General features: G+C 37.2%; 57 protein-coding genes (2 of these 57 cut by a window edge). 33 read left to right on the top strand and 24 right to left on the bottom strand.

The window, feature by feature from the left end:
- Positions 1–815: the 5' portion of an acyl-CoA desaturase gene (locus QUD79_RS15400; protein WP_184424589.1), read on the bottom strand. It extends 304 nt beyond the left edge of the window; 815 of the gene's 1119 nt are visible here — the first part of the coding sequence; it begins with the start codon at positions 813–815; its stop codon lies off the left edge, out of view.
- 191 nt (positions 816–1006) lie between these two features.
- Here QUD79_RS15400 and fabR point away from each other — a divergent pair, with 191 nt between their 5' ends.
- On the top strand, positions 1007–1642 hold the full coding sequence (gene fabR / locus QUD79_RS15395; RefSeq protein ID WP_184424588.1) for an HTH-type transcriptional repressor FabR: 636 nt from the start codon (positions 1007–1009) through the stop codon (positions 1640–1642).
- Positions 1643–1652: 10 nt separating this feature from the next.
- Here fabR and trmA read toward each other — a convergent pair whose 3' ends face one another.
- The 3 genes from trmA to QUD79_RS15380 all read right to left on the bottom strand — a co-directional run bounded on the left by trmA (position 1653) and on the right by QUD79_RS15380 (position 4277).
- Positions 1653–2747 (bottom strand): tRNA (uridine(54)-C5)-methyltransferase TrmA, encoded by a 1095-nt coding sequence (gene trmA / locus QUD79_RS15390; RefSeq protein ID WP_184424587.1) that lies wholly within the window; start codon positions 2745–2747, stop codon positions 1653–1655.
- A gap of 155 nt (positions 2748–2902) precedes the next feature.
- Positions 2903–3832: an alpha/beta hydrolase gene (locus QUD79_RS15385; RefSeq protein ID WP_184424586.1), complete on the bottom strand. Its 930-nt coding sequence runs from the start codon at positions 3830–3832 to the stop codon at positions 2903–2905.
- A gap of 28 nt (positions 3833–3860) precedes the next feature.
- Positions 3861–4277, bottom strand: coding sequence for a TlpA family protein disulfide reductase (locus tag QUD79_RS15380; protein ID WP_246454966.1), 417 nt, complete (start codon positions 4275–4277; stop codon positions 3861–3863).
- 218 nt (positions 4278–4495) lie between these two features.
- On the opposite strand from QUD79_RS15380, the gene QUD79_RS15375 reads away from it, so the two are divergent.
- Positions 4496–4951: a hypothetical protein gene (locus QUD79_RS15375; protein ID WP_184424584.1), complete on the top strand. Its 456-nt coding sequence runs from the start codon at positions 4496–4498 to the stop codon at positions 4949–4951.
- A gap of 38 nt (positions 4952–4989) precedes the next feature.
- On the opposite strand, the gene QUD79_RS15370 is transcribed toward QUD79_RS15375, so the two are convergent.
- Positions 4990–5349 carry a hypothetical protein gene (locus QUD79_RS15370; protein WP_184424583.1) on the bottom strand — a complete coding sequence of 120 codons (360 nt, stop codon included), beginning with the start codon at positions 5347–5349 and terminating at the stop codon, positions 4990–4992.
- A 342-nt stretch (positions 5350–5691) separates the two neighbouring features.
- Here QUD79_RS15370 and ompR point away from each other — a divergent pair, with 342 nt between their 5' ends.
- Both ompR and envZ read left to right on the top strand, forming a co-directional pair.
- Entirely contained in the window at positions 5692–6417 is a 726-nt protein-coding gene (gene ompR / locus QUD79_RS15365) for an osmolarity response regulator transcription factor OmpR (protein ID WP_184424582.1), read from the top strand.
- Positions 6418–6423: 6 nt separating this feature from the next.
- Positions 6424–7716, top strand: coding sequence for a two-component system sensor histidine kinase EnvZ (gene envZ, locus QUD79_RS15360; RefSeq protein ID WP_184424581.1), 1293 nt, complete (start codon positions 6424–6426; stop codon positions 7714–7716).
- 71 nt (positions 7717–7787) lie between these two features.
- Here the strand turns inward: envZ and pckA are convergent, their stop codons facing one another.
- Entirely contained in the window at positions 7788–9398 is a 1611-nt protein-coding gene (gene pckA, locus QUD79_RS15355) for a phosphoenolpyruvate carboxykinase (ATP) (RefSeq protein WP_184424580.1), read from the bottom strand.
- Positions 9399–9925: 527 nt separating this feature from the next.
- Positions 9926–12484, bottom strand: coding sequence for a PBP1A family penicillin-binding protein (locus QUD79_RS15350; protein ID WP_184424579.1), 2559 nt, complete (start codon positions 12482–12484; stop codon positions 9926–9928).
- Positions 12485–12615: 131 nt separating this feature from the next.
- Between QUD79_RS15350 and QUD79_RS15345 the strand changes: the two genes are divergently transcribed.
- The 9 genes from QUD79_RS15345 (at position 12616) to QUD79_RS15305 (ending at position 21598) form a co-directional block, all read left to right on the top strand.
- Positions 12616–13695, top strand: coding sequence for a pilus assembly protein PilM (locus QUD79_RS15345; protein WP_184424578.1), 1080 nt, complete (start codon positions 12616–12618; stop codon positions 13693–13695).
- Entirely contained in the window at positions 13683–14249 is a 567-nt protein-coding gene (locus QUD79_RS15340; RefSeq protein WP_184424577.1) for a PilN domain-containing protein, read from the top strand. Before QUD79_RS15345 ends, QUD79_RS15340 begins: the two co-directional genes overlap by 13 nt.
- Positions 14249–14842 (top strand): type IV pilus inner membrane component PilO, encoded by a 594-nt coding sequence (locus QUD79_RS15335; RefSeq protein ID WP_184424576.1) that lies wholly within the window; start codon positions 14249–14251, stop codon positions 14840–14842. The genes QUD79_RS15340 and QUD79_RS15335 overlap by 1 nt, the downstream gene beginning before the upstream one ends.
- Positions 14839–15375, top strand: coding sequence for a pilus assembly protein PilP (locus tag QUD79_RS15330; protein ID WP_184424575.1), 537 nt, complete (start codon positions 14839–14841; stop codon positions 15373–15375). Before QUD79_RS15335 ends, QUD79_RS15330 begins: the two co-directional genes overlap by 4 nt.
- A gap of 17 nt (positions 15376–15392) precedes the next feature.
- The gene (locus tag QUD79_RS15325; RefSeq protein ID WP_184424574.1) at positions 15393–17432 is read left to right on the top strand and encodes a type IV pilus secretin PilQ; all 2040 of its coding nucleotides are present in this window, start codon (positions 15393–15395) and stop codon (positions 17430–17432) included.
- 201 nt (positions 17433–17633) lie between these two features.
- The gene (gene aroK, locus QUD79_RS15320; RefSeq protein WP_184424573.1) at positions 17634–18152 is read left to right on the top strand and encodes a shikimate kinase AroK; all 519 of its coding nucleotides are present in this window, start codon (positions 17634–17636) and stop codon (positions 18150–18152) included.
- 3 nt (positions 18153–18155) lie between these two features.
- Entirely contained in the window at positions 18156–19220 is a 1065-nt protein-coding gene (aroB, locus tag QUD79_RS15315) for a 3-dehydroquinate synthase (RefSeq protein WP_184424572.1), read from the top strand.
- Positions 19221–19239: 19 nt separating this feature from the next.
- Positions 19240–20694 (top strand): SPOR domain-containing protein, encoded by a 1455-nt coding sequence (locus QUD79_RS15310; RefSeq protein ID WP_184424571.1) that lies wholly within the window; start codon positions 19240–19242, stop codon positions 20692–20694.
- An 82-nt stretch (positions 20695–20776) separates the two neighbouring features.
- Complete coding sequence (locus QUD79_RS15305) at positions 20777–21598, top strand: Dam family site-specific DNA-(adenine-N6)-methyltransferase (RefSeq protein ID WP_184424570.1); 822 nt, start codon at positions 20777–20779, stop codon at positions 21596–21598.
- 13 nt (positions 21599–21611) lie between these two features.
- Here the strand turns inward: QUD79_RS15305 and QUD79_RS15300 are convergent, their stop codons facing one another.
- Positions 21612–21806 (bottom strand): DUF2970 domain-containing protein, encoded by a 195-nt coding sequence (locus QUD79_RS15300; protein WP_184424569.1) that lies wholly within the window; start codon positions 21804–21806, stop codon positions 21612–21614.
- A gap of 458 nt (positions 21807–22264) precedes the next feature.
- On the opposite strand from QUD79_RS15300, the gene rpe reads away from it, so the two are divergent.
- Together rpe and trpS are read left to right on the top strand one after the other, a co-directional pair.
- Positions 22265–22936, top strand: coding sequence for a ribulose-phosphate 3-epimerase (rpe, locus tag QUD79_RS15295; RefSeq protein ID WP_184424568.1), 672 nt, complete (start codon positions 22265–22267; stop codon positions 22934–22936).
- Positions 22937–23032: 96 nt separating this feature from the next.
- The gene (gene trpS / locus QUD79_RS15290) at positions 23033–24037 is read left to right on the top strand and encodes a tryptophan--tRNA ligase (protein WP_184424567.1); all 1005 of its coding nucleotides are present in this window, start codon (positions 23033–23035) and stop codon (positions 24035–24037) included.
- Between the two features lie 187 nt (positions 24038–24224).
- On the opposite strand, the gene QUD79_RS15285 is transcribed toward trpS, so the two are convergent.
- The 3 genes from QUD79_RS15285 to QUD79_RS15275 all read right to left on the bottom strand — a co-directional run bounded on the left by QUD79_RS15285 (position 24225) and on the right by QUD79_RS15275 (position 26769).
- Positions 24225–24479, bottom strand: coding sequence for a tautomerase family protein (locus QUD79_RS15285; RefSeq protein WP_221435191.1), 255 nt, complete (start codon positions 24477–24479; stop codon positions 24225–24227).
- Between the two features lie 86 nt (positions 24480–24565).
- The gene (locus QUD79_RS15280) at positions 24566–25525 is read right to left on the bottom strand and encodes an FHA domain-containing protein (RefSeq protein WP_184424566.1); all 960 of its coding nucleotides are present in this window, start codon (positions 25523–25525) and stop codon (positions 24566–24568) included.
- The gene (locus QUD79_RS15275) at positions 25516–26769 is read right to left on the bottom strand and encodes a S1 family peptidase (RefSeq protein WP_184424565.1); all 1254 of its coding nucleotides are present in this window, start codon (positions 26767–26769) and stop codon (positions 25516–25518) included. The genes QUD79_RS15280 and QUD79_RS15275 overlap by 10 nt, the downstream gene beginning before the upstream one ends.
- A 272-nt stretch (positions 26770–27041) precedes the next feature.
- Between QUD79_RS15275 and QUD79_RS15270 the strand changes: the two genes are divergently transcribed.
- From QUD79_RS15270 to QUD79_RS15260, 3 genes are all read left to right on the top strand, one after another.
- Positions 27042–29162, top strand: a complete 2121-nt coding sequence (locus tag QUD79_RS15270) for a TonB-dependent receptor (RefSeq protein WP_184424564.1) — start codon at positions 27042–27044, stop codon at positions 29160–29162.
- Between the two features lie 150 nt (positions 29163–29312).
- The gene (locus QUD79_RS15265; protein ID WP_184424563.1) at positions 29313–29705 is read left to right on the top strand and encodes an MmcQ/YjbR family DNA-binding protein; all 393 of its coding nucleotides are present in this window, start codon (positions 29313–29315) and stop codon (positions 29703–29705) included.
- Positions 29706–29894: 189 nt separating this feature from the next.
- Complete coding sequence (locus QUD79_RS15260) at positions 29895–31907, top strand: S9 family peptidase (RefSeq protein ID WP_246454970.1); 2013 nt, start codon at positions 29895–29897, stop codon at positions 31905–31907.
- Positions 31908–32080: 173 nt separating this feature from the next.
- On the opposite strand, the gene QUD79_RS15255 is transcribed toward QUD79_RS15260, so the two are convergent.
- From QUD79_RS15255 to QUD79_RS15245, 3 genes are all read right to left on the bottom strand, one after another.
- Positions 32081–33922, bottom strand: a complete 1842-nt coding sequence (locus QUD79_RS15255; protein WP_184424561.1) for a tetratricopeptide repeat protein — start codon at positions 33920–33922, stop codon at positions 32081–32083.
- Positions 33923–34270 (bottom strand): hypothetical protein, encoded by a 348-nt coding sequence (locus QUD79_RS15250; RefSeq protein WP_184424560.1) that lies wholly within the window; start codon positions 34268–34270, stop codon positions 33923–33925.
- A 71-nt stretch (positions 34271–34341) separates the two neighbouring features.
- The gene (locus tag QUD79_RS15245) at positions 34342–35421 is read right to left on the bottom strand and encodes a PEP-CTERM sorting domain-containing protein (RefSeq protein WP_184424559.1); all 1080 of its coding nucleotides are present in this window, start codon (positions 35419–35421) and stop codon (positions 34342–34344) included.
- A 335-nt stretch (positions 35422–35756) separates the two neighbouring features.
- On the opposite strand from QUD79_RS15245, the gene QUD79_RS15240 reads away from it, so the two are divergent.
- Together QUD79_RS15240 and QUD79_RS15235 are read left to right on the top strand one after the other, a co-directional pair.
- On the top strand, positions 35757–36203 hold the full coding sequence (locus QUD79_RS15240) for a hypothetical protein (protein WP_184424558.1): 447 nt from the start codon (positions 35757–35759) through the stop codon (positions 36201–36203).
- A gap of 75 nt (positions 36204–36278) precedes the next feature.
- The gene (locus tag QUD79_RS15235) at positions 36279–37301 is read left to right on the top strand and encodes a S41 family peptidase (RefSeq protein ID WP_184424557.1); all 1023 of its coding nucleotides are present in this window, start codon (positions 36279–36281) and stop codon (positions 37299–37301) included.
- A gap of 132 nt (positions 37302–37433) precedes the next feature.
- Here the strand turns inward: QUD79_RS15235 and QUD79_RS15230 are convergent, their stop codons facing one another.
- Positions 37434–37961, bottom strand: coding sequence for a hypothetical protein (locus QUD79_RS15230; protein ID WP_184424556.1), 528 nt, complete (start codon positions 37959–37961; stop codon positions 37434–37436).
- A 157-nt stretch (positions 37962–38118) separates the two neighbouring features.
- Between QUD79_RS15230 and QUD79_RS15225 the strand changes: the two genes are divergently transcribed.
- Genes QUD79_RS15225 through QUD79_RS15210 form a run of 4 tightly spaced genes read left to right on the top strand, consistent with a single transcriptional unit; the run spans position 38119 to position 39762 of the window.
- Entirely contained in the window at positions 38119–38388 is a 270-nt protein-coding gene (locus tag QUD79_RS15225; protein WP_184424555.1) for a DUF3081 family protein, read from the top strand.
- A 23-nt stretch (positions 38389–38411) separates the two neighbouring features.
- Positions 38412–39017 (top strand): HAD family hydrolase, encoded by a 606-nt coding sequence (locus QUD79_RS15220; RefSeq protein WP_184424554.1) that lies wholly within the window; start codon positions 38412–38414, stop codon positions 39015–39017.
- A 30-nt stretch (positions 39018–39047) separates the two neighbouring features.
- The gene (locus QUD79_RS15215) at positions 39048–39554 is read left to right on the top strand and encodes a CIA30 family protein (RefSeq protein ID WP_286288960.1); all 507 of its coding nucleotides are present in this window, start codon (positions 39048–39050) and stop codon (positions 39552–39554) included.
- Positions 39547–39762, top strand: a complete 216-nt coding sequence (locus QUD79_RS15210) for a TIGR02450 family Trp-rich protein (RefSeq protein ID WP_184424552.1) — start codon at positions 39547–39549, stop codon at positions 39760–39762. The genes QUD79_RS15215 and QUD79_RS15210 overlap by 8 nt, the downstream gene beginning before the upstream one ends.
- Positions 39763–39798: 36 nt before the next feature.
- Here QUD79_RS15210 and QUD79_RS15205 read toward each other — a convergent pair whose 3' ends face one another.
- The 3 genes from QUD79_RS15205 to QUD79_RS15195 are packed head-to-tail and all read right to left on the bottom strand — an operon-like array spanning position 39799 to position 41611.
- Positions 39799–40527 (bottom strand): SDR family NAD(P)-dependent oxidoreductase, encoded by a 729-nt coding sequence (locus QUD79_RS15205; protein WP_184424551.1) that lies wholly within the window; start codon positions 40525–40527, stop codon positions 39799–39801.
- Complete coding sequence (locus QUD79_RS15200) at positions 40490–40915, bottom strand: thiol-disulfide oxidoreductase DCC family protein (protein WP_184424550.1); 426 nt, start codon at positions 40913–40915, stop codon at positions 40490–40492. Before QUD79_RS15200 ends, QUD79_RS15205 begins: the two co-directional genes overlap by 38 nt.
- A gap of 48 nt (positions 40916–40963) precedes the next feature.
- Positions 40964–41611, bottom strand: coding sequence for a flavin reductase family protein (locus QUD79_RS15195; RefSeq protein WP_385957068.1), 648 nt, complete (start codon positions 41609–41611; stop codon positions 40964–40966).
- A 214-nt stretch (positions 41612–41825) separates the two neighbouring features.
- Here QUD79_RS15195 and ggt point away from each other — a divergent pair, with 214 nt between their 5' ends.
- Positions 41826–43445, top strand: a complete 1620-nt coding sequence (gene ggt / locus QUD79_RS15190) for a gamma-glutamyltransferase (protein ID WP_184424606.1) — start codon at positions 41826–41828, stop codon at positions 43443–43445.
- Between the two features lie 14 nt (positions 43446–43459).
- On the opposite strand, the gene QUD79_RS15185 is transcribed toward ggt, so the two are convergent.
- Both QUD79_RS15185 and QUD79_RS15180 read right to left on the bottom strand, forming a co-directional pair.
- Complete coding sequence (locus QUD79_RS15185) at positions 43460–44110, bottom strand: class I SAM-dependent methyltransferase (protein WP_184424549.1); 651 nt, start codon at positions 44108–44110, stop codon at positions 43460–43462.
- Between the two features lie 199 nt (positions 44111–44309).
- Positions 44310–45077: a DUF1194 domain-containing protein gene (locus QUD79_RS15180; RefSeq protein ID WP_184424605.1), complete on the bottom strand. Its 768-nt coding sequence runs from the start codon at positions 45075–45077 to the stop codon at positions 44310–44312.
- A 724-nt stretch (positions 45078–45801) separates the two neighbouring features.
- On the opposite strand from QUD79_RS15180, the gene QUD79_RS15170 reads away from it, so the two are divergent.
- Both QUD79_RS15170 and feoB read left to right on the top strand, forming a co-directional pair.
- Positions 45802–46032, top strand: coding sequence for a FeoA family protein (locus QUD79_RS15170; RefSeq protein WP_184424548.1), 231 nt, complete (start codon positions 45802–45804; stop codon positions 46030–46032).
- A complete protein-coding gene (feoB, locus tag QUD79_RS15165) occupies positions 46032–48230 on the top strand; it encodes a ferrous iron transport protein B (RefSeq protein WP_184424547.1) in 2199 nt (732 codons plus the stop codon). The genes QUD79_RS15170 and feoB overlap by 1 nt, the downstream gene beginning before the upstream one ends.
- A gap of 75 nt (positions 48231–48305) precedes the next feature.
- Here feoB and QUD79_RS15160 read toward each other — a convergent pair whose 3' ends face one another.
- From QUD79_RS15160 to QUD79_RS15145, 4 genes are all read right to left on the bottom strand, one after another.
- Positions 48306–48995, bottom strand: a complete 690-nt coding sequence (locus QUD79_RS15160; RefSeq protein ID WP_184424546.1) for a FlgO family outer membrane protein — start codon at positions 48993–48995, stop codon at positions 48306–48308.
- A 9-nt stretch (positions 48996–49004) separates the two neighbouring features.
- Positions 49005–49622, bottom strand: coding sequence for a FlgO family outer membrane protein (locus QUD79_RS15155; RefSeq protein ID WP_184424545.1), 618 nt, complete (start codon positions 49620–49622; stop codon positions 49005–49007).
- Positions 49623–49697: 75 nt separating this feature from the next.
- On the bottom strand, positions 49698–50363 hold the full coding sequence (locus QUD79_RS15150) for a FlgO family outer membrane protein (protein WP_184424544.1): 666 nt from the start codon (positions 50361–50363) through the stop codon (positions 49698–49700).
- A gap of 133 nt (positions 50364–50496) precedes the next feature.
- Positions 50497–51462, bottom strand: a complete 966-nt coding sequence (locus QUD79_RS15145; RefSeq protein WP_184424543.1) for an NAD(P)-dependent oxidoreductase — start codon at positions 51460–51462, stop codon at positions 50497–50499.
- A 185-nt stretch (positions 51463–51647) separates the two neighbouring features.
- On the opposite strand from QUD79_RS15145, the gene prmA reads away from it, so the two are divergent.
- The 6 genes from prmA to purD all read left to right on the top strand — a co-directional run.
- Positions 51648–52529 carry a 50S ribosomal protein L11 methyltransferase gene (prmA, locus tag QUD79_RS15140; protein WP_184424542.1) on the top strand — a complete coding sequence of 294 codons (882 nt, stop codon included), beginning with the start codon at positions 51648–51650 and terminating at the stop codon, positions 52527–52529.
- A gap of 180 nt (positions 52530–52709) precedes the next feature.
- Complete coding sequence (dusB, locus tag QUD79_RS15135; RefSeq protein WP_184424541.1) at positions 52710–53675, top strand: tRNA dihydrouridine synthase DusB; 966 nt, start codon at positions 52710–52712, stop codon at positions 53673–53675.
- A gap of 17 nt (positions 53676–53692) precedes the next feature.
- Positions 53693–53980, top strand: a complete 288-nt coding sequence (gene fis / locus QUD79_RS15130; protein WP_184424540.1) for a DNA-binding transcriptional regulator Fis — start codon at positions 53693–53695, stop codon at positions 53978–53980.
- A gap of 304 nt (positions 53981–54284) precedes the next feature.
- Positions 54285–55886 (top strand): bifunctional phosphoribosylaminoimidazolecarboxamide formyltransferase/IMP cyclohydrolase, encoded by a 1602-nt coding sequence (gene purH, locus QUD79_RS15125; protein WP_184424539.1) that lies wholly within the window; start codon positions 54285–54287, stop codon positions 55884–55886.
- Positions 55887–56027: 141 nt separating this feature from the next.
- Positions 56028–56837: a class I SAM-dependent methyltransferase gene (locus tag QUD79_RS15120; RefSeq protein WP_184424538.1), complete on the top strand. Its 810-nt coding sequence runs from the start codon at positions 56028–56030 to the stop codon at positions 56835–56837.
- Positions 56838–56906: 69 nt separating this feature from the next.
- Positions 56907–57671, top strand: partial view of a phosphoribosylamine--glycine ligase gene (gene purD / locus QUD79_RS15115; RefSeq protein ID WP_184424537.1) — the 5' portion only. The gene runs 525 nt beyond the window's last position; the window shows 765 of its 1290 coding nt (coding positions 1–765); its start codon is at positions 56907–56909; its stop codon lies beyond the right edge, outside the window.

The following is a 57671-nucleotide window of genomic DNA, read 5'->3' as shown; positions in this document are numbered from 1 at the left end:
CGTAATTGATAGGTAAGACCAAGAAAATTACAGCCTTTAATTAACCACTTCGTTGGGTCAAACTGCCACCAGCGAATACCATTACGATAATCATTCTCAAAAATATGATGGTAGTTATGATAACCCTCACCAAAGGTAAAGAATGCAAGAAAACCATTGTCTCTAGCAGTGTTCTTTTCCGTATAGGTTTGCTTGCCCCAGATGTGTGCTAAAGAGTTAATAAAGAACGTTGTATGATGACTTAATACCAAGCGTAGAAAGCCGATTAATAAAATACTATTTATTAAATCGCCATGCCAAAGGCCAAAAGCGATTGGTATACCAAAGTTTGTTGCTATTGTGAGTAGCAAATAATTTTTATGCTGCCACATAACAATACCGTCTTTTTGAAGATCACGCACATTACTGTAGTTGTTATAACGGTGAGCTTGATACTCGCGTAGCATCCAACCAATATGAGAGTACCAAAATCCTCGTTTAGCTGAATAAGGGTCAACGTCATTATTATCTACATGTTTATGATGAATACGATGATCTGATGACCAATGCAAGATACTGTTTTGCAGGGCAAATGCGCCACCTATAGCAAAAATTAGGCGTAATGACCAGTGGGCTTGATACGTTTTATGTGACCATAAACGATGATAACCTGCAGTGATCGACATACCACAATAAATAAAGCAAATTATCGCCATGGTAATTTCGGCACTATCAAAGCCATGTGTTATTGCTCGGTAAGGTACGGCGATTGCTGCAAATAAAAAGGTAATGACAAATACCGAGACATTTAGCCAAATAATTTTAGGTTTTTTCATTTATTGTTCCATTAAAACAGAGTAAATATTTTTCAGTGTACACTTGTACGCTATTCTAATGTTGTACGTAATTCAGTCAAGACATTTATGCTGAAAAATCCAATGATTCTACTTTTACCTAGTGTTGCTATGGCAAAAACGTATTATTTTAGTATGATGAGCGCAATAATCGTTTTTAAGGTTAACTAGCGATGACTGGTATCAGAGCACAACAAAAAGAAAAAACTCGCAGACAATTAATTGATGCCGCGCTTGGGCAATTAAGTAGTGAGCGTAGTTTCTCAAATTTGAGTTTGCGTGAAGTAGCAAAAGAAGCCGGGCTTGCTCCTACGTCCTTTTATCGGCATTTTACTGATATGGACGAATTAGGTTTAACATTAGTTGATGAAGCGGGCTTAACGTTACGTCAACTTATGCGTCAAGCTCGTCAGCGTATTGAAAAAGGTGGCTCGGTGATCCGAATCTCTGTCGTTACGTTTATGGAGTTCATTGAAAATAATGGCAATATATTTCGCTTGTTGTTGCGAGAGCGTTCAGGTACTTCAGCGGCATTTCGTGCGGCAGTTAACCGGGAAATTAGTTACTTTACGTTAGAATTGTGTGATTACTTACAACAAGCAAATCAAATGGATGCCGAAGTTGCTTATATGCAGGCAAATGCGGCAGTAACCATTGTGTTTAGTGCGGGTTCAGATGCACTTGATGGTGACAAAAAAGATCGAGAACAGCTAGCGCTAAGAACAATTCAGCAATTACGATTTATCGCCAGAGGCGCAGCAGAATTTAATCAGCGGCTTAACGTAGTAAAACCGGACGAACACATATAAAATTTACCGGTTATTTTCTCGTTAAAATAACCCCTGTTTCAACATGATGGGTATAGGGAAACTGATCAAATAATGCAAATTGCTTTATCTGGTGAGTTTTTGTTAGTTCAGCCAAGTTATCTTTTAATGTTAATGGGTTGCATGAAATATAAATAATATCTTTAAAGCGATTTACCAGTTCAATACTGTCAGGGTCTAGTCCTGCTCTTGGTGGATCGACCAAAACGGTATCGTAATTATATGCAGTCAAATCAAAGTCAGCTAGGCGCCTAAATTGTCGTTCACCATTCATTGCTTGACTAAACTCTTCGCTCGACATGCGAACAATATCTATGTTGCTGATATTATTCATTGCAATATTTACTTGGGCAGACTTTACCGATGACTTAGAGATTTCGGTGCCAAGTACACGGTTAAAGTTTTGTGCTAGGGCAATACTAAAGTTTCCATTACCACAATAAAGCTCAATTAAATCTCCACCACTACCTTTTGTCGCTTGTTGCGCCCACAATAGCATATGTTCATTAACATGAGCGTTTGGCTGAGTGAAGCTATTCTCAACTTGTTGGTACTTAAATTGTTGCTCGCCAACCGTTAATTCTTCAATAACGTAATCTTTATCTAAAATCACTTTTTGTTTTTTAGCTCGGCCAATAATATCTAGCGGGGCTATTGCAGCAAGCTCTGCTTTTAATTCAAGTGCTTGTGCTTGCCACTCTTCGGTTAATGGCTTGTGGTAAAGCAAACTAATTAATGCTTCGCCACTGAGTGTTGATAAAAAATCAACCTGGAAAAGGCGCTCTCTTAGTAGTGGTTTGTATTTTATTGTGGCAAGTAGTGCCTTCATAAGCTTATTAATAAGTATGCTGGCAACAGGAAAGTCTTCAACGCGATACTTTTGCTTAGTTTTACTATCGAACATGATGTAATACAGGTCATCACCTTCATGCCAAATACGAAATTCAGCACGTTGACGATAATTAAGTTTAGTCGAGGGATAAATATCAAAATTAGGCCCGTTAAATTGAGAGAATAACAGTTGCATTTCTTCTGTCTTTTCTTGCAATTGTTTATCGTAAAATTTCGGGTCGATATGACTAAACATCAAAATACCTTTAAGTAAAAACTAAGAGCGCAGATTTTAACGTTGCACACAGCTTTGTCTAGCAATTGTGTAAATAAATGTAGTAATTGTTGGTTAACATAGACTATTTGGTAACAAAAAATCAATGTAGCGGTTTGTTTTGATAATGCTAAAACTTAACTCTTAGCTAGAGGTAAACTCATTTGCTTGAGTATTTCGTTAAACAACCAAGAATCGGGATTGGCCAAGTCGAGTATTACGTCAAAATGATTGCGATCAGAAATCTCTTGGAAACGCACAGGATAGCCTAATAGCGTTAGTTTTTTTAAGAGCGCTTGGCTTTGCCGTTTAAACTCAGCTGTTTCGTTATTTCCATAGCTTACGATCACTTTGCATGGATTAATCTCAGCGGTTGTCATTTTACCAAGCAGCGGACTGTTCTTGGTGATCTCTAACGGACTTAACTGCAAAGGTTCATTGATATAAGTTTGTGCGATGGGAGTAAGGTCATAAATGCCACTGACTGCACATATACCTTTTATAAAAGAAAATTGGCCATCAGCAGATAAGTATTGATTGTCTATATAATTTGTCCAATCAGTTTGTAACATCATTATGGCTAAATGAGCGCCGGCTGAACTACCAGATAAATATATTTCATTTTGATCATAGCCATAATAGTCGGCATTTTGATATAACCAAGCAAGGGCCTGTCGATTCTGTTCAACTATTTCAGATAAACTCGCGTTAGGTGCAAGGCTATAATTAATGACAGCAAAGTAACAATTGTGTGCCTGAAAGTTAGAAGCAGCAAAACAAGACTCTTCTTTACTAAGCTCTTGCCAGTAACCGCCATGAATATAAACCTGTAACTTTGGCTTGTTTTGTAAGTTTTGCTGTTGATGCTCAGGCAGATAAAGGTCTAAAAGGGTGTCTTTGTGTGAGTGATAATTTAAATCAGTAAGTACTAGCTTATTATTAAGTGCTTTATTTTTTGCCACTTTACTTTGTTGAACATAAGCGTTTATGAATGTAGCTATATCGTCAACACAACTACTAGGAGAGTATTGTTGTGACAGCTCTGATTTTGAAAAACCTCGATACACAGTATGTTCCTTTTGCTGTTTTTAATTCTTAATCAGCTAATAAACGTTCAATTTCTGCTTGGTACTCTATCTGCTTTTTATCATTGAAGCCTACATGGCTACTTACAATGTTACCGCTCCGATCGATAAGATAACTGCTAGGCATACCGCGCACTTTTAAGGCTTTTGCTACTTCGCCTTTAGGGTCATAAAAAATATAAAAGTTAGCGGGTACTTCAGTTAGAAACTGAGTTGCAAATGTCTTATCAGCATCTAAATTAACACTGAACACAACTAAACCTTGGTCTTTATATTGTGTTTGTAACTTATTCATCCATGGAAAAGAGCGGCGGCAAGGAACACACCATGAGGCCCAAAAATCAAGATAAACGACTTTACCTTTATGCGCCTCTAGTTGCTGCTCGAAGTCAGAGAGCGTGCCAGCAAAAGCTGTAGCTATTAACATATAAAAACAGAGAAGTATGGCTAAAGTTACTTTCATAAATTTGAGTTGTTAGTTAGTTTAATAACATCATGCAGTAATAATTAATAGAATACTAGAGCGATTATTGTCTCCTCGATGCGCTCGCAAATTTATTTGGTTTGGGTATAATCTAGCGCTTAGCAACACATAGTGAAGGGTACTTTATGATGCGCAATTCTGTCTTTATCAAAGGAGTACTGTTGAGTACATGTATAGTGTTATTCAATGTTAGTGCACAAACTGATGAAGAGAAGGCTCAGCATGAACACAACCAATGGCTTAAAGACACATTCTCAAAGCAGCACGAAGCCTTAATTCCTGTTGTGGCTGTAGCTGATATGTTTTACGCCTGCAATAAAAAACGTAAAATTGATCCTATTGGCTACCAAGTTAAAGAGCTCATTGTTAAAATGGACAGGGACGTGCTAGCCAATAAATTAGCCCAATGCTTGGCAGGTGAAAGTATTAAGTCTGAAACTGCACTAAACTTTGGATTGCTAGGGTGTTTTCATGAACAATTGCAAGAACTATCAAAAGAAGATCGTCAGCAAAAAATGGTAATTGTTGAACGTGCTATTGCTTCATTAACGTTTGAAGAAAGACAAAAAAGTTTTACTCAATGTGTAACGGATCAAGCCATTGGCTATTTAAAATAAAAAGTTTAATTATTATAAATAGTGAACTGGAGAGTAGGCTATTTAGGCTTTTCTTCTTCGCGGAAAGAGCTAGGTAATATATCAACACCCACTAACTTACCTAGTTTTATCACTATCGGCAGTGTTATCGGGGCAAAGGGTAATAAAGCAACAATACCGATTCCTAAACCTTTTAATACATCAAAAAATTGCTGATTTGCAAGTTTCATTTCTTCAGGTGTGGCTTGTCGTTTAGTATAACGCTTATAAATTGCGAGCATTTCTTTTGTTTCTACTTTTTCTTGCGCTAATGCAATTTTTACGCGCAATAGTTGGCGTCTCACTCTTGTAATTAAGCGTTTACGGCTGATAAATATTACTCTTCTAGGAGCTTTGAAAAAATAGAACCATACTTTCATGCGCGCATTCTGACATATTGTTGGTAAGTGCGTTAATGATATTTTGTAAATAGAGATTTTTACGCAATAGAATCAGCGTATATTTGCCATTGCTGTTTTTTCGATGTATTTAAACAGATTAGTTTTGTTCTTCAAAGGGCAGTAAGCCTTCTCCTAAATAACCTTGAATTGTTTTGTAGTAAGTAACTGATAAACTATCCAACAAGAGAGCGATAAATATAACTACAGGTTTATAATAAGTCATAATTTGTAACAAAACGCGGGCGAAAGATTCAGACAAACTTTTTAAATATCTGGCACTATCGCTATAGTAGAAAAACTTATTGAGAAGAAGAGTACATTATGGGACAGGAAACACCTAAAATATTGGTTGTTGATGATGATATGCGTTTACGCTCATTGTTAGAGCGCTATTTGGTGGAGCAAGGTTTTGTTGTACGTAGTGCGGCAAACTCTGAGCAAATGGACCGATTACTTGAACGCGAAAACTTTCATTTACTCGTATTAGATTTAATGTTACCCGGCGAAGACGGTTTATCTATTTGCCGCCGCTTACGCCAGAAATCTAATGATATTCCTATTGTAATGCTAACAGCAAAAGGTGATGAGGTTGATCGTATAATCGGTTTAGAGCTAGGGGCTGATGACTATATGCCTAAGCCATTTAACCCTCGCGAATTACTAGCCCGTATCAAAGCCGTATTACGTCGTCGTGTGCAGGAAGCGCCAGGAGCACCTTCACTTGAAGAGAATATTATCTCGTTTGGCGAATACCAATTAAACCTAGCAACACGCGAAATGTTAAAAGGCGATGTTAATATGCCTTTAACCAGTGGTGAGTTTGCGGTATTGAAAGCATTGATCACACATCCGAGAGAGCCATTATCACGCGACAAACTAATGAACTTAGCGCGAGGTAGAGACTACTCTGCACTTGAGCGTAGTATTGATGTTCAGGTATCACGCTTGCGTAGAATGCTTGAAGAAGATCCTACTAAGCCTCGATATATTCAAACGGTTTGGGGGCTTGGGTATGTCTTCGTGCCGGAAGGAAAAGCTGTCGCTTAATATGACATGAGAATATTGCCACGTAGTGCTTTTGGGCAAACCATTTTATTGATCAGCGTTTTGCTGTTTATCAATCAATTGGTATCATTAGTTGCCTTTGCTGTTTATAGCTTTCAACCGAGTTCTCAATTAATTAATGAGCTGTTGGCAAAACAGGTACGCGTGGTGTTTATTGACGTTAAAGACCCCGTGTTAAGTCCTGCGATGGCTGTTGCATTTCAGCGAGAAACAGGAATAGGTGTTTATACCGAAAGCCGCGCGTTAGAGCTTGGCCTTCAACACGCCAATTATTATCAAAACCGTTCGCTTGAAATGTCGCAGTTACTTGGTGGCGAAGCCGAAGTGCGAATTTCACAAGGTGATGAATACCTTTTTTGGATCCGGCCACCACAAGCGCCGCAATACTGGGTTAAAATACCTTTAACAAGTTTAGAAGAGGCGAGCTATGCACCCTTGTTATTCGTGTTAGCAGTACTTGGTTCTTTAAGTGTTATAGGTGGCTGGCTGTTTGTTAGGCAATTAAATCGACCGTTAAAAGCTCTCCAAAAAGCAGCACATTCTGTTGGTTCTGGGGCTTTTCCTGAGCCAATTAAGGAGCGTGGTACTACAGAAATAGTGGCTGTTACTCAAGCGTTTAATCATATGTCTAAAGGCATAAAACAACTAGAAGATGATCGAAACTTATTAATGGCGGGTATTTCTCATGACTTGCGCACGCCGTTAACACGCATTCGCTTAGCTACAGAAATGATGTCGAAAGACGATGAGTTTTTAAAAGAAGGTATTGAAAGTGATATTGATGATATGAATACAATCATCGATCAGTTCATTGACTACATTAGAAATGACAGCAAGCATAAAGCAGAATTAACAGATTTAAATGCATTAGTTGAAGATGTAGTAAATACCGAGGCTATTTCGGATAGACGCATTTACTTTATCAAAGGCGATTTGCCTGAGATCCCGTTACGCTATGTTGCTATAAAACGTGCTATAGCGAATTTAATTCAAAACTCACAACGCTATAGCAGTGGTGACATTGAAATTTTAACAGGACGAGAGCCGAACAGTTCTTTAGCTTTCATTACTGTTTCCGATCATGGCCCTGGCATTGAAGAGTCTGAAATAGAACGTTTATTTCAACCTTTTACCCAAGGTGATAAAGCAAGAGGAACAGAAGGCAGTGGGCTAGGATTAGCTATTATAAAACGAATTATTGATACTCATGGTGGCAGGGTGTTGCTTACCAATAGAGCTGAAGGCGGTTTAACGGCAAAAGTTTTATTACCGTTAGCTTGATAGCAATCCGTATAATGTAGAAATAATAAAAGCCGCTAATGCGGCTTTTTTAATATTTATAATTGAATAAATTATAAAATAGGACCTGCTTTAACTAAGTTTTTACCGTTATCTGTATCAGTAAACTTCTCAAAGTTATTAACAAAGCGATTAGCTAAGTCAATCGCTTTAGTCTGCCAATCACTTTTATCTGCATAAGTAGCTCGTGGGTCAAGAATGTCGCCTACAACGCCATCTACTTTTGTTGGTATTTCTAAATTAAATAAAGGCAAGGTAACTGTATCAGCATCGTCAATTGAACCATCAAGTATTGAGTCGATAATGGCGCGAGTTGCTTTAATTGAAATACGCTTGCCTGTGCCATTCCAACCAGTGTTCACTAAGTAAGCTTCAGCGCCCACTGCTTGCATACGATTACGCAGTACTTCTGCATATTGTGTTGGGTGCAAACTTAAAAAAGCAGCCCCAAAACAACTAGAAAAAGTAGGTGTTGGTTCAGTGATTCCACGTTCAGTACCAGCTAATTTAGCGGTAAAACCTGATAAAAAGTAATATTCAGTTTGCTCTGGAGTTAATTTTGCAACAGGTGGTAATACACCAAATGCATCAGCAGTTAAAAAGATCACTTTCTTAGCATGACCTGCACGAGAAATTGGCTTAACAATATTATCAATATGATGAATAGGGTAAGAAACACGTGTATTTTCTGTTTTTGAGCCATCATCAAAGTCGATAGTGCCATCAGCAGCAACTACCACGTTTTCTAATAAAGCATCGCGGCGGATAGCGTTATAAATATCTGGTTCGTTTTCTTTACTTAAGTTAATAGTTTTTGCGTAACAACCACCTTCAAAGTTAAAAACACCATTGTCGTCCCAACCATGCTCGTCATCACCAATTAATTCACGTTTTGGATCCGTCGAAAGTGTTGTTTTGCCTGTACCTGACAAACCAAAGAAAATAGCCACATCGCCAGCTTCCCCAACATTCGCACTACAGTGCATTGAAGCTATGCCTTTTAGTGGTAAGAAATAGTTCATCATAGAGAACATTCCTTTTTTCATTTCACCACCGTACCAAGTACCACCAATTAACTGCATTTTTTCAGTTAAGTTAAACGCAACAAAGTTTTCAGAATTTAAGCCCTGCTCTTTCCAGTTAGGATTTGTTGTTTTTGCGCCATTCATCACAACAAAGTCTGGTTCGTAGGTAGCAAGCTCTTCATCACTTGGACGAATAAACATATTTTTTACAAAGTGAGCTTGCCATGCTACTTCAGTGATAAAGCGCACTTTTAAACGAGTGTCTTCGTTAGCACCGCAAAAAGTGTCAACAACGAATAAACGCTTTCCTGAAAGTTGAGTCGTTACTTGGTTTTTTAATTGTGACCAAGTCTCTTGAGTCATTGGCTTGTTATCGTTTTTGCCTTGATCAGACCACCAAACAGTATCTTTAGTGATATCGTCTCGCACAATATATTTATCTTTTGGTGAGCGACCGGTAAAAATACCAGTATCCACTGACACTGCACCTACTTCAGTAACGACACCTTTATCAAAACCTTCAAGGTCAGACTTTGTTTCTTCTTTGAAAAGTAGCTCATACGACGGGTTGTATATTATTTCGTCAGCGTTGGTGATGCCGTATTTCGATAAATCTATTGAGTTTTGCAAAACGGTCATAGCAAATAAGCTCCTAAGTATGACAATTAAAGGTGTAAGTTTCGGTGTTGTTGAGGTCGCAATTCTAGGCGATCGCAAGGAAAAACGAAAGAAAAATTTCTTTCGTTTTGAAAGTTTTCACTATAACTTTCATTTATAAAGGTGTGATTTTTAAAATAATAATAAAGATACTTATTAAATATATAAGCACTTTTTATATTAAGGGTTTGATTTTTAATTGCTTTTTATTTGAAAAGGCGCGTTGTTAATTATTCATTAAACTTAATAAAATTTATGGGTATATGCTAAAAAAATATTTGAAGTGAAGTTTCAAACGAAAGTTTTTTAATAGATTAAGTATCTCTTATATAGATCGCATATTTTATTCATACATAAGGATAAACGAAAAGGGCTTTAAAGCACGCCTTTCAAGCGAAAACTGTTGAGTTAACCACTGATTGTATTAGAAAAATTCTAAATGCACCATAAGCCGTTAGGCTATCTTAGCTATACGACTAATGCTTTTTTTAAGCAACTGCTCAGGCTTTTTAAAAAATTTCTTTTAGTGGGTCACTTTTATTTTGGTTGAATATTTCATTGCTAATATCTTTACTGACATATTCGGTAGGCTCTGTGCCTAAAATAAAATATTCAAATATGCTTGTTTTGTCAGTACGGTTGGTTAGTTTTCCTGTTTTCTTATCTATTCGAATAGATACTATATTTTGTGGCTGTTCAAAGGGTTCAACAGGAATGTCTTCTAACGCGGTTTCCATAAATGATATCCAAGCAGGTTGCGCAGATTTAGCACCAAATTCAGTACCACTGATTTGATTATCTCCTAAATTTCGGTTGGCAGTAGTTCGACCTAAGTTTCGGCTATGATCATCAAAGCCTATCCAAGAAGTTGCCACAAGGTGGCGACTGTAGCCGGAAAACCATGCATCTTTTGCTTCGTTAGTTGTTCCCGTTTTACCTGCAATGTCGCGGCGTTTGAGTGTTCTTGCTCTAAACCCTGTACCCTGCCATCCAGGCGAAGAAGACCAGTCGGCTCCCCAAATAGCTTCGTTAAGTGCCTCAGTGATTAAAAAAGCATTTTGCGCACTGATCACTCTTTCTGCTTTCCTAAATGGTACTTTTTGCTCAGTGGTTTGTGTGTTTTCTTGTAGGTATTTGGGTGTTGGCTGAAGACTATCTAGTGTAACACTCTCTGTATCTGAAAGTTGGCTGCAACTATCACAAGCTATAGCTGGGTTTGCTTGATACACAATATTGCCAAAAGAGTCTTCAATTCGATCAATTAAATAAGGTTGTACTAAAAAGCCCCCATTCGCAAATACAGCAAAGCCTGTTACTACTTCTAATGGTGTAAGTGAGGCCGAGCCTAATGCTAAAGATTCATTTCTTGGTAATTCATCGGGAGAGAAACCGAATGATGCAATATGTGGAATAACATTATCCATGCCAACACTTCTAAAGAGTCTAACCGCTACAACGTTTTTTGATTGCGCTAAAGCACGCTTAACACGCACTACACCATTGTATTCTGGCGGTGAATTTTTAGGACGCCATACGGTACCGGTTGACTGATCCCATTCATTAATAGGTGCATCGTTAACTAACGATGCTAACGTTAAACCATGGTCAAGGGCGGCAGAATATAAGAAGGGTTTAATATTTGAACCCACTTGACGTTTAGCTTGTGTTACACGGTTAAATTGGCTTTGATAAAAACTAAATCCGCCAACAACCGCTTTTATTGCTCCGTTATCGGGCGAAATAGACACTAAAGCAGAACTCACATCAGGTAACTGACTTAATTTATAGCCTTGGTTAATTGTTTCTACATAAATTACGTCGCCATAACTGAGTATTTCTTTTGCATTTGATGGGGGGGGGCCTTGGCTGTCATCATTAATAAAGTCACGCGCCCAAGCTAAGTTTTCCCAAGCTATTGTAGCTACTTCATTGTCTTTTAGGGTAATCTCAACAGAGTTATCGAGTACTTTAGTAACAACGGCTACTGCTAGGCGCTCGTAAGTCATCACATGGGCAATGGCTTGACTAATTTCAGTCTCGGTTAAAGGCTCAATATCAGAACTTGTTGTATCGGTGAGTTGATTTTCTACAAAAGGGCGTAGGCTTTTTATTACACCTCTGTAACCATGGCGTTGATCATAAGCGAAAATGTTATCAACTACCGCTTTTTGTGCCGCTTGCTGTAAAGTTGATGGCACTGTGGTAAATACTTTATAGCCTGCAGTATAGGCTTGCTCTTTGCCATAACGGCTGATCATCTCTTGATGCGCCATTTCTGCAATATATGGTGCATTTAAATCTATTTCTGTGCCATATTTCTGTGCGGTAATAGGTGCGCTTTTAGCTGCTTGATATTCGCTGTCAGAAATATAACCACTCGCTAACATGCGTTGTAAAACTACACTTCTTCTTTGTAGGGCACGATCTGGACGGCTAATGGGGTTCATGGTTGATGGCGCTTTAGGAAGGCCTGCCAATACTGCTATTTGTGCTAATGTTAGGTCGTTAACATCTTTGTTGTAATACACTTGTGCAGCAGCCCCAAAACCAAAAGATCTATGTCCTAGCTCAATTTTATTAAGATATAGTTCAAGGATTTCATCTTTAGTTAATAGACTTTCAATATGAAAGGCTGTGAAAATTTCACGCAATTTTCGAATATAAGTTTGTTCACGGGTCAAAAAGAAGTTACGGGCAACCTGCATGGTAATGGTACTAGCACCCCCTTTGTTTTGTCCGGTAAGTTGCCCTAAAATAGCACGTGCCATACCAATAGGATCAACACCAAAATGCAAGTAAAAACGGTCGTCTTCAGTGGCAAGAATAGCATTAATTAATTGTTGAGGTATTTCATTAAGCTTTAACGGAATACGTTTTTTTTCACCAAATTGATTGATTAATTTACCATCATTGCTGTAAATTTGCATTGGAGTTTGCCATTGAACCTCTTTTAAAGAGGCAACACTTGGAAGCTGATCTTTAATTAGCATGTAAGCAACTAAAAGGGATAACCCCCCTAAAAAAGTGAGAATTAGGGCTGTTTTTGCAATGCGTTTCAGTGAAAACAAAATAAAATGCTCAATAAAATTTATAAAAATTACTTAATAGTACTAGTATATAGTGTAAAAGCATGTAATAAATGTATTTATAGATAAAAAAAGCTTAATATTATTATAATAAAATGATCTAGTGGGAAGTTATGCTAAGCAATCTGTTAAAAAAGAAAGCTTCTTTAATGGTGGGAATTGATATTGGTTCTCACTCAGCAAAAGCGGTTTTATTAAGTCAAGGGAGTGATGGTTTTGTCCTCGAGGCAATTGCTACAGAGCCAATGCCCAGAGGGGCAATCATTGACCGTGAAATTCAAGACATAGAAGCGGTTGGCAATGTCATCGCTAAAATTAGAAAAAAAATTACCTCGTCAGTTTCATTAGCTGCAGCAGCTGTATCGGGCCAAACGGTTATCACTAAAGTTATTTATATGGATGTTGCACTCACAGAGCAAGAGCTTGCAAGCCAAATAGAAATTGAAGCTGACAGTTTAATTCCTTATCCTTTAGATGAAGTTAGCCTTGATTTTGAATCGCTTGATGTAAACGAGTCAGATCCTTCAAAAATGAATGTCTTACTGAGTGCAGCTCGAACTGAGTCTGTCGAAGCCAGAGTATCAGCTTTAGAGTTAGGCGGCTTTGATACCAAGGTGATTGATGTTGAATCATATGCTGTTAGTAGAGCTTATGATTTAAATCTTGCGTTATTACCCGATGATGCAGCGAATAAAGTTGTTGCAATAGTAGACATTGGCGCAACCATGACGCTATTCTCAGTGACTGATTCTGGTAAGCATGTTTATAGTCGAGATCAGATTTTTGGTGGAGAACAATATACCCGTTCGATTGTTTCATATTACAACAAGCCATTTGAAGAGGCTGAAATTGCAAAAGTTCAAAATAATCTCCCACCCAATTATACATTCGAAGTTTTAGCACCGTTTCATACGATATTGGTTCAACAAATAAGACGTGCTATACAGATGTTTTTAACTTCCAGTGGCAAAGGCAAGGTTGATTACCTAATACTTTCTGGGGGAAGTGCGCAAGTTGAAGGTGTTCAGCAATTACTGACTGACGAATTAGGGATCCATACTGTTATTGCTAATCCGTTTAACGATATTGTTATCTCTTCAAAAGTTGATCAAGCAGAATTAGATAAAACCGCACCACAATATATGGTTGCGGCAGGACTTGCATTAAGGAGTTTTTCGCCATGGCATATATAAACCTCCTTCCTTGGCGGGAAGCAGCCGAAAAAGCAAAACAACGACAGTTTTTTACTGTTTTAACAGCTATCGCATTAATTTCTTTTGCCGCTGTTTTTATTGTTAGCCAGTTTTATCAAGCTCGTATTGATGGACAAAACAGCCGAAATCAATTTTTAAAAAATGAGATTACAGTTTTAGATGGTCGTATCGCACATATCAAAACACTTAACGAGAAAAAGTCTGATCTACAAAAGCGTATTAGTGTAGTTGAACAATTACAGCGTAGTAGAAACGTTGGCACGCAAGTACTTGATGAAATTGCTAAGATTATTCCTACGGGAATTTACTTAACTACAATGGATAAGCAAGGTAATACTCTTGAACTCGTAGGTAAAAGTGAATCTAATAACCACTTAGCAAATATGATCAGAGCTATTGAGCGTTCAGACTTGTTTACTGATGCCGAGCTTGAATCAATTACATCAGACGATGCAGAAAGCAAATTATTAAGCGACTTTAAAATGCGTGTTCGCATTAAAGGTATAGAAAATGCTTCAGCAGGAGGTAATTAGTGAATATAGATTTTTCACAATTTGAAGGGTTAGAGTTAGATAATCTAGCTGAATGGCCTCCGATCGCAAAAGGGGTGTTTATTACCTTTATTGCCATAGTGGTAATGGGATTAGGTTTTGTTTTATTAATACAAGATAAACTCACCATGTTAGATCGCGTAACTGCCGAAGAGGTAACTCTAAAGCAGGAGTATCAAACTAAGTATCATGTTGCTGCTAATTTAGAGCTTTTCCAGCAGCAAATGGAAGAAGCAGAAGCGCTATTTGCGAATCAGTTAAAAAGCTTACCTGAAAGTCATGAAACACCAGGTTTATTAGATGACATCACTTTTGTTGGTACAACTAGTGGCTTAAATTTCGCTAATTTAAATTGGCAGCCTGAAATAAAACAAGAGATATATACGGAACTTCCTATTGATATCAAAGTGATAGGTACTTATCATGAGTTTGGAGATTTTGTGAGTAAAATAGCAGGTCTACCACGAATCGTTACCTTACATAATTTCGATATTAAGTGGCTTCCAGACAGTGATGAGCTAATTCTACAACTACAAGCAAAAACATATAAATACCGAGAGGCAGCCACCGAATGAAAAAAATAGTTAGTTTATTATTTCTCATTTTACTTACTGGTTGCTTTGATGACACAAGTGATTTGGAAACACATATTGCTACTGTTCAGGCTAATACTACTTCAAGGATTGATCCTATGCCTGAAGTGCCAGTGTTTGACCATGTAGTGTATTCTGCGCAGAGTTTACGCAGTCCTTTTGATGTACCACGTCCTGAAGCTATTCAGGAAAAGATTCAGCAAATGTCGGGCTGTTTAAGCCCTGATCCACGTCGACGTAAGCAACCGCTAGAGAAATTTGCATTAAGTGATCTAGTAATGCGTGGTACGCTAGGGGAGCTAGATATTACCTGGGCATTAGTTGAAGCATCAGATTCAACGCTACATCGAGTGGCGCTTGGTAATTATTTAGGGTTATATAATGGGCGAATCACAGAAGTTAATCCAAATAACGTTAAAGTAATTGAATTAATTCCTGACGGCGCAGGTTGTTGGGTTGAGCGAGAAACTGTAGTCACTATGGTTAAATCGGACGCAGAGGGGCAAAGGAAGTAATGTTGCTAATAAATAAAATGAAAAAAATACATATAATAAACCATTGTCTTAAAAGCACGTTAGTAAGAGTATTGTGCTTAACTTTGTTTTGTTCAGTCGCTAATGCGGCGGACTTAACCAGTATTCGTTATAACACTCTGCAGAACAACGAAATTGAGTTGGTTTTTGTACTTTCCGAAAATATGGTTAGTCAACCAGAAGTTAAAACGTCAATGTCGCCTGCTAAAATTGATATTTTGTTTGATATCGACGGGTTTAATGCCGATATATTAGAAACCACTATTGAGCATGCAGGGGTTAATAATATAACTGTTCAAAAGCTTGCGGGAAAAGTTGTAGCGTCGGTAAATTTGGATCAGCTGTCGATTTTTGACGTAAGTCAAATGGATAATGAGTTCTCTTTGGTGTTGAATAAAGGTGATGCTAATAAAGCCTTGGCTAATTTAGCACCAGCAAGTGGAGAGTTTATTAATAATATTAACACCATAGACTTTCGAAAAGGTAATGACAGCGAAGGGCAACTATTAGTGCATTTAGATGACAGTATGGTTGCTGTAGATGTAAGCAATAAATTAGGTAAATTATTTATTGAATTTCATAACACTGACATTCCAGATGAGCTACTTTATACCTTAGATGTGTCAGACTTTGGTACAACAGTAAAAGGCGTTGAAACATTTAGAGAAGGACGAAATGCACGTTTAGTAGTTGATATAGATGGTAACTTTACATATAAGCATCAACAACTTAATAACGTATTCTCGTTAACGGTTAAAGAAGAAGTTAAAGTGCCTGGATATCTTGGCGACTCTAATGACTTCACAGGTCGTGCTATTTCATTAAACTTTCAAAATATTTCAGTTCGAACTGTGCTGCAAATTGTTGCTGATTATAACGGCTTTAACTTGGTCATTAGTGACACGGTAGCAGGTAACATTACACTTAGACTAGACGGTGTACCTTGGGATCAAGCGCTAGACATTATTTTAAAAGTAAAAGGTCTTGATAAACGTATGCAGGGCAATATTTTGATGGTTGCCCCGAGTGATGAACTTGCTGCTCGTGAAGCAAAAGAGCTACAAGCAAAACAGCAAGTAGCCGAGCTAGCACCTCTTTATTCTGAATATATACAAGTTAATTATGCCAAAGCTTTAGAATTTGCTGCTTTAATTAAAAATGAAGATAACAGCATATTATCTGAACGCGGAAGTGTTAGCGTTGATGAGCGAACAAACACGTTATTAATTAGAGATACTGCCGCAAGTATCGAAGATATTAAACGCATGGTAAGCGTATTAGATATTCCAGTTCGTCAAGTCGTTATCGAATCACGCATGGTTACTGTAAAAGATAATATCAATGAAGAACTTGGTATACGATGGGGAGTAACTGACAATAATGGTGATTACGCTACTGCTGGTGGCCTTGCAGGAGCAAATGATGCAGCTAGTGGTGTTATCCCTTCGCTAGCAGATCGATTGAACGTTAATTTGCCGGTAGCGAATCCTGCAGGAAGTATTGCTTTTCAAGTTGCTCGATTAGCTGATGGCACAATTCTAGATCTAGAATTAAGTGCAATGGAAAAAGAGAATAAAGGTGAAATTATTGCTAGCCCACGTATTACAACGGCCAATCAAAAAGAAGCCTTTATTGAGCAAGGTGTTGAAATTCCTTATCAAGAGGCTGCCTCAAGTGGTGCAACTTCAACTCAATTTAAAAAAGCCGTATTAAGTTTAACCGTTACTCCACATATAACGCCTGATGATCGTATAATATTAGACTTACTAGTAACACAAGATACTGTTTCTTCGGTACAAAGTGGAACAGCACCCGCGATTGATACTCAGCGAATTGGTACGCAAGTGTTGGTGAATAATGGTGAAACAATAGTACTAGGTGGTATTTATCAACAACAAGTGATAAATAGCGTTTCAAAAGTACCTGTATTGGGTGATATTCCATACTTTGGTTGGGTCTTTAGAAGCACTTCTAACTTTAATGAGAAGAAAGAACTACTTATTTTTGTAACACCAAGGATAGTAACAGAAAACTTTTAAATATTAATTGTTAGCAATATCATTGAAATATAAAGACTTTCAATGATATTGCGATAAAAACAGCAAGTAAGTGGTGCTTTTATTCAACACTTGCTTGCTTTTCTCCCTCAACAATTGCGATAATTACGCCCTTAAAATCTTCGAGGGGGTACCCTCTTATCTGTAAACGTAATTATTAAACGCGAGTATTAAGTTAGTCTCATGGCAGAAAAACGTAACATTTTCCTAGTAGGACCTATGGGCGCAGGCAAAAGTACCATAGGTAGAGAATTAGCAGATAAATTGCACCTAGATTTTTATGACTCTGATCAAGAAATCGAGCGTCGTACAGGTGCTGATATTGCATGGGTTTTTGATCTTGAAGGTGAAGATGGTTTTCGCAAAAGAGAAGAAGGCGTCATCAATGATTTATCAGAAATGCAAGGTATCGTGTTAGCAACTGGTGGTGGTTCAGTGATCAGCGCACAAGTACGTAACCGCTTATCGGCAAGAGGTATAGTTGTTTATCTTGAAACCACAATTGATAAACAAGTTGCACGTACACAACGTGACCGTCGTAGACCTTTGCTGCAAACATCTGAAGAGCCACGCAGTGTGCTTGAAAAACTAGCCGTTGAGCGCAATCCGTTGTATGAAGAAATAGCAGACGTTATTGTACAAACTGACGATCAAAGTGCAAAAATTGTTGCAAGTAAAATTGTTGAGCGCCTAGACTTTTAACAAATGACTACCTTAAACCTCTCTTTAGGTGAACGTAGCTATCCAATTTATATTGATAGTAAATTACTAAGTAACAGTAATTTACTATCAACGCATATTCGCAGTAAACGCGTTTGTATTGTTTCAAATACTATTGTTTTTCCAATTTACGGCCAGTTAATAAAATCATTATTAACTGGCTTTGATGTTGATGAAATAATACTTCCGGACGGTGAAGCTGAAAAAAGCCTAACTAACTTTGATAAGATAATGTCGCACTTATTAGCGAATGGCCATGGTCGAGATAGCACGCTTATTGCTTTAGGCGGTGGTGTTATTGGAGATATCACAGGCTTTGGTGCAGCTTGTTATCAACGCGGTGTCGACTTTATTCAAGTACCAACAACGTTACTTTCCCAAGTTGACTCTTCAGTTGGCGGAAAAACAGCAGTTAATCATCCACTAGGTAAAAACATGATCGGGGCATTTTATCAGCCTAAAGCTGTTTTTATTGATATTGATAGTTTGTCTACCTTACCAACTCGCGAGTTTAATGCAGGTATGGCAGAGGTGATTAAGTACGGTATTCTAGGTGATGCCTGCTTTTTCCAATGGTTAGAAGATAATACCGCATTGATTAAAGCAGCTGATAAAAACACACTGATTCAAATGATTCAGACATGCTGCCAATGTAAAGCAACTATAGTTGCGCAAGATGAAAAAGAAGGCGGAATTCGCGCTTTACTAAATCTGGGGCATACCTTCGGCCATGCAATTGAAGCCGAGCAAGGTTACGGGAATTGGTTACATGGAGAAGCTGTCGCTACTGGCATGGTACTTGCTGCTAAACTTGCAGTAGCAATGAATTTGCTTGAAGTGTCAGAACTTCGTCGTATTGAAATGTTAATTTCAGCGTTTGATTTACCATTAGAAGCACCTGAAAATATGGGCTTTGAACAGTTTTTATCTCATATGAAAAGAGATAAAAAAAATATGGGTGGCTTATTACGCTTTATCGTACCAACGGGTATTGGTAAATCAGAAATTAGAGACGACGTTACTAAGGAAATGCTTCAACAAATTCTGTAAGTAAAACAGAAGGTGAAGCATGTCTGCATTAGCACAAACAAGTCAATTAAACACGTCAACAGACAGTGTAACTTCGATCAGCGTTAATTCACGTATTGATTATATTTTTCGCTTTTCTAAGCATGCGGTTTTAGTCGTTGATGAAAATGCACAGGCGTGTTCCTCAGTTGGCTATCAATTCCTTGACCAACTATCTAATGAACATAATGCGGCATTTGTCTCTGCTTCTACTAAATTAAATAATATTCAAATAAGATGCCGTATTATAGAACAGTTATTCGGTAATAGTGTGTTTGATCCAGAGCAATCATTAGCTGTTAGCATCATCAATCTACTTAATGCTAATCCTCAAAAGTTAGCGATTGTTTTAGACAATACTCAGTTTGCTTCTTTGCAAATAATTCATGAACTCACACAGCTGGCATTAATTGCCAAAAAAGCAAAATTAGATATCGAGTTATTAATGTTAGGCGATTATGCAGCGGGAAAAATGCTAGCCGAGCATAAAGATTTATTTCATAAAAAAATATCAATATTATCTAAACAATCAGGGCAGTTATTGTCGTTAAGTGCCAAACAGTTCAAAACGCCACAATCTTGGTTAACGCTAACTGTGAGTAAAAAATGGTTAATTTCATTAATTATTATTTCATCGTTGGCAATAGTGACAGTGGTTTGGTTACAACAGCAAGAAACGTTCAATTTTTCAAAACTCCCCAAACTAAATACAAGTAAAGTTGTAGCAAGTAGCGGAGCTGATCAAACTGTACTGAATTTGGGTGCTAGCGAGGTTAGTAGCTCAGCATCACCTGAGTATGTGTATAAGGTATTATCAGGTAATATTAGTCAGTCAAGCGAAGTAAATACGCAAACAGCAGAGGTAAGCGATATAGTTTCTGCAATCGCAGCATTTGAAGTTGTACCAGCAGTATTGCTTAAAGAAAGTGTATTAGTTGATAGCAATGAAAATATCAAAGCAGATAATCAACCCAATGAAGTAATTAATGCTCGATCAAAGAAAAATGAGCTAGTACCACCCTCAACGAATGATGAAAGCAATGCAGTAATAGAGGTTAACGAGGCAACAAGTGTTAATACAATAGTGGCTTCATCTGCCTCTAAAGTGCCGATGTTGGCTGAAAATAACAAAGTAAGCGTGATTGAAGGTAGTGACATTGGCAACGAATACTACAAGCGCTATACAGCAGGGTATGTAATCCAAATAGCTGGGTTTACCCAAGAGTCTATTAAGCAGGAGTTTTTAGCTGATTTTACCACGTTAGAATTTAAGCAGTATCAACGTATATTAAATGAAGAAGTAATGACGGTATTAACGTCAAAATACTATCCAACCCGCGCAGAGGCTGAACAAGCACTTTATGCACTACCTCAAACAATTTTATCTCGTAGCCCATGGATAAAATCGATTTCGGCAATTAATAATGAAATCAATGCGTTTGAACGTTCCCAATAAGGCATAATTCAGGATACAATTCACCCTTCACAATACTTAGCAGTGATAACGGCTTAAATAGTTGTTTGGGGTTTTTACAAGAATGGTTAAAAAGCATCGAGCTTTTTTAAAGTGGGCTGGCGGAAAGTATGGTCTAAGCGAAGTCATTAATACAATGTTGCCTAAAGGTGATCGTTTAATCGAGCCTTTTGTGGGAGCAGGTTCAGTATTTCTTAATAGTAACTACGATAGTTATGTATTAAGTGATATCAATAAAGATTTAATCAACCTATATCAAATAATTCAAATTAAGCCTCAAATATTTATCAACGATGCTAAAAAAATATTTATTCCTGAAAATAATCAAGCCGACGCATATTACCATTTGCGCACTGAATTTAATGCCAGTGTAGATAAGTATTATCGTTCATTATTGTTTTTGTATTTAAATCGCCATGGCTATAACGGTTTGTGCCGATATAATAAGTCTGGTGGATACAATGTGCCTTTTGGTAAATACAAAAAACCATATTTTCCTGAAGATGAACTTAACTATTTTGCTGAAAAATCGAAACAAGCAATTTTTATTTGCGAAGGCTATCGTCAGAGTTTTGCCCGTGCTCAGGCGAGTGATGTTATTTATTGTGACCCACCTTATGTACCCTTAAGTAAAACAGCAAGTTTTACTAGTTATGCAGGCAATGGTTTTGGTTTAGATGAACAAGCTGATTTGGCAAATGCCGCTGAAGAAGTTTCAAAAAATTGCCAATCTACAGTACTTATCAGCAACCATGACACCATTTGGACGAGAAAAATATATGAACACGCTGATAAAATAAAATCGATAAAAGTTAAGCGGACAATTAGTCAAAAAGGTGGGGCCCGTAAGAAGGTAGGAGAGTTACTCGCATTATACAAAGGGTAACAAAGACTAAATTCTACACTTCAACGACCATTGAAACGATAAAGGCTAAGATCAGAATAAAAATAATAACGGCGATCACCCCAACAATTATAAAATGGCTCAGTTTTCCTTGGGTAAAGTCTCTTTTACGATTCTCATTACTTTGTACGCCTAAAAGGGCGTACAGTACGCTTTTTACTGTGCTGCTTATTGAAATAAGTGTGTTCATAATTCAACCACTAAGTTAACTTAAATTCAGTATCTGTGATTTTAGCTAACGATTCAACTGTTAATCTAGAAATAGAATTTATACCAATCTCACTAATTATTTGATCATTTCTACTGGTTAAAGCAATCAACTACTGCGTTATTTATTTTATAATTAGAACAACTAGTTATGAAAATAAATGCCTTGTATTTGACTGTTTTCACTGCGTATAAAATAGATCACTTAATTAATGAAACTGGTATTACTCAATTTTTGATTAGTTTATAAAAGAGTGTTGTTTGACTAACCTGAGGTTAGCTATATAAACTTTATTATTAAACGTTGCCATTTTCCAAGGAAATGAATGTTTACTTGTGAAAAGTAACATATGCAAATAATAGTGAACAGATACGGATAGAAAGTCGATTAATTCTTCAATTTAGGATAAAGTAGCGCAGTTTTTTTAAAAGGGTTTATTTATGTCGTCATTTCTAATTGCCCCTTCAATATTATCAGCTGACTTTGCTCGTTTAGGTGATGATGTTGCTAAGGTACTTGCTGCAGGTGCAGATGTGGTTCACTTTGATGTTATGGACAATCATTTTGTACCCAATTTAACTTTTGGCCCTATGATTTGCCAAGCGCTTAGAGACTACGGTATTAGTGCGCCAATTGATGTTCATTTAATGGTGAAGCCAGTTGATAGTTTAATTCCTGAATTTGCAAAAGCGGGTGCGAGTATTATTACTTTTCATCCTGAAGCGAGTGATCATATTGATAGAACATTACAGCTAATTAAAGATCACGGTTGTAAAGCGGGATTAGTACTTAACCCTGCAACACCACTTCAAGTACTCGATTTTGTTATGGATAAACTAGACGTTATTTTATTAATGTCAGTTAACCCAGGTTTTGGTGGGCAATCGTTTATCCCTTCAACATTAGATAAGTTGAAATTAGTAAAAGAAAAAATTATTGCTAGTGGCCGTGATATTCGTTTAGAAGTTGATGGCGGCGTAAAGGCGAATAATATTGCAGAAATTGCAGCGGCTGGCGCAGATATGTTTGTAGCGGGCTCAGCTATATTTTCTCAAGATGATTATAAACAAGCGATTGATGAGATGCGCACGCAGCTTGCTACCGTTAAGTAATTACAAAATAATAATTAAGTTATTGTAGGTCGGCATTTATGCCGTCAAATATTTAAAATATACATCCAAAAGTAAGCAGTGTTAGGTAACAATATTATGTCAAAACCAGTTGTATTAAGTGGCTGTCAGCCATCAGGTGAACTTACTATCGGCAATTACTTAGGTGCATTAAAGCAATGGGTAAATATGCAAGCAGATCACCATTGCTTTTATATGTTGGTAGACCAACATGCAATAACCGTTCGCCCTGAAGCAGAAGCCTTGCGAAAAGCGACCTTAGATGGTTTAGCATTGTATTTAGCGTGTGGTGTTGACCCAGAGCAAAGCACTATTTTTATTCAGTCACATGTACCAGCCCATGCACAATTAAGCTGGGTGCTAAATTGCTACACCCAAATGGGTGAGTTAAATCGAATGACGCAATATAAAGATAAATCGCAAAAATCTGAAGCAAATATGAATTCCGGTTTATTTACGTATCCGGTCTTAATGGCTGCTGATATTTTGTTATATCGTGCCGATCGCGTACCAGTAGGCGATGATCAAAAACAACATTTAGAATTAGCGCGTGATATTGCTACTCGTTTTAATAATATTTACGGTGATGTTTTTGTAGTGCCTGACCCGCATATTCCAGAGCACGGCGCGCGAGTAATGAGCTTACTAGAACCAACCAAAAAAATGTCAAAATCTGATGCTAACCCTGGTAATTTTATAGGCTTATTAGAAGACCCTAAAATAATTGCTAAGAAAATTAAACGTGCTGTAACAGACTCAGATGAGCAAGCACGTATTTATTTTGATTATGACGAGAAACCGGGGGTTTCAAACCTTTTATCGCTATTGTCTTGCGCTACCAATCAGTCTGTTGGGCAGTTAGTTCCACAATATGAAGATAAAATGTATGGTCATTTAAAAGGTGATGTTGCCGATGCGGTTGTTGCTATGCTTGAACCTATTCAAACTAAATTTCACCAGTTCCGTAATGATCAAGCTTTCTTAAACGAAGTGATGCATAAAGGAGCAGAGCAAGCATCTGAGCGTGCAAGTAAGGTATTAACCTCAGTGTATGATGCTGTTGGCTTTATCGCTCGTCCATAAGCGTTAGCACCAATTTAATGTAAAGCCAGTGATATATTCACTGGCTTTTTTATTGCCATTTCCTTGGCCTTCTAACGATAATAGCCTCATTTGTTACCGACTAGATGACTTTTTTGCTATACGACTCTTTTTCAATTTCTATAATTTCAACTGTTAAGGATATTGAAGCAAGCGATAAACCTTCTAATTATGTTAATACCGCACTCGATAGCACTTTTCGTTGTTGAAAGGTTCGTCCTGATAGTATTTTTAAGCTGATATGAATGAAATTTTGCTTAATTATTCCTGATGAATAATGGTTAAAGGGTATAATGCGTGTCTTAATATCTTCAGCTTCGAATAATTGACTATTTAATGCACCAACATAAACAGCGTGAATGAGTGCTTCCGGGGAAACCAATACTTCAATTGGTTGAGCATACTCAATAATACAGTGTGGCATGCAAGATCCTTTTTGGTATAAGTGCTATCTAATAAAAAGGCTAGGTGATTTATCTCACGTAGCCTTTTAGTTTTTAATACCTATTTCTATTCATCGTCAACTTTACTGTCTGCTTTTTCAAATAACTTGTTTGATTTTTGAATAAAGCTATCTACATCGCTACTTGGCGCGAATATAAAGTTAGGTGTCATTAATACATTATTGAACTGAGGCTTTACGGTAAAGTCTGGTTGTTTACTTAGTTGAATTAAATAACTACCCCCAAACAATAACACGGTTAAGCTAGCAGCAACAACCGTTCTGCGTTTAGCGCTCATGTGGAAGCCAATATAACAGTTTAACCAGAACAAACAGAATGCGAGTGATACCGGTAGCAGGGTTAGCAATGGCATTAAAACAAAACTACTTGAGGTATTAAAGCTTACCAACGTTTCAATAAAATCGATGACCCAGCTAATATTATAAATAATAAAGGAAACGCCAAACTGCGTAAGTACACGTGCGTCGTGTTTAGTTAAATGCGAAATTAATGAAACTAATGCCGGCCAAAGTAAAAACATCAAGGTCATGCTGATTGCAGGCACAAGTAACTGAGTAAAACTCATTTCTTTAGGGTTGTTTAAAAAAATTGTCCATGCAACTATACATGCAAACAAGCCAATACTTGCTGTTAATGCTAATGGATGCCGTGCTAAATTAATAAGGCTTTCAAAAGGGCTTAACGTTGCGCTTGGTGACACTGGATGGTTAGGGAAAACAACCCTAATTTGGCTTTGCCCTAAGCTAATAATATCACCAGAGCGAATAATGTGGCCATGGGCGAGCTTTTTACCATCGTCCAAAAAGCTGCCATTTACTGAGTTTTTGTCTAGAACTGTCCAGTTTTCGCCATCAAAATCTATTGAAATATGCTCAGCGCACACGTGAGGATCAGACACTATAATATCGTTATGGTAGCCACGACCAATAGCAATATGATCACTGGAAAATTTATGGCGACCAATAAGTTTATGTCCGCGGTTAATTTCTTCAATAATTATTTCCATGACACAGACTCCATAAATTGCTTAGTGAAAGCTTGTACGGAATCTTGAGCGACACCTGACACTGTAAAGTGACTAATTAGTGCTTGTTGGTCTTTGTCTACTGAAATACCTAGATATAAAACGTCGTAAAGTTTTGGAAAGTCTTTATAGGCTCTCACACAAAAAATAGATTTATTATTAATGTTTTGGTGTGTTGGCATTACAAGATCATGCTGACATTGAAACTCTGTCACATCATCTTTTGTTGCTTTATTACCAGGCATAACTCGTGAAATTTGATTTTGGTATAAACGATAGAATTTTGTTGGCCCTAGTTTAAGCGATTTCATATAACGAAATTCCATTTCAATTGAACCTGTGAGAAAGTTACCTTCAATGTATGTGTCTTCTTCAAGGCTACAATTAGCCACAGCCACCATGACTAATGCATCGCTCTTGTCAGCGTTTGAATCGCCCCAGCAGCGAATATAAGGTACGTTAATGGTTGGAATTAATGCTTCACCTAGCTCCTTTAGTTGCCATTCGTTTGATAACAGCTCTGAAATTAACTTCTTTTGGTTAGCTTTTAGTTGCTGAGCCATTTGCTGTTCAATACTTTCAGGAGGTTGCTGTTTAAATTGTTCGAACAAATTAACCAGCTTGTCGTGCGGTACGAGAAAACCTATTTGGTTGCCTGAGGTTGCTACATTAACACCAACTACTTGTGCATTTTTATTTACTACAGGCCCGCCGCTCATGCCTGAGTTAACTGAGCCGGTAAAATGTATTTTATCGTTAAAAGATTCTTTTTTTAATCCATTATATGTACCAGGCACAACTATCATGCCTAAATCATGTGGGTTACCTAATGAATAAAGCTCTTCGCCTTTAGTTGGAACAGTTTCAGCAATATCAAAAAAAGGCATGTCTTGAGTAACTTCGCGCTTTACTATAGCTAAATCGTTAATGACATCAACGCTTTCAAGTGTTAATTGAGACTTGTTGCCAAGGTGATCTAAATACTCAATGTTATATTTTTGTGGGTAGCGGGCATAACCAGAAATAACATGATAATTGGTAGCAATTAGTCCTTGAGCTGTTATTTGAAAGCCTGAACCTATACTTGATTTTTCGCCACTTGCTTTGTCTATTAATCGAATTTGGTAAAGCGAAGGGGCTAATTGTTTAAAAATTGCTTCAGCTTGCTCATCTGCGCTACTAACAAAACTGAACGCTAGTAGCACAATGGTAATCACACCTTTCATTTAATATCCTTAAAATAACCGTGAGCTTTATTGTGCCATTGTGAATTCATTTGTCATCCATTATCCTAATTTACTTGTAATATTTTTTATTTGTCTGCAAACACGCCCTAAATTTATTGTAAATTGACCTGTATCAACAAAGTGCTATGAGTACTGCGACAATATGTCGCAGTTCTTTGTTTTTGCTTTGTTTGTTACTAATTTAGTCGCCAAAATAACGCCAATTTATTTGAACTAACATATTTGTTTATCTTCATTTTATAGGCGCTTTTATGCAATTTTTATTAAAACCTAGCACACTGGCTGTTAATGCTATTTTATTTACTTCGTGCGTGCTTTCTTCTCCTGTTTATGCAAACGATGCTAATTCAGAAGATTTAGACGTAATTACGATCACTCATCAACGCCATCAAGGGCTTATTGATAATAAAGGCATTGCTGTTGGCAAAACCAGTGAGCCAGATTTAGCCAGTTGGCTCGCGACTGTGCCTGGCGCTAATATTAATAAAAATGGTCCTGTAACAGGTATTGCACAATATCGAGGACTTTATGGCGACCGCCTTGCTATCGCACTTGATGGTCACCCAGTAATTGGGGCCGGCCCTAATGCAATGGACACTCCGTTGAGTTATTCAACGCCATTAATTGTTGAGTCAATGACCGTCTATCGTGGTGTTGCACCTGTGTCTGCAGGTATGAGTACAATTGCTGGTGCAATTGATGTGCATATGCGTAAAGCCGAGTTTAGCGAAAGTGATTCGCAATTGATATCGGGCGACATGCAAGCGGGCTATCGTAGCAATAACAGTGCAGATACCTTGTCAGCGGTAGTAAATTTGGGGAAAAAACAGCTTGCTGCAATGGCGTATGTCAACCTTCAATCGGGTGATGACTTTGAAACGGGAAATAAGCAAACCGTAGCACCTACAGCTTATGCTAAACGTCAAATGGGCACAGACATACGATACAATAATGATGACTTAGAGCTTGGGTTTAGCTATCACTATACAGACACTCAAGACTCGGGTACTCCTGCACTACCAATGGATATTGAGTACATTTTTAGTCATAGAGTAGCGCTTGATGGCGAGTTTTTTGTTAACAAGTGGCAGGTAAATTGGGCACTAGGCTTTACTGACGCAGACCATGGTATGACTAATTTTCTAATGCGTTATAACGGTGATCCGAGTAAATACCGCCGTAATAATGCTGTTGCTGAAACTGTCGATTTTAACGTGAAGTTATCAAAAACCTTCACATTTGGAGAATTGCTTTTTGGAGCAGATGGCTACACGGCGAAACATGACTCGGTTATCACTAACCCAAATAATATGATGTTTGAAGTGGTTAACTTTAATAATGTGGTTGACGATAGAGTAGGTATTTATGCGCAATGGCAGCAACAGTTTGATCATACACAAGTACAACTTGGTATGCGTGTTAAACACATTAGCGCTAATGCTGACGAGGTGGCCACTTCGATGGTGATGATGCCAATGCCACAAATGGCAGCAATGGCAAAGGAATTACGAAACAACTTTAATACTTCAGATAGGTCACAGTCAGACAGTTTAGTTGATGTGGCACTAAATATCGAAACAGTGCTCTCTAAAAGCACATCACTCAATGTAGGGGTAGGTATAAAAAGCAGAGCACCGACTTATCAAGAACGCTACTTATGGACACCAATGGAGTCAACTGGTGGGTTAGCTGATGGTAATACTTATATTGGCAATATTGATCTTGATGCAGAAACAGCTTACCAAAGTAACCTAGGGCTAAGCTATCAGATAGAAGGCTTAATGATTGCACCACAAGTATTTTATCAACGAATAGATAACTACATTCAAGGTGCGCCACTTACCATGATGGATATGTCGGCAAGAATGATGGCTAAAATGATGTCTGGAGACGACAATCCACTTAAGTTCACTAACGTAGACGCAGAACTCTATGGTGCTGATGTTAATTGGAATTATCAACTTAACGAGCATATAGAGCTTTTTGGTGTAGCAAGCTATGTTAAAGGGGAGCGACGAGATATAAATGATAACCTTTATCGAGTAGCGCCGTTAAATACCCGCTTAACTGGACGCTATAGTGCCGACCAATGGTTAGTAAATCTTGAATTAGTATTAGCAGCTAAGCAAGACGATGTATCAATAACTAACCAAGAAAAAGTAACGGCAGGTTATGGTTTGGTTAATTTGAATATGAATTACTATTTAAGCTCAGCGTTAACTGTACGCGCAGGTGTAGACAACATTTTTGATAAAGACTATCGTCATCACTTAGGTGGTTATAATAGAGTTAAAAATACAGAAATAGGCGTAATGCAGCGTTTACCGAGTGAAGGAGTTAGTGCTTGGGCTGAGGTTAGTTATAGCTTTTAATCTACGCATTCTATAAATTTAAAAAGGGGCTGAGGCTCCTTTTTAGTTGCGTTATCTTTTTCTGTCGCTGCCTCTTTGCTATGTAAACTGGCAAAAAGCACAGTGTTAGTACTACACTCAATAGATTTAAACCACTAACTCAATAAAATAATGAATCAATTAACAACAGAGCAATATATATTAGGAAAGCCTGAAAGCTCAATTTACTTCCCTTTTGGAGACGACGTTAAAGTATTCAAGGTTAAGCATAAAATGTTCGCCACCTTGTCATTAGGCACAGGAAATGAAAAAAATACTGGTGGCAAAATGGCAGGGCACTATTGCGTTAACCTTAAGTGTGATCCTGATGAAGCTATAATGCTACGTGATATATTTCCATCGGTGATCCCCGGCTATCATATGAATAAAGCTACTTGGAACACGGTTATTTTAGACGGTTCAATTCCTTCAGGCGAAATAGAGCGTATGATAGATAATTCATTTAATTTAGTAGTGAGTAACATGAGCAAGAAAGAGCAGCAGTCTTTGTTGCTGCATCGCTAATTTATTCCTACCGATTTATACCAAACGTTAATAGTAAGCTGTTAGGTCAATATTAACGTTATATGCCTAGATCAAGGTGCCATTTCCTTTTTAATTGTATACAATCACTGTTATTAATCACTCAAAGTGTGAGTAAATTAAAACTCACTTTTTTAAGGTCTAACTATGTATTTATTATCTCGCTTTTTCATGGTTTTGGTTTTATCTATTTCATCTCTTGCTGTGTTTGCTGATGAACTATTTACTGCCGAAGATATATTTTCATTGGAATATGCTAGCGATCCTCAAATATCACCCGATGGAACTCAAGTGGTCTATATTAGAAACTCAAATGATATAATGACCGATGGGAAAAATAGTAACTTGTGGTTAATTGATGTTAAATCGCAACAGCAATTACCGTTATTTTCTGATGACAAACAATACTCGCAACCTCGCTGGTCTGCTGATGGTAAAAAAATCGCCTTTGTTAGTAATTTAACAGGTAGCCACCAAATTCATGTTCATTATTTAAAAGAGAATAAAACGGCTTTAGTGAGCCAGCTACAAACAAAGATTTCAAACTTAACCTGGTCGCCAGATGGAAAGTGGTTAGCATTTACGCAAAAAGTACAAGAAGAGCCAACGGTTATCGCTAAAATGCCGAAAAAACCAAAGGGTGCTAAGTGGAATAAACCTGTTATTGTGATTGACCAAGCTTACTATCAAGCTGACGGTAAAGGGCTGATTCAGCCGGGTTATCAGCAAATATTTGTAATACCTAGTGAAGGTGGTACGCCACGTCAATTAACGCATGACAGTTATCATCACCAAGGAACATTAGCTTGGAGTCATGACAGTACTGCGATTGTCTTCTCTGCTAATAGACAACAAGACTGGGAATACAAACGCTTAGAAGGGAATTTATATCAGGTACAAGTTGCTACTGGTGAGTTAATTGAACTCACTTCGTCGCCGGGTAAAGAATACAATCCAGTTTTTTCTGAAAACGGTAAAAAACTCTCATTTTTAGCGGGTTCCAATGAGTTAAACCCATATCGTAATGCTAAGTTACATATTATGGATTGGAAAACAAAAAAGATTTCAGAAATCACCAAAGACTTTGATCGCTCTGTACGTGATCAGCAGTGGTTGTCTAATACGAGTTTAGCGTTCAGTTATGATGACTTTGGTAAGCGTAAACTGGCAACTATTACAACTAAAGGCAAGATTAAAGACTTAACTGATACACTTTCTGGTACTACTTTAGGTCGTCCTTATATCAGTGGAAGCTATACTGCTTCAACAAGTGGCAAGATGGCATATACCTATGGCAATGCGTCTAGTCCAGCTGATGTTGCTGTGATTGACAGCAGCAAAAAAGCATCAGTGTTAACTCAGTTAAATGACGATTTATTAGCGCATAAAACGTTAGGTAAAGTACATGAAGTTAACTATAAATCGGCATTTGATGGCGAACCTATTCAAGGCTGGTACATTACACCACCTAACTTTGATCCTAAGAAAAAATATCCACTGATATTAGAAATTCATGGCGGTCCTCATTTGGCTTACGGCCCGCATTTCTCAGCAGAGCTTCAGCGTTTTGCTGCCCAAGGTTATGTTGTTTTTTATAATAACCACCGGGGCAGTAGCTCATATGGTGAACGTTTTGCTATGCTGTTGAAGTATAAATATAGCTCAGTAGAAGATTTCGCTGATCATGACTCTGGTGTTAATGCCATGATCGACCTTGGTTTTATTGATGATAAAAACTTATTTATCGCAGGTGGTTCTGCTGGCGGTATAGCAACCGCTTATGCTATTGGGTTAACAGATCGCTTTTCTGCTGCTGTAGTGGCTAAGCCGGTAATTAATTGGTTAAGTAAAGTATTAACTGCAGATAGTGGCTTAGGTCAAATACCAACTCAATTTCCAGGTATGCCTTGGGATCATGTTGAACACTACTGGAAACGTTCGCCAATGTCATTAGTAGGTAATGTAACGACACCAACAATGTTAATTACCGGCGAAAAAGACCTGCGCACGCCTATGGCGCAAACTGAACAGTATTATCAAGCGCTGAAATTAAGAAAAATTGATACAGTACTAGTGAAAGTACCTGACTCTTATCATGGGATAGCGGCTAAACCATCACGCATGATCACTAAAATAGAGCACACGCTTGCATGGTTTGAAAAATATAGAACCAGTCAAAAATAGTAATATTTGTGCACTGTTACTTGCCAGCATTACTTTTGCAGCCTTAAATTAGCTGCTTAAGTAATGCAAACCCCATGTTGTATAGTGGATGCAGGTAAATTTTCGCTGACATTGTTTTGATAACTTGGTTAAAGACCAAACACGTCCTAGACTCTTTCAATTGGTATAAAACATTAAAGTGAGCTTTTTATTTTTAATGCCTGCTCTTTGTATGCTGTAGGTAGATCATTTTCTAGAGCTTTAATTAAGTAATCTTTAGCAAGTGACTCATTCTCTATCGCCCTATATGCTTTTGCCAATGAAAGGTAACCTAAACCTGAGTTCTGAAACTTATCTAAAACGGGCATAATTAGATCAATTGCTTGTTGGTTCTCTTGATCATAAATATGTGCTTGAGCACGTAAATTAATAATAAAAGGATCATTAGGCGCTAATAAAAATGCACGTTTGGCTAGAACTGCGGCATTAGCTAAATGTTTGTTTAACATAAAGTAATTAGTCGCTAAATTATCTAGGGCAGGTAAATATTCAGGATAATTTTGTAACACTTTCAAATAGAGGGGCTCAGACTTGTTACGTAAATTTTGATTATCGTACATTGCAGCTAGTTCAAAGGTTAATTGTGGATTACCTTTATTTGCGCTAACTGCCTTCTCTAATATAAGTAAAGATTGCTCAGGTTGATTGTTATTAAAATGGAAAGCAGCATAGTCTATCCATAATTCGGCTACTTGGGGATGTTTATCTAGTGCTAACTTAAAAAAGTCAATGATAGCTTGCTGGTCTTTTTGTTTGGTTAATTGACGGGCCTTAACAATATAGCTTGGAATATAATCAGGAAAGTTAGCAATAACACTCTCTAATTGAGTATTAGCGGCTTTAGTCCGGCCAGATAAAATATATAATTCAGCTAATTGGTGCTGAAATTGAGGTATTTCTGGTTTTTGCTCTATTTGCTCTTTTAAAAATTTGATGGCATCGCTATAACGGCTCTGAGCAGAATAATTCGCGACAATGTCATCTATATAATTCATTTTATTATATAGTTGAGACTCATTGTTTAATAGAGAGATAAGCTTATTATGAGCCGCTTGATAGTTACCATGATCAAAATAGACTTTAGCAAAAGAATATTCTGCAATTGATTTTGCGGCATTATTTGTTGAAAGCTGATTGTTTATAATCGACTCTGCTTTTTTATAATCCTTTAAACTAGCGTAATAAAAAACAGATAATAGTGAGTAGTTAGTCGCGTTATCACTTTCTTTTTTAGGTACAGCGTATTGCTTAAATTTGTCTTTGGCTAATGAAAGTTTATTAGCCTTTAGAAGTAACTCAATCTCAATTAATTTTATATTCTTAGTAATTATATCGGCACTAGTAGCAAGCTTTTCTCTATTATTGTCAATAAAATCTAATCCTGCTGTAATATTGTTGTTTTCAACTAACAAGGTTAAATATTGTAAATGGTATTCGTAAAGCGATTTTTTATTATAACTCAGCTTTACTAATTGACTTATATAATGGAACTGCATGCTTTGATTTAATGACTTTTCTTCAATCCAAGCCAAATAGCGTAAAGCTAATTCATTATTGGGTGACAATGATAACGACTGAGTTAACCACAACTTTGCATTTTTGATGTCTTCAATAAGTAAGTAGCTAACCCCTAACTTTGCCATGATATCTGGCGATTGCTTCGACGACAACACGCGTTGAAATGCATTTATAGCTTGAGGGATTTTTTTTTCTTCCAGTAATATATTACCTGAAATATCTAATGCAGTAATATCATAAGGATTTTGAGTTAATAAATAGGCGAGAGCTTTTTTAGCTTCATCTAATTCACCGTTTTGCATTAAAAACATAACATTTTGATATTGTTGGCCGTACTGCTGATTACTCATCGAAAAAATATAGTGAGTGTTAGCTAACTCTGTTTCTGAATGAGTAATTATGGAAGCGAAAATACTGGTTGGTATAAGTGCTAATAATATCAAAAATGCTTTAAACATTTATTTCTCCAAGCTGAATTCGTAATTTAATTCAGCATTTTTCGTTGTTGAATTAAACCACATTAAACAATAAACCTGCTTATTAATTAGGTCTTTAACCAAATTTTCGCTTGATGAGCTTTTAGGTAAATCGACCAAATAAGTCATACCGTTATCATCATGGTAATGCAAATTAAAATCAAGCGGCTCGCTGGATTTATAGCGATAGTTTATTACTGTTTCAGTATCAAGGAAAAAGCACTCTTCGTGAGGCGAATCGGCAGGTACATCAACATTTATTTGTTCAAATGCTGGTGTGTTTAATGATACTAAAAGAGCAAGAAGTGTAATTTTAATAGAGTTTTTCATAAAATAAAGCCCTATCGAAGATGATAGGGCTCCTATAATTAATTAGTTAAAAATTAATATAAATAAATGACTTATTTAGCTTTTCTTGTGCGCATTAATAATGCTGTTGCTAGGCCGAACAATAAAATTGTTGAAGGCTCTGGTACTGAAGTCGTTGGTGCATTAGTTAAATTAAAAGTAATTGAACCAAACCCATTTAACGCACCATCGCTTGCGCCAATATTCGCAATATATTGACCAACATTTAATCCAGTGGTGTCAAATGAAAACGCCTGCGTTAAGGTGTCAAAGGTAAAGTTAGACATATTGATGCCAGCGCCAATTAATGACTGAACAAACCAATTCAGTGTGTTACCTTCAGGATCTGCACCAACAAGTGTACCGCTCAATGTATCACCTACTAAACCATCAATAACCATATCAACAATGTTAGGTGCTAAGTTTGATGCTGATGTAACTACGTCAAATACCCAATCAAATTGAGTAAAACTGCCATCAGCTGCTTTTATATTGCCACTAAACGCATAGTCTGCACCATCATTAGAGGTATTTTGACCATATGTTGAAGTAGATGCTGCTGGAATATGCATTGCGCCTGTTACAGGGTCTACTGTAAAACCAGGAGGTTGTGTATTAATGAATGTGTTTAATGCTTGGTCATAAGTTAAGCCAACACCCACAGCATTTAAGTTTTGGTTATAATCAGTACCTGCAACGACTTCATTTGAAACAGAAGCAAAGTCAAATAATATCGGGGCATTTGCTGTAGAGCCATCCCAATAAATAGCGCCCTCTACATCAAAGTCATTTTCAGCAAAGTTAATACCGCCACCAACACGACAACAAGATGTATAATTGTAAGTATATAAACCAGCACCGGGTAGCTGAAGTGTGCCAGTTGTTGTAGCAACATCGAAACGTGCGTCAGATGTGTTTATTGTGCCGTTAGTGTAAATGTTTCCAGCGCTAGAGCTGTAGGTGTACGATGAGTCCGCAGTGCCTTTACGCCAGAATGATGTTTGAGAAATTGTTAATAACCCGTTAGCATCCACTGAAGCATTGGCAGCACCACCACGAAAATGTGATGCATTGGCTACGCTTGAAGCTAAAGCGATGCCAAATATTAATAATAATGTGAGTTGTTTTTTCATTAGTTAGATTCCTAGTTTCTACTTTTTAATTATCTACGCTTTAATTAATTTCATTTAAAGCAAAGCGCGTTTCTTGCCAAAATAATACATGTAAGCTGATAAAGCAAAAAGCATTCCAATATTTAATTTCTAATATTATCAACTGTTTGCGTGGGGTTGTTAGAGTTGTTGTAAATAAAGTGTAAAATAAACTGACACTAGTGGTCGTGCAGTTGTACTGCTTGTTTTATTTAATTCTTTTTGCATAGTATAATTTTAATTATTTTTGAATACTTCAATTTTAATTAATCATTAACAAATGTAGAATGTGGATCAATTTATTAAGTTTTATGCTCTTGTTAAAAAAGTTATTTTATTTTGCGGTTTCTATAGTAATTATTTTATTGCTAGCGTTGTCGATCTCATCAAATCAAATAAACACCTCATTTATTGGGCTAGAAATTAATATAAAAAGCGCTACTGTTCAATCATTAACCCATGCATCAACTCACGTATTAAATGATATTTCAGTCATAAACATTATTGACTCAGCTTTGAGTGTTGGCGCAATTACTGGCGTTAATCAAGCCGCTAACTTTAATCATTCTGTGCAATTGCTTATAGAGTATTTATTTATAGCCTTACTTACTCTATTTATTGTGGTGGTAAATTATCGACATTTTAAGTTGGCAATAGCCCTTCCTCCTTGGTATTTACTCCTAAAGCACCATTCGCGGCTATCTATTTCTGGTTGGAAAATCACTAATCTGCAGTACCAATTTAAATTAACGTATCCTCATTAATTCTATTATTTATTGTATTTACGTCTGCTGACATTTCCTCAGTAGAGTTATTTGTTTAATTGATAGGAACCAGTAATGAAAATTATTAGTATAGCGATAATAGCAGTGCTTATTTTAAGTAGTGTTACTAAAAGAACTTACGCATTTGATACCGTTAAACTTCTGCCAGATTTTGTAGAACAGCACATAAGAGAAAGCATTTTTGGCGTTATTAATATTTTAGAACAAGGATATATATACCCTGAGAGGTCTAAATTAATAGCGGAGAAACTAAAGCATAAGCTCGCCTCTAATGGGTTTGATCAAATAGATGACTTAGATAAATTTGTTACTTATTTAAGTGTATTTATGCGTGAAGTAAGCGGTGACGGTTATTTGAATGTGGTCAAAACTCAGCCTTATATTGACGGAGGCCAAGCACTTACGAGTAACGCTAACCAATTGAACTTACAGTACGTAGAAAACTTTGGCTTTGAACATATAGAAATACTGTCAGGGAATATAGGGTATTTGAAGTTAAAGCACTTCTACCAACATCCAAATGCAGAATTACAAGCAGCGCGTGCTTTTAACTATCTATCTGGGACAGATGCAATAATTATTGATTTGCGTGATGTAGAGGGTAATTCGATATCTCTTGCGCAGTATTTGATGAGTTACTTTGTCGAGCATAAGACCATATTGAGTAACGTTATGTACGATCGACAAAAAAAGACCAAAACGTTAACTGCGATAGAGTTAGCTTCTAATGCTTTAGGCGCTAAGACTTCGGGTAATAGACACTTTAAAGATAATTACCCAATATATATTCTTACATCAGCTTTTGTTTCTGGTACAGGAGAATTTTTTAGTTACACACTAAAACATTTAGATAAAGCCGTTATTGTAGGTGAGCAAACCATGGGCGTTGCACTTATATCTAAACAACAGAAGGTTAATGAATTTATTAGCATCAGTATGCCAATTGCTATTCCTATACATCCTAAAACTAACACAAATTGGGAAAGACATGGCGTGATCCCTGACTTTACGGTTGAAGCAGAGCATAGCTTTGACCTTGCTTATAAGTTAGCTAAAGAGTATTTACAAGTATTATAAGCACTTTGGTTATTACTTTACATTAAAGTGAATGGTTATAAATGGCTAGACCAAGAAATATCTTGATCTAGTTTTTAGTGTTAATCGTTAATTTTTACAATTTATACCTCTACTTTAAAAATTCGATAACTCTTAATCTACAGAGCTTAAAGCATCTCTTAATTGGTTCAATGCGTTTACAGAAAAACCATCGTCATAAAAATAACGTATTTCTCCGTTTTTATTTAGTAGCACTACTCGAGCATTGTTGGGGTCAACATTACCAGTAAATGCTTGAACAGTGTCACCATCTTGGTAAATTGTTATAACTCCTTTCCAAAGTGGCTTTGGTATGCCTTTACGCATTCCGTTATCAATCATAGTGCTAAACATTCTTGGAAATAGCCCTTGTATCGTAGGTAATTCATAAACAGCTACTTGGGTCTCAGTCATGTCTAAGCCAATTAACCATCGGTCAATGTCAAACTGTGAGTCTTGTTTGTAACCAATCAATAATAGTGTAAATTCTTCTGTAAAATCTGCAGGGATCTTAACGCTATTTTGCTCTAATGTTTGCCCATTCACTGATGGGAAAAATTTACCTGTAATATCTTGATTAGCATACTGGGTACTGCAGCCTGCAATAAACAAGGTGAAAGTAATTAATGTGAATATTCGCATTTAAAGCCTCTTTGAAATATCTGTTACCTTTAAATACGCTTATTGCAATGTTTTAGTTTACTCACGTATTAAAAATTTTGCGCTTAACCACGTATAAACTATTAACAATAAAAGATATGCTATTGATTCAGTCTTTAGAAAGGAGTTTGTACCTTTTATGCAAAATCAACAAAGTGAATTACGCGATCTATTAATGATTTTCGAAATAGTGACAGCTAAGGGAACAAAATCAGACAACACCTACGAGTACGAAGGTATTACTGCTTGGCACGATTTCGATGGTTATACTTGCTGGTTAGCTTATAAAGATTTAACCGCAACATTACTGTTTCATGGCCGATTTTCTTTCGACTACGAGCAAGAAGATACATTTAATGCATTTTTGAAAAAGGTAGCAGCAATGTTGTCTGATAAATCTAGGCCATAACCTAACCGATAAAGGTACTTCCGTTGTTAATTAATAAACTTACAGGCGTGATATTTGATCTTGATAACACTTTAGTATCATCATCATTAAACTTTGATCTTATCAGGCAAGCTATTGCTTGTCCCGATGGGCTTGATCTATTAGAACATATTGACTCGCTACCACTAGATGAACAAAAAATTGCTAATAAAATTGTAGTCGACCATGAAATGGCTGATGCACATGGTGCAGAAAAACTGATTGGCACTGAGCAATTGTTGATGTTATTAACCCATTTAAAGATACCTAGCGCTATTGTTACAAGAAATTGTCAGCAAGCTGCAATAGTAAAAATAGACAATAATAATATTGATATTCCTTTGGTGTTAACCAGAGAAGATCATAAGGCTAAACCAGCGCCAGATGCTTTACTGCACGTAGCTAAATTGTGGGAAATGTCACCAAAAAATATACTCTATGTCGGTGATTATTTATATGACATTCAAGCAGCAATAAATGCGAAAACTATGTCGTGTTTAGTAAGTTATGGTCAAGCAATAGACTATGCACATTTAGCCACTATAGTTGTTGATGATTTAACCGAGCTTACCAGCATTATTTCTGATGCTTTTGTCTGTAATGAACTTTAACAACAATCCAATTCTGAAATGGGTGTAAAGGTGATAAATTTTAATGAGGTAAATGAAGTAAAAAAATGGCGTATAACAAATGACAGTGTGATGGGCGGAGAATCTACTAGCCAGATTGTTCACCAACAAAATTACGGATTATTTAAAGGAAATATATCGTTAGAAAATAATGGTGGTTTTAGCTCGGTATTTCGTGCTGTCGAGCAGCTTACAAAAGTAATCAACGTTGTAATGATAGATATAGAAGGTGATGGCCATACTTATCAATTAAGAATGGTGGTTAATATTGAAGGCTATCGCTTGAATTATAAGTGTGATTTTAAAACGGTTGCTGGCACACGTAAACGCTTGAAATTTAATCTTGCTGACTTTCAAGCAATTTTTCGGGGAAGAGCAATTATTAATGTACCAAAACTAGCTTCAGAAGCTATTTGTGAAATAGGTTTTTTAATTAACCCTAAAATCGCAGAAAACTTTGCTTTGAAGATATATCAAATAAGTTTCCACAAAAATGAAGCAGAGAGTTTTTATGAATAAAGTTAATCCCAAAGCGCTTCTTCACAGTAAATGGACAAAGGTTGATATCCAAAATAAAGAAAAACATTTTGTTGTGACCCTTGTTACTTTTGACGAACAGCAAAAAGTTGTTGAATGCGTAATAGAGTCTGTTATGTCAAAAAATGAATACGCAATTGATTGGCGCGATTTAAAATTAAGTGGTGAGTGGCGTATAGGTTGGCAATAAACCCTAATCGCTTTATTGCCAGTATTTCCAAAAACACTACCAATCAATAGTATTTCCTTGCCAGTCAAGGTAACTAGCGCTGCCATCAACTTCTGTTTTTTTAGTGATGGCTAATAACTGTTTAGCGACAAAATCACAGGGGAATAACTTTTCTGGTGGTACATTTCGTTGAAAAGGTTTAGAAAGAGGGGTATCAGTAGTACCCGGATGAAATGCAATGATTTTAATGTTTTTTGCCCGCCTTGCTAATTCTATAGCCACTGTTTTTAGCATCATGTTTAGTGCAGCTTTTGAGGCGCGGTAGCTGTACCAGCCACCTAATTTATTATCATTTATACTACCTACGCGAGCACTAAAAACAATAATTTTGCAGGGTGATTTCGATGCTAGTAAAGGTGTTAATTGTTGAATCCACAGCATTGGTAGTAAAGCATTTATTGCTATTACTTGTTGGAATGATTGCGCATTAAGTTCCTCCAAACGTTTTTCAGGTTGAATATTGGAGTTATGTAGTATCCCATTACATATAAATACTTGTGTGATAGGCTTGAGACGATCACGTGACAAGCGCTCTACCGTGGCTGAGATGGTTTCGGGTTGATAATCTTGAACTGTTATTTTTTGTAGATTATCTATCTGTGAATAATCACTTAAATCGCGGCTTATTAAGATCAAGCCGACGTTACTATATTGTTGTATTTGATCGACTAGCGCTTTAGCAATATTGCTATTTGCGCCGATGATGAGTGTTTGTTGATTTATCATAACAAGCTCCAGCATTACATTGTACGGTCTTTATGCGAAAAATTTTGGCAATAAAAACGGAAATTTGTTGGCGATATTTCGCAACAATCAGATAAATAACATGACTCAATTGCTTTATCACAGGCCAGTTAAGTGGCGCGACCCAGAAGCCTTTGCCAACAAGTGTCCATGCCTTATGGGTAACCTCTAAACCTAGTAAGATCTTACCATCGTAACTTGCATGTAGTATTTTCATTGCGTCAGTAACGTCAATTTCAGGATGAAGAGTTGTGAAGTTCTCTTGATGCAAGTCAACTAATATTATGCGGTTATAAGTATCAAGCTGTTTGAGGTGCTGCATTTCGATTGAACATAATGGACATTTTCCATCATAAAATATCGTTAACATTAAAAAACCTATTTAACTAAAGTGGGTGGTTCTTAGCTCTTTTTAAAATTATTCGCCGTTAAGAGAGATTTTATTGGGTGTAACATGAGGTTTTGCATAAGTTAATCGTGATAGGCGATGGCTAATATGGTAGCTATCGAGCCCCGAAATGGTAACAGTATTTAATGATTCTATATCGATATAACCATCATTTTTAATCGCTGATTGTTTACAAATGACGTCAGTAACTTCACCAATAATTAGAAGCGTATTGTTGTGTGAGATGGGTAAAATTTCTTTCAGTGTCAGCGCATATTTTAGCTGGCTTTCTTTTACAAAAGGGGCGGTAACGCCTTTTAAGTAAGTAGTTGATAGTCCGCACTGCTCAAACTCACACTCATCTCTTAAATATCGTGCTGATGTTTGATGTGCAGCTTGCCAGAATCTGTCATTAACTTGATTAATGGTATATTGTTGGGTTTGCTTGATATTTTCTAATGTGTGCCTTTCAACGCTGTCTGGACGCATAATAAAACCGATCAGAGCTGGTGAGGCGCCAAGATGCACAACCGAACTAAATATTGCAACATTTGTTTGGCCCATGCTATTGGCAGTGGCAATGAGGTTTGCACTTTTAAATCCTGATAGACTGTTAATAAACTGTGCTCGATAACGTGATGGCATAGCTACTATTTGCTGGTGATCTAAATGTTGCAAACTCTTTACTCTTGTTAGGTCTATTTGATAGTAAGTAATACGAATAAGGTGTTGAGTAGGATCATTTTTCCTGTGATTTTTGAGATGCCGCCTGCGTTTATTCATGTTAAATTAAAGTAAATTTTAAGTAGTAAATGTAAAGCAACAAATATAAAACAACAAATAAAAAGGAAATTAAGTGAATAAAATCATCATTTTTATACTTATCAACCTGATGTTTTTCTCAAGTAATATCACTGCAAAAACACAATCAGCCGTTGCTATGCCAGACAGTTATAGCGCTAACGTTGCAAAAGAGATATTGCAAAGTGGTGGTAACGCTATTGATGCGGCAATTGCTGCGCAATTTGTATTAGCAGTTACTCTGCCTGAAGCTGGTAATGTTGGCGGTGGCGGCTTTATGACAATATATAAGGACGGTATAACAGACTTTTTAGATTATCGAGAGGTGGCACCTAAGGCGGCACATCGAGATATGTATTTAGATAAAAACAAAGAAGTAATTCCTAACTTATCTGTTTATGGCATATTATCTGCGGGCGTGCCGGGTACGGTAGAAGGCATGTGGCAAGCACATAAAAAATATGGCACAAAGCCTTGGAAAGAGTTATTAGCGCCAGCTATAAACCTTGCTGTTAAAGGCTTTATTGTTCACCCCAAATTAGCATCGGCCATTAACTGGCGTGTTAATAGCTTTGCGAAAGAAAACATAAAGGTAAATTTTGCTCAATACTTTGCACAAGCGAAAGCGAATGCTGTATTCAAACAACCTGAATTAGCTGAAACACTAAAAAGAATAGCCAGTGATGGCAGAGATGGTTTTTATCGAGGTAAAACAGCCAAAATTATTAGCGATTTTATGGCTAAGCATGGCGGTATTATTACTGAAAAAGATCTTGCTAATTATCAATCTAAATGGCGTAAACCTATTGAAATGAAATGGCGAGGTTATAACGTAGTTACTGCGCCACCACCAAGCTCTGGTGGTATAGCGGTACTACAATGGTTAAAAATGTATGACTTAGCCAAACAAGATGCCAATTTCTCTCATAATTCACAAGAGTATATTCATTTATTAGCAGAGGTGGGTAAAAGAGTATTTGCTGATAGAGCTGAGTATTTGGGTGACCCAGATTTTTATCAAGTACCAGTTGAGCGATTATTAGCGCAAACCTACCTTGAAAGCCGAGTAGCCGATATTTCTATGGAAAAAATTTCTGTTACTGAAGATATAGCGCCCGGACTTATTGAAAGTAGAGATACAACGCACTTTTCGATAGTAGACCAATGGGGCAATGCAATTTCGAATACCACAACCATTAACTATACTTTTGGAAGTGGGGTTGTAGTAGAAGGAGCTGGTTTTATACTAAACGATGAGATGGACGATTTTAGTGCCAAGCCAGGTGCTCCTAATATTTTTGGTGCAGTCGGCGGTGTAGCAAATGAAATACAGCCAAACAAAAGAATGTTATCGTCAATGTCGCCTACTATTTTAGTTAAAAACGGGATTGTTCAACTAGTAACAGGCTCTCCGGGGGGCACAACAATTATCACTTCTGTGTATCAATCGATACTTAATGCTATCGAGTTCAACATGACAGCAGAAAATACGGCTAATATGGCACGTTTTCACCATCAATTATTACCGAAAAATAAAATTGCCTACCATGAGGGGATTAACCAAGAAGTGTTAGTTAAGTTACGTAAAATGGGCTATAAAACATCACTCGACAATTTTGGTGATTTACAGCTTATTATCAATAAAGATAACAAACTGAGTGCGGCTTCTGAAAGCGGATCTCACAATCGTGGCGTTGCGTTAGTATTTTAATATTTCTCAAAGCCTTACCGCTTAAAAGATAAAATGTAGCCGTTATAAGCATCAGGCATATTAATTGCCTGTTGCGCCTTTTCTTGGTTTGCTGAATAACCAAGTAAGGCCATTTTTTTACTAAATTTAGCTTTCCGTCCTCTACCAGGGTCTACTAAAATAACTTCACAAGCTGGGTTGGCATGGCGCTCGATAAAGGCAATTAGCAGATCAATGTGTTCATCTTCATAAAGAATATCGCTACCAATTATTACATCAAAGGTTTTGAGCTCGGGACATAAATCAGCCCAGTTTGTACGATAGAATGGAATATCTGCATCACGATTAAGGTGGGTGTTTTTATCTAAAAAACGCTGAACTTCAGGGTGCATATCGGTAGAAGTAATATCGTCGTGTCGTTTATTTAACATTAAGCTAGTTAAACCAATACCACAGCCTATTTCTAAAATGCGCTTACCTTGCGTATTAAAGTGATTCATATAATTGGCCAGCACAATACTAGACGGCCATATAACCCCAAATATAGGCCAGAGCGTGGAGTTTATACCTAAGTTTTTTGCTTCATTGTTATCATCAGAAAATTGGTTTTTATCCCGCAACGTTCGCAAATGAATATCGATATCGCCAAACTCAATAGTCTGATACGCAACTCTGATTAATGTCACAATTATGCCCTTAATATGAGTAAATAGGCCATATACCATAAAGGCTATGTGACGTAGGATTAATAGCAATCTTACGCTTATTTAGTGCTTTCTACAATGAAGATATCTAATACGGGTTGGGTAAAGTTATAGCACGTTGGATATAAAAACCCTACTGATAAAGTAGGGTTATTAAGGTTTGTTAGGTTTTATTAAGTTATTATACTTTTTTACGGCTAGCTGAGGCTAAACCTAAAATTGCTAAACCAAATAATGCAATTGTAGAAGGCTCAGGTACAGTGGCACCGCCACCACCACCAGTAATTTCACGTACTAACTTTTGTTGAATACCCGCAGTAAAGTCAGCAAAAGTATTAGCACTAATTAGGAAAGCGTTAGTGCCACCAATAACATTATTAGTATAGAAATTATCTAAATTAGAACTGCCGCCAATAGTAATACCATTAATAGTATCAACTCCAAGTGCTAAAGCAGAGTCTCTAGCAGCAGCTGTGGCCGAAGCATTGCTTGTACCATCGCCAGAGACATCCATTACTTGGCGAGCAGAATCATAAGCATTGTTGAAAAATAAACCTTTACCATAATCAATAGCAGCATAAATATTTGTGTAACCAGTATTGATTCCAGCCATTTTTGATGAAAAACCACCTAAAAGGTCTGCGAATGCATTCGCAGAAGCACTGTCATAAATATGAAACCAGTCTATACGAGTATCAGCATTTTGTGCCCACTCAATATATTGAACAGCTATTCCACCATTTTGACCGTTTACAATGGCGTTAATTACTGAGCTATCACGAAACGCAGCTTCATATCCCTGTATTTGCAATTCGTATTCAGTCTGATTAACACTGCCTGAAATATCGGCAAGTAATTGTAGTTCAAGATCTACTATTATATTAGCATTGGCATTAGCTGTTAATAATGCTGCACAGCATAAGAGGGTTTTTGTCAGTTTTTTTAACATGGTATTGATCCTTTATCGTTAAAGTATGCTTCAGGAAACAACTTTTTACTATCCCTGAAATAAACGTATTGTTAGTAAGCATAAAAAGTGCCATTTTTATTTATAATTAACTATCATCAACTTACAAGTTAACTTTTTTTGAACATTTAATAAGTGTAAAAAAACCTGACACTTTATTGTTTTATTACCGAGCTTATATGAATCAATTAGTAACAGAGAGGCAGATGACTTGAGATTATTTCTACGTTTATTAGGTGATAAATATTTTAATTGTTAGAGCCGGTGTTATTTTCTTAGGAACTAGGGCGTGTTGAACTTTCGAGTACAAATTTTGTACGAATTAAACATGATTTAATTGAGGCGTAGCGAATAAAGTGTAGTATTCTACATAAATGAGCTAGACAGCTTCCACGTCCTGCTCACGCTAAGTACCTACTTCCGTGTAAGCAACGAAAAGTAAATCATGTTTAAACGTATCCTTAGGACAGCGCCTCTTTGGTTTTTCTACGGCGTTTTCACTTATTTATGGGGAACAACCCCATTACATAAGTTCAGCCTTGTATAAATACCAAATAAATCGCTGCAAAAATGTACAGCAAAGATCAACACGCCCTAATAAAAGCAGATCTAAATCAATATTATTACGGAATTTTATTGTTAATTTATCCTAAAATCATTTAATATAAATGATAATCGTTATCAGTTAACTTGTGTGGTAATTTAAGTGACACTATCTAAATTAAAAAAGAAGCAACGCGCACGTATTAAATCGTTACCTGCCGACTTATCGCTATCAAGTCGATTAATGGAACAAGGCTTTGTACCAAATTCATTAGTAGAACTTGCACATATTGCCCCTTTTAACGGACCACTTGCATTTTATTTGCACGGCACAAAAATGAGCATTCATCAATCATTAGCGGCGCAGATACACGTAGAATTAGAAGCAATATAATGTCTCAAACTGTTCATTACGCCTTAGTTGGTTTTGCTAACTCAGGTAAAAGCACGCTATTTAATCAACTCGCACATACTAAGCAAACTACAGGTAATTGGGCCGGTGTAACGGTTGCTGCAAAGCAACAGCAGGTGAGCTTCAATCAGCAAATAACTTTATTTACAGATTTGCCAGGAATTCCTTCGCTGTCTAAACGCCAGCACCAAAGCCAAGATCTTTCGATAGGGCACCAATTTTTAGAGCAAGAGTCGATAGACTGTATTATCAATGTGGTTGATGCTACTCAACTTCAGCGTCAATTATATTTAACCACGCAGCTATTAGAGCTTGGCTTACCTGTGCTGGTAGTATTGTCGAAAACAGATCGCAAAGAAGCACGTGAAGTTGACTGTGAAAAATTATCAAAGTTGTTAAGCTGCCCAGTTATTAAAACTGATGGTAGAAGCAAAGTAGCTCGTCAGCAGATAGCTAAAGCACTAGAATCTCTACCTAACAAAACTAACTTGCCAAAAGAGCTTAGTGTTCCCGAAGCGGTGTTAAGCGAAATGGCCAAAGCTGAGCAAAGCTTATTAGCTTATGAAACCTCGTTAAATACCAAAGCGTGTGCGTGTAAGTCAGACGGTGAAGCGGCTATGCAAATAATGCAAGCTCGCTATAACTTTATTGATCAAGTGCTTGAACAAGTCACAATAACGCCTTTACAGCACCATACGTTATCAGATCGAATAGATAACGTTATCTTACATCCATTAGCGGGCGTGCCAATATTTCTATTAATGATGTATTTATTGTTTATGTTTGCCATTAATGTTGGCAGCGCCTTTATCGATTTTTTTGATATTTTGGCTGGCGCAATTTTTGTTGAATATCCTTTGCAGTTTTTAGCGCAATTTAACTTGCCTGCCTGGATAATTACTATTATTGAAGGAATAGGCAGCGGTATTCAAACTGTGGCAACATTTATTCCAGTTATTATGTGTTTATTTATTGGCTTATCACTACTTGAAACAAGCGGTTATCTTGCTAGAGCCGCGTTTGTTGTTGAAAGTGTTATGCAAAAAATTGGTTTGCCTGGAAAAGCCTTTGTACCATTAATTGTTGGCTTTGGTTGTACAGTACCGGCGGTAATGTCGGCACGAGTATTAGACAGTGAACGAGAACGCATTACCACCATTATGATGTCGCCATTTATGTCGTGCGGTGCACGTTTGCCTGTTTATGCGTTATTTGCAGCGGCATTCTTTCCAGAGTCCGGTCAAAACCTAGTATTTCTTCTTTACCTAATAGGTATTGCCGCGGCTTTATTTACAGGTTTTCTACTTAAAGCTACCGTACTTTCAGGCAATACATCAGCTAACTTTATGGAGCTTCCTTTATATGAAGTACCTAGAGCAGGGGCGTTAATTAAACGGGTAGGACGACGCACTAAATCATTTGTTTTTGGTGCAGGGAAAACCATTGTTATAGTGGTTTGCTTTCTTAACTTTTTTAACTCATTAGGCACAGATGGTAGTTTTGGACATCATGAGCAGAATGACTCAATTTTAAGCAAAACAGCACAGCTTGTTACACCTGCATTAGCGCCCATTGGTATTAAAGAAGACAACTGGCAAGCCAGTGTGGGGATAATTACTGGAATTTTTGCTAAAGAAGCACTAGTTGCTACCTTTAATAACCTATATTCGTCTGCAGCTGAAGAAGATGAAGCAGAACTTAGTTTTGCAAATCGCTGGCAAGAAGCGACAGATTCAATTAAAGAAAACCTATTAGGTATAGCGCCAGATGATCCTTTAGGTGTTGATGTTGGAAATGTAACCGATTTGAATGCGGCCGCAGAAGAACAACATGTCACTGTTTCTACCTATCATGCCATGCAAAATGCATTTGCGGGGCAATTAGGCGCATTTAGCTACTTACTCTTTATTTTACTGTACACGCCATGTGCAGCGGCAATGGGGGCGATAAAAAATGAAGTAGGAAATCGCTGGGCATCGTTTGCAGCATTATGGAGCTTTACACTGGCGTACTTAGTGGCAACACTCGTTTACCAAGTGGCAACATTTAGCGAACAAACCTTATATGCATCAACAAGTATCACATTAGTAATACTAACCTTTATGGCAATATATTTCTGGCTGAAAAGAAAGGGCAAAGCGGTGTTAACGATTCCAATTGCAGTAAGTTATAGTAAGTAAAAGCACTTTTTTACTAAAATATCAGTCAACTACGTCTATATAATTGAAGAGAGATATAGTTGACTGTTGAGTATTTTACCCCTGAATTAACGGTATTTGTTGTTCGCTAACTCTAGGCTCTGTATCTAATATTGCTTTGGCAACACTTGCAGGGATAAAGCTTTGCGCTGATGCCACGACCGCTTTCGACTTAATGCCAACAACACGTGCGTTAACTAAATATCCGCCCTGGTGCTTTACTAAATTTCCAGTAAACACGTAACGAATAGGTATGTTGTTAGTTAATTCGTTAAAATTTCTACTCATAATAAAGTCACCTTGTTCGGTTACGCGTAAGTAATCAGTTACTTTATAGTCTAGTACCGGAATACCTACTTTATGAATTTCATGCATTAAGCTTTCGGCGATTTGGTTGCCTAACAAACTACTACTTTCAAAGTCGCTATCTAAATTAACAAAGCTGGTAACTGCAACTGGTGTTCTTCCATTTACGTATTCTAAGTTACTCACTAAATCTTGCATTAACCCACGCATATAAAAATTAATGTTTTTGGTGAGTGCAGGGCCTTGAAAAATTTCTTCATCAGTTTTGTTGTTCATTGTTGATTTTGGAAAGCGAAATAGTGCATCGCCTGCCCCACTAGCGGCTAGTTCATTATTAGTTTGTACTTGTGTTTCATTAGCCTGGGTCGAAACTGAATTGTCTATAGTTGAACAGCCTGTTAATAGGGCGGCTACACAAGCTGCGGAGATCAAATTTTTCATCACATCACCTTAATAAGCGTTACGGTAAATCATGTTGTTTTTCATGCCAACTTTACGCTGTGTTGACATAATGTTAATGGGCAAATAATCAGTTGCTGCAGCCACTACACGCTGAGTTTTTAGCTCTATAATACGTGCATTAATAATGTAAAGGTCGGTTTGCTCTGCGTAAGTACCTGTTAAGTAGTAATAAGCGTTAAAATCTTTATTAAGCTCGTTAATATCTCTTGATAACATAACGTCGTAGCTTGACTGTAATTTAACAGATGGCATGGTTTTGTATTCAATAACATTTAAGCCTGCTTGTGTGCTTAAGGTAATTAAGCTTTCTTGAACTTGGTGACCGATAAAGTTGTCGCTGGGTATTAATTTTCCGCCCAACTGGGTTACAGGTAAAAAAGTACCTACGGCAAGGGGGTGGCTTGGTTCAATATTTTGTGCAGTAGAAAACAGCTTGTTAGCTAGCACCTTCATTCGCTGGTGGATCATCTCTTCATTGCTAGTGCTTGATACGTAGCTATCAGCTGTATTATTTTGCTTATTGTCTATAGAGTTATTGCTCCCCTGAGGTGACTGCGCACATGACAACAGTAAAAAACTACAAATAAATACGAGTAAACGGTGCATATTTTACCTCAATAACCTTTGTGCTGCTCAGCAGCGTTTCGATACGTTAAATTTAACTATTATTTACTTTTTGCATCAACTAGCAAACTTGTTCACCAAATATTGTGGTATTAACTTTGATGTTGATGCGATAACCGCTTTACTCTCGACATTAATTATTTTTGCATAAATCATAATGCCTTTATCATTTTTTCTGACGGTGCCTTTTAATATATAGCCAACATCTTCGTTATTTTGTATGTAGGCAATAGTATTGAGAAAGTCATTTTTTTCACTTGGTTCTGCATAAGTAAGGACATTTTCTGCCACCGGCAAGCCAATATTTTGGAGATCGGCAATAAATAGCTCTGCTAATTCTATGTTCAGCTTACTATCGCTAGCACTGTTTGGTAATACTGAAATAAAGGGGGGAACTGCAATAGATTTTACCACTGGGTTAACACTTAATTTGTCAAATATTACGTAGACCATTTGTTCAGTGTATTCCCCAAGGGATTGAAAGTTTGTGCCGGGCTGAAATAAGTGGCTTTTGAATTCATCTTTATTATCAGTGCTTTGATTGGATAGTTCCATTTCTTTACATTGATAAAAATCGCCTTCATCATTAACGCATAAACGCTTAACGTTACTGGTTTCGTCGTTATTACTAAAACCTAAATCAAAGCGACTAACTTGACTTAAAGAGCAGCCGGTTATCAATATTAATAACCCTATTGTTAACATATATTTTATTGACTTCATTAATTCAGCCCTACAAAAAACGCTATCTGATGATTAATACAAGCAATATTAAAGCCAATATAGTTAAAATATTTGATAAAGCTTATTACATACAAAAAAATGACCTCGTACAATGATATACATAACCTAAAATCTACAGGCCACTAACAAGTTGTTGGGTGCTAATCGCACTTTGAGATAGCGCTACGTTAGCGGGTAAAGGGTTATTACCCGCGAGTAAATAAATAACTTTTTTTCCGTTTTCTGCTAGTTCAATTGCGTGTTGGTAATTAATTAAAATAGTAGAAGGTATACTCTGCGGAAATTTGTCAGCGTCTCTGCGAATATATTCAATTAATTGTTCATTAACGGCTTCGTCGTAAATTACAGCATCTGCAAATTGCATTTCTCGGTGTGCAGCTAAGGTTAGTTTATCTGGCTCACCTGAAAGGGTATGAATAAATACTATCTCGCCTTTTGGTGGGGCAACACTGTTTTTTAAGCTATTAATGAGTAATTTCTCGGCAGGTTCTATATTTCCACTAAGTACCATTTTGCCAATTGTGCCGCGTAATGTTTCTTCCCAAAATGTACGACGATTACGTAAGCCTTTTATTCTAGCTTTTACATGCTCACGAAATTTAAACGAGAAGTCGGCAAGCTTTCCATATCCTGCGGGTAACATTTTTTCTATTTGCTCGCGTAACATACGTAATAAAATAGGTGCAGTGCCTGAACTAGACATAGCAATTATTATTGGAGTTCTGTCTATTATCGCTGGCGTGATATATCGACAAAGGGCAGGTTGGTCTACCACGTTTACCAGTATATTGGCTTTATGCGCTTCTTTAGCGACTTGTGTATTTATACTTTCTTGATCGGTAGCGGCAATAACTAGATTATATTGCATTAACAGGCCGGGCTGATAGTTATGTGCCAACCATACTAATTGATTACTTTTTATTAATCTTTCAACGCTTTCGTTTACGTGTGCAGACATAATAGTAATGGTATTTGTGGTTTTCAGTAATAATTCTATCTTTCTGGCGGCAACATCACCACCACCTATTACTAAAGCGTTAATATGGACAGCGTCTAAAAAAATGGGAAAATATTTCATTTGTTTAATTACTTATCTTAAAGCATTACGTAGTGGTGTATTAATGGAGAATACTATAACGTGAGAATTACGAACAGCAGATAAAATTATAATTAATGTTTAAAATATGAAAGGTAACCTGTACCGATAAAAGTCAGTAATGTTAAACTTATGCTAATTATATTATATAAAGCAGAGCCAAATAAATGCCTTGGATACAACTAAGAATTAGTGCTGATGAAGATACCGCTGAAAAATACAGTGATTGGTTAATGGCCAGTGGCTCACAAGCGGTTACTTTTATTGATGCCAAAGATACGCCTATTTACGAGCCTTTACCCGGCGACGAGGTTATTTACTGGCAAAATACGGTTGTGATGGGGCTTTACGACGCTAGCCATGATATGGACAAAGTAATTGCTTATTTACAATCAATTCATCCTGATAAAAAAGCAATGCGTTTTAAATTAGAGCAGCTAGAAGATAAAGATTGGGAACGAGAGTGGATGGATAACTTTCATCCAATGAAGTTTGGTGAGCGTTTATGGATTTGTCCAAGCTGGCGCGACGTGCCTGACCCAACAGCAGTTAATGTAATGTTAGATCCCGGTTTAGCCTTTGGTACGGGCACTCACCCAACTACTGCATTGTGTTTAACTTGGCTCGATAGCTTAAATTTAACAGGTAAAACTGTTGTCGATTTTGGTTGTGGTTCAGGAATTTTGTCATTGGCCGCATTAAAGTTAGGGGCAGAAAGAGTTATTGGTATTGATATAGATCCACAAGCATTGCAAGCAAGCAAAGCCAATGCAGAACGAAATGGGGTTGAAGATCGCTTGTCATTGTACTTACCAGCAGACCAACCGAGCATTCAAGCAGATGTTGTTGTTGCAAATATTTTAGCAGGTCCGTTGAGAGAGCTTGCGCCTGTTATTATGCAGTTTGTTGGAGAAAAAGGCTTGTTAGCTTTATCAGGTGTGTTGGAAAATCAGGCGCAAGAATTGCAAATACTCTATGGCCAGTGGTGTGAAATGGATAATATTGCTGTTCAAGAAGAGTGGGTACGTTTATCCGGTACACGAAAATAATAAAAAGTTGTGCAGATTTTAATACTTGTTTGGTTAAAATCTGCACACATCAATAGTTTGCAAAATGTCAATATCAAAATGATGAAAAAAAGCGTCATTTGTTCAATTTATATTCTTTTCAATTCAAATAAAAACGCGTAAACTTAGCGCCCTTTTGACTGGTAGCTCAAAAAAACAGCAATGAAAATAGGTTCATATTCATTAGCCAGTAAGGTGATGTTAGCGCCAATGGCAGGTATTACTGATCAACCTTTTCGAGAGCTTTGTTGTCGAATGGGGGCAGGGTTAGCCGTATCTGAAATGGTATTAGCAAACCCTAAGGTGTGGAAAACTGAAAAATCATTGCACCGAACACGCCATAGCGAGCTTGCCGGTATACGTTCGGTTCAAATTGCGGGGTCAGACCCACAAGAGCTAGCTTTTGCAGCAAAAGTTAATGTTAATGATGGCGCGCAAATTATTGACATTAATATGGGTTGCCCAGCGAAAAAGGTAAACAAGAAACTAGCAGGCTCTGCTTTATTAAAAGAGCCTTTGTTAGTGGAGCAGATTGTAAAGTCTGTTGTTGATGCTGTATCAGTACCAGTTACATTGAAAATTCGTACTGGTTGGTGTGAAAACACACGTAATGGCATAGAAATAGCAAAAATTGCTGAACACAATGGTATTCAATCATTAGTGGTACATGGCCGTACACGCAACGACTTTTATAAAGGCGATGCGGAATACGATACCATTAAAGCAATTAAACAAGCTGTTTCTATTCCTGTGGTTGCTAATGGAGACATTACTAGCCCTGAAAAAGCACAACGGGTACTTGAATTTACCAATGCTGATGCAGTGATGATCGGCCGAGGTGCTCAAGGCCAACCGTGGATATTTCGAGAAATTAATCATTTTTTGGAAACAGGGCAGCATAGCTTGCCACCTTCTATGGAAGAGAAGCGTTCAATAATAATTGAACATGTTAAAGGATTACATAATTTTTATGGTGACTTTATGGGCTTAAGATTTGCCCGTAAACACGTATCTTGGTACATGCAATTGCTTGAACCAGATAAAGAGTTTCGTTCTATTTTTAATGCATTAGAGTCAACAGAAGACCAACTAACAGCATTAACTAGGTATTTTGATAATTTAACTTAAGAAAGAGTCTGAACTATATGTTTGAACAAAATATTTCATCTCCATTTGTTACTGGTAATTTGCAAGCTCAAACTGAGGCTTCACCATTACGTACTCAAGCTAAAATCGCTATTAGCAACTACTTATCACAATTAAACGGTAATGATGTAGATGATATGTACGACCTTGTACTTTCTGAAATTGAAGCGCCAATGCTTGAAGAAGTAATGAAGTATACTCGAGGTAACCAAACTCGCGCAGCGAACTTACTAGGCATTAACCGTGGTACTTTACGTAAGAAATTAAAGAAATACGGTATGAACTAAAATTTTGCAGGTATTAAGTACCTGCAACGAAAAAGCACCCTAGGGTGCTTTTTTACTTATTAGGGTTCTAAGTTGACCAAATGGATAACTTTTCCCTGCAATTTATTCTAATACCAGTTTTAATAATAAGTGATCTACTTTATACGCAGAAGAAACAGTCAAATACAAGGCATTTATTTTCATAACTAGTTGCTCTAATTATTAAATAAACAGCGTCGTAGTTGATTGTTTTAGCTAGTAGAAGTGATCATATAGTTGGTGAAATTGGTATAAATATACATTAATTATAGGTAAGCAAAACGTAATGGATACCCCTCGCCCGATCAAACGTGCACTATTAAGTGTTTCTGATAAAACTGGTATTGTCGATTTCGCCCGCAGTCTTGCACAAAAAGGTGTAGATATTTTATCTACCGGAGGCACGGCTAAGTTACTTGCTGATAATGGCATTAAAGTAACAGAAGTGTCTGATCACACAGGTCATCCTGAAATTATGGATGGTCGCGTAAAAACACTTCATCCAAAAGTTCATGGTGGTATTTTAGCGCGCCGTGGTACTGACGAAGCTGTGATGCAAGAACATAACATTGATGCAATCGATATGGTTGTGGTTAATTTGTATCCATTTGCCAATACAGTAGCAAAAGAAGGTTGTACATTAACTGATGCTATTGAAAATATTGATATCGGCGGCCCAACAATGGTGCGAGCTGCTGCTAAAAATCATAAAGACGTTACTATTATAGTGAATGCGCATGATTATAACCGTGTACTTGCAGAAATGAATAATAATAATGAATCATTAAGCTACAGTACGCGTTTTGATCTGGCTATTGCTGCTTTCGAACATACAGCTGCTTACGATGGCATGATTGCAAACTACTTTGGTCAAATGTTACCTGCCTATGGTAGCGATAATTTAGCACCAAATTTTGAAAATAAAAACAAGTTCCCACGTACCGTAAATAGTCAGTTTATTAAGAAACAAGACTTACGTTACGGTGAAAACTCACATCAAGCCGCTGCTTTTTATGTAGAACAATCACCGGAAGAAGCATCAGTTTCTACGGCTAACCAAATGCAAGGAAAAGCACTTTCATATAACAATATTGCTGATACAGATGCAGCATTAGAATGTGTTAAAGAATTTGATGAACCTGCTTGTGTTATTGTTAAACATGCAAATCCTTGTGGAGTTGCCATTGGAGATAACATTCTAGCCGCCTATGAATTAGCTTACAAAACGGATCCTACTTCAGCGTTTGGTGGCATTATTGCTTTTAACCGTGAATTAGATGCAGATACTGCTGAAGCCATTGTTTCACGTCAATTTGTTGAAGTGATTATTGCACCAAGTATTTCAGATGCGGCAGCGCAAATTGTTGCAGCTAAACCGAATGTGCGTTTATTAGAATGTGGACAATGGCATACACAAACAACAGGCTTAGACTATAAGCGTGTTAATGGTGGTTTGTTAATACAAGATCGCGATCAAGGTAAAGTGGCAGAGAACGATTTAAAAGTTGTTACCAAACGCAAACCCACAACAGATGAAATGCGTGACTTACAATTTTGTTGGAAGGTAGCGAAATATGTAAAATCAAACGCAATTGTGTATGTAAAAAATAGCATGACTATTGGGGTAGGTGCTGGCCAGATGAGTCGCGTGTACTCAGCTAAAGTTGCTGGTATAAAAGCAGCAGATGAAAACCTTGAAGTTAAAGGCTCTGTTATGGCTTCAGATGCGTTCTTCCCATTTCGTGATGGATTAGACGCCGCAGCAGAAGCTGGGATTACTGCTGTAATTCAGCCAGGTGGTTCAATGAGGGATGATGAAGTAATAGCCGCAGCAGATGAGCATAATATTGCAATGGTATTTACTGGAATGCGTCATTTCCGCCATTAATTGGATAACAAAGCAGTTTACTTGAAAGAGTTAGCTGCTTTTTTTTAATCTATGGTAGTATTTATCGTTTAATGAATACTTTTTTGAGAAAACTATTCAGTTAATATAAATCCCCTTAACGATAAAAACATGGAAAAACTTATGAACTCAATAAAGAAAATTCTTAGTGTAAGTGTCTTGTCTACTACTTTATTACTAACGGGCTGCATGACTACTGACAACTCAGTAGAATTAGATAATGCAATTAGTAGTAATCACCGTTCAGCTGCCAACAAAGCTAGAGATGAATTCCGTCATCCGAAGCAAACCCTAGAGTTTTTTGGGTTTCAGCCAGATATGACAGTAGTTGAACTTACCCCAGGTGGTGGTTGGTATACCGAAATATTAGCACCAGCGCTAAAAGGCTCTGGTAACTTATATGGTGCACATTATCCAGATACTGGTGAAGATAATTACTACAGTAATTCACGTAAAAGCCTAGTAAAAATGCTGGCGAGTAACCCTATCTATAGTGAAGTAGTGCTGACTGACTTTGTTCCTAAAAAAGAAAGTGAATTAGCCCCTAAAGGTACTGCCGATTTGGTACTTACTTTCCGCAATCTACATAACTGGGGCGAAGAAGGTATGCAACAAATGTTTAAAGATGCATATACAGCGCTTAAAAGTGGTGGTGTATTAGGTGTAGTGGAGCATAGAATGCCTGCCAGTCAAAGTTGGAAAGAAAATATGAAATCTGGCTATGTACCTGAAGCTTTAGTTATAGACTATGCAAAAGCAGCAGGTTTTAAACTAGCTGCTAGCAGTGACATTAATGCTAACCCTAAAGATACAGCGGATCACCCAAGAGGCGTTTGGACTTTACCACCAAGTCTCGCGTTAAAGGAACAAGATAAAGAAAAGTATTTAGCGATAGGTGAAAGTGATCGCATGACGTTGAAGTTTGTAAAATAGAATCAATCTAGATCACGCGGTAATATTATTTATTGCGTGATCAGCTTTTAAATTTTAGGAAATTAGTTAATGAATGTTTTAGTTATTGGTAGTGGTGGACGTGAACACGCACTTGCATGGAAAGCTGCTCAGTCGAGTAATGTTATTAAAGTGTTTGTTGCCCCAGGTAATGCTGGCACCTTATCCGAACCAAAATTAGAAAATGTTGCAATTAGTGTTGGTGATACGGCTGCTTTAGTGGTTTTCGCCAAAAATAATAATGTTGGGCTTACTATTGTTGGGCCAGAGCAGCCATTAGTTGATGGTATTGTTGATGCATTTCAAAGTGAAGGGTTAATGATCTTTGGACCTAGTGCTAAGGCGGCTCAGCTTGAAGGCTCTAAAGCATTTACTAAAGATTTTTTAGCGCGTAATAAAATTCCTACAGGTTGGTATCAAAACTTTACCGAAATAGAACCCGCATTAGCTTATGTGCGTGAAAAAGGCGCACCAATTGTGGTCAAAGCCGATGGCTTAGCTGCAGGTAAAGGTGTTATTGTAGCGATGACATTAACTGAAGCTGAAGACGCTATTAAAGATATGTTAGCGGGTAATGCCTTTGGTGATGCAGGGCACCGCGTAGTGATTGAAGAGTTTTTAGATGGTGAGGAAGCAAGTTTTATTGTGATGGTTGATGGTAAAAATGTTTTACCTTTTGCCACCAGCCAAGATCATAAACGTGCTTACAACGGAGATAGAGGTCCTAATACCGGTGGAATGGGTGCATATTCACCAGCACCAGTAGTTACAGCAGAAATCCATCAACGCATAATGGAAGAAGTTATCTATCCAACA

Origin of the sequence: Thalassotalea piscium, from assembly GCF_030295935.1 — a bacterium.
GTDB lineage: Bacteria > Pseudomonadota > Gammaproteobacteria > Enterobacterales > Alteromonadaceae > Thalassotalea_B > Thalassotalea_B piscium.
Note: the sequence above shows the minus strand (reverse complement) of the source record. Positions and strands in the feature narration are given on the sequence as shown.

Bases quoted from the DNA above. Each gene is read 5' to 3' on its own strand.
- fabR (WP_184424588.1), top strand. From the start codon at position 1,007: ATGACTGGTATCAGAGCACAACAAAAAGAAAAAACTCGCAGACAATTA.
- trmA (WP_184424587.1), bottom strand. From the start codon at position 2,747: ATGTTTAGTCATATCGACCCGAAATTTTACGATAAACAATTGCAAGAA.
- QUD79_RS15380 (WP_246454966.1), bottom strand. From the start codon at position 4,277: ATGTTAATAGCTACAGCTTTTGCTGGCACGCTCTCTGACTTCGAGCAG.
- QUD79_RS15370 (WP_184424583.1), bottom strand. From the start codon at position 5,349: ATGAAAGTATGGTTCTATTTTTTCAAAGCTCCTAGAAGAGTAATATTT.
- ompR (WP_184424582.1), top strand. From the start codon at position 5,692: ATGGGACAGGAAACACCTAAAATATTGGTTGTTGATGATGATATGCGT.
- envZ (WP_184424581.1), top strand. From the start codon at position 6,424: ATGAGAATATTGCCACGTAGTGCTTTTGGGCAAACCATTTTATTGATC.
- pckA (WP_184424580.1), bottom strand. From the start codon at position 9,398: ATGACCGTTTTGCAAAACTCAATAGATTTATCGAAATACGGCATCACC.
- QUD79_RS15345 (WP_184424578.1), top strand. From the start codon at position 12,616: ATGCTAAGCAATCTGTTAAAAAAGAAAGCTTCTTTAATGGTGGGAATT.
- QUD79_RS15340 (WP_184424577.1), top strand. From the start codon at position 13,683: ATGGCATATATAAACCTCCTTCCTTGGCGGGAAGCAGCCGAAAAAGCA.
- QUD79_RS15330 (WP_184424575.1), top strand. From the start codon at position 14,839: ATGAAAAAAATAGTTAGTTTATTATTTCTCATTTTACTTACTGGTTGC.
- QUD79_RS15325 (WP_184424574.1), top strand. From the start codon at position 15,393: ATGAAAAAAATACATATAATAAACCATTGTCTTAAAAGCACGTTAGTA.
- aroK (WP_184424573.1), top strand. From the start codon at position 17,634: ATGGCAGAAAAACGTAACATTTTCCTAGTAGGACCTATGGGCGCAGGC.
- aroB (WP_184424572.1), top strand. From the start codon at position 18,156: ATGACTACCTTAAACCTCTCTTTAGGTGAACGTAGCTATCCAATTTAT.
- QUD79_RS15310 (WP_184424571.1), top strand. From the start codon at position 19,240: ATGTCTGCATTAGCACAAACAAGTCAATTAAACACGTCAACAGACAGT.
- QUD79_RS15305 (WP_184424570.1), top strand. From the start codon at position 20,777: ATGGTTAAAAAGCATCGAGCTTTTTTAAAGTGGGCTGGCGGAAAGTAT.
- QUD79_RS15300 (WP_184424569.1), bottom strand. From the start codon at position 21,806: ATGAACACACTTATTTCAATAAGCAGCACAGTAAAAAGCGTACTGTAC.
- rpe (WP_184424568.1), top strand. From the start codon at position 22,265: ATGTCGTCATTTCTAATTGCCCCTTCAATATTATCAGCTGACTTTGCT.
- trpS (WP_184424567.1), top strand. From the start codon at position 23,033: ATGTCAAAACCAGTTGTATTAAGTGGCTGTCAGCCATCAGGTGAACTT.
- QUD79_RS15285 (WP_221435191.1), bottom strand. From the start codon at position 24,479: ATGCCACACTGTATTATTGAGTATGCTCAACCAATTGAAGTATTGGTT.
- QUD79_RS15280 (WP_184424566.1), bottom strand. From the start codon at position 25,525: ATGGAAATAATTATTGAAGAAATTAACCGCGGACATAAACTTATTGGT.
- QUD79_RS15275 (WP_184424565.1), bottom strand. From the start codon at position 26,769: ATGAAAGGTGTGATTACCATTGTGCTACTAGCGTTCAGTTTTGTTAGT.
- QUD79_RS15270 (WP_184424564.1), top strand. From the start codon at position 27,042: ATGCAATTTTTATTAAAACCTAGCACACTGGCTGTTAATGCTATTTTA.
- QUD79_RS15265 (WP_184424563.1), top strand. From the start codon at position 29,313: ATGAATCAATTAACAACAGAGCAATATATATTAGGAAAGCCTGAAAGC.
- QUD79_RS15260 (WP_246454970.1), top strand. From the start codon at position 29,895: ATGGTTTTGGTTTTATCTATTTCATCTCTTGCTGTGTTTGCTGATGAA.
- QUD79_RS15255 (WP_184424561.1), bottom strand. From the start codon at position 33,922: ATGTTTAAAGCATTTTTGATATTATTAGCACTTATACCAACCAGTATT.
- QUD79_RS15250 (WP_184424560.1), bottom strand. From the start codon at position 34,270: ATGAAAAACTCTATTAAAATTACACTTCTTGCTCTTTTAGTATCATTA.
- QUD79_RS15245 (WP_184424559.1), bottom strand. From the start codon at position 35,421: ATGAAAAAACAACTCACATTATTATTAATATTTGGCATCGCTTTAGCT.
- QUD79_RS15235 (WP_184424557.1), top strand. From the start codon at position 36,279: ATGAAAATTATTAGTATAGCGATAATAGCAGTGCTTATTTTAAGTAGT.
- QUD79_RS15230 (WP_184424556.1), bottom strand. From the start codon at position 37,961: ATGCGAATATTCACATTAATTACTTTCACCTTGTTTATTGCAGGCTGC.
- QUD79_RS15225 (WP_184424555.1), top strand. From the start codon at position 38,119: ATGCAAAATCAACAAAGTGAATTACGCGATCTATTAATGATTTTCGAA.
- QUD79_RS15210 (WP_184424552.1), top strand. From the start codon at position 39,547: ATGAATAAAGTTAATCCCAAAGCGCTTCTTCACAGTAAATGGACAAAG.
- QUD79_RS15205 (WP_184424551.1), bottom strand. From the start codon at position 40,527: ATGATAAATCAACAAACACTCATCATCGGCGCAAATAGCAATATTGCT.
- QUD79_RS15200 (WP_184424550.1), bottom strand. From the start codon at position 40,915: ATGTTAACGATATTTTATGATGGAAAATGTCCATTATGTTCAATCGAA.
- ggt (WP_184424606.1), top strand. From the start codon at position 41,826: ATGTTTTTCTCAAGTAATATCACTGCAAAAACACAATCAGCCGTTGCT.
- QUD79_RS15180 (WP_184424605.1), bottom strand. From the start codon at position 45,077: ATGTTAAAAAAACTGACAAAAACCCTCTTATGCTGTGCAGCATTATTA.
- feoB (WP_184424547.1), top strand. From the start codon at position 46,032: ATGTCTCAAACTGTTCATTACGCCTTAGTTGGTTTTGCTAACTCAGGT.
- QUD79_RS15160 (WP_184424546.1), bottom strand. From the start codon at position 48,995: ATGAAAAATTTGATCTCCGCAGCTTGTGTAGCCGCCCTATTAACAGGC.
- QUD79_RS15155 (WP_184424545.1), bottom strand. From the start codon at position 49,622: ATGCACCGTTTACTCGTATTTATTTGTAGTTTTTTACTGTTGTCATGT.
- QUD79_RS15150 (WP_184424544.1), bottom strand. From the start codon at position 50,363: ATGAAGTCAATAAAATATATGTTAACAATAGGGTTATTAATATTGATA.
- QUD79_RS15145 (WP_184424543.1), bottom strand. From the start codon at position 51,462: ATGAAATATTTTCCCATTTTTTTAGACGCTGTCCATATTAACGCTTTA.
- prmA (WP_184424542.1), top strand. From the start codon at position 51,648: ATGCCTTGGATACAACTAAGAATTAGTGCTGATGAAGATACCGCTGAA.
- dusB (WP_184424541.1), top strand. From the start codon at position 52,710: ATGAAAATAGGTTCATATTCATTAGCCAGTAAGGTGATGTTAGCGCCA.
- fis (WP_184424540.1), top strand. From the start codon at position 53,693: ATGTTTGAACAAAATATTTCATCTCCATTTGTTACTGGTAATTTGCAA.
- purH (WP_184424539.1), top strand. From the start codon at position 54,285: ATGGATACCCCTCGCCCGATCAAACGTGCACTATTAAGTGTTTCTGAT.
- QUD79_RS15120 (WP_184424538.1), top strand. From the start codon at position 56,028: ATGAACTCAATAAAGAAAATTCTTAGTGTAAGTGTCTTGTCTACTACT.